Origin of the sequence: Methanoculleus frigidifontis (genome assembly GCF_030464345.1) — an archaeon.
Classification (GTDB): domain Archaea; phylum Halobacteriota; class Methanomicrobia; order Methanomicrobiales; family Methanoculleaceae; genus Methanoculleus_A; species Methanoculleus_A frigidifontis.
In genome coordinates, this window is record NZ_VCYH01000002.1 from 340910 (window position 1) to 393944 (window position 53035).

At 60.4% G+C, this 53035-nt stretch carries 59 protein-coding genes and 2 tRNA genes (1 of these 61 only partly in view); 44 read left to right on the forward strand and 17 right to left on the reverse strand.

The features are described from left to right. The 4 genes in view from dph5 to FGU65_RS04550 are tightly spaced (at most 19 nt apart) and all read right to left on the reverse strand, a layout consistent with a single transcriptional unit that may run on beyond the window. A protein-coding gene (gene dph5 / locus FGU65_RS04535; protein ID WP_301663225.1) for a diphthine synthase crosses the window boundary here: on the reverse strand, window positions 1–439 show its 5' portion. It extends 314 nt beyond the left edge of the window; the window shows 439 of its 753 coding nt (coding positions 1–439); it begins with the start codon at window positions 437–439; its stop codon lies off the left edge, out of view. Between the two features lie 10 nt (window positions 440–449). Beyond that, on the reverse strand, window positions 450–1172 hold the full coding sequence (locus FGU65_RS04540; RefSeq protein ID WP_301663226.1) for an RAD55 family ATPase: 723 nt from the start codon (window positions 1170–1172) through the stop codon (window positions 450–452). 19 nt (window positions 1173–1191) lie between these two features. Continuing rightward, window positions 1192–3045 (reverse strand): ferrous iron transport protein B, encoded by a 1854-nt coding sequence (gene feoB / locus FGU65_RS04545; RefSeq protein ID WP_301663227.1) that lies wholly within the window; start codon window positions 3043–3045, stop codon window positions 1192–1194. Further along, complete coding sequence (locus tag FGU65_RS04550) at window positions 3042–3671, reverse strand: metal-dependent transcriptional regulator (protein WP_301663228.1); 630 nt, start codon at window positions 3669–3671, stop codon at window positions 3042–3044. The genes feoB and FGU65_RS04550 overlap by 4 nt, the downstream gene beginning before the upstream one ends. A gap of 88 nt (window positions 3672–3759) precedes the next feature. On the opposite strand from FGU65_RS04550, the gene polX reads away from it, so the two are divergent. Continuing rightward, window positions 3760–5457, forward strand: a complete 1698-nt coding sequence (gene polX / locus FGU65_RS04555; protein WP_301663229.1) for a DNA polymerase/3'-5' exonuclease PolX — start codon at window positions 3760–3762, stop codon at window positions 5455–5457. Next, the gene (locus FGU65_RS04560; RefSeq protein WP_301663230.1) at window positions 5454–6044 is read left to right on the forward strand and encodes an undecaprenyl diphosphate synthase family protein; all 591 of its coding nucleotides are present in this window, start codon (window positions 5454–5456) and stop codon (window positions 6042–6044) included. Before polX ends, FGU65_RS04560 begins: the two co-directional genes overlap by 4 nt. 7 nt (window positions 6045–6051) lie before the next feature. Here FGU65_RS04560 and uppS read toward each other — a convergent pair whose 3' ends face one another. Together uppS and FGU65_RS04570 are read right to left on the reverse strand one after the other, a co-directional pair. Beyond that, window positions 6052–6837 carry a polyprenyl diphosphate synthase gene (gene uppS / locus FGU65_RS04565; protein ID WP_301663297.1) on the reverse strand — a complete coding sequence of 262 codons (786 nt, stop codon included), beginning with the start codon at window positions 6835–6837 and terminating at the stop codon, window positions 6052–6054. Further along, complete coding sequence (locus FGU65_RS04570) at window positions 6834–7853, reverse strand: radical SAM protein (protein ID WP_301663231.1); 1020 nt, start codon at window positions 7851–7853, stop codon at window positions 6834–6836. Before FGU65_RS04570 ends, uppS begins: the two co-directional genes overlap by 4 nt. A gap of 178 nt (window positions 7854–8031) precedes the next feature. Here FGU65_RS04570 and FGU65_RS04575 point away from each other — a divergent pair, with 178 nt between their 5' ends. From FGU65_RS04575 to FGU65_RS04595, 5 genes are all read left to right on the forward strand, one after another. Next, complete coding sequence (locus tag FGU65_RS04575; protein ID WP_437344433.1) at window positions 8032–8991, forward strand: DUF7289 family protein; 960 nt, start codon at window positions 8032–8034, stop codon at window positions 8989–8991. A gap of 49 nt (window positions 8992–9040) precedes the next feature. Further along, on the forward strand, window positions 9041–10036 hold the full coding sequence (locus FGU65_RS04580) for a type IV pilin domain-containing protein (protein WP_301663233.1): 996 nt from the start codon (window positions 9041–9043) through the stop codon (window positions 10034–10036). A 31-nt stretch (window positions 10037–10067) separates the two neighbouring features. After that, window positions 10068–11147 (forward strand): type IV pilin domain-containing protein, encoded by a 1080-nt coding sequence (locus tag FGU65_RS04585; protein WP_301663234.1) that lies wholly within the window; start codon window positions 10068–10070, stop codon window positions 11145–11147. Window positions 11148–11177: 30 nt separating this feature from the next. Then, window positions 11178–12545, forward strand: a complete 1368-nt coding sequence (locus tag FGU65_RS04590) for a type IV pilin N-terminal domain-containing protein (RefSeq protein WP_301663235.1) — start codon at window positions 11178–11180, stop codon at window positions 12543–12545. Between the two features lie 574 nt (window positions 12546–13119). Next, a complete protein-coding gene (locus FGU65_RS04595) occupies window positions 13120–13824 on the forward strand; it encodes a toll/interleukin-1 receptor domain-containing protein (RefSeq protein WP_301663236.1) in 705 nt (234 codons plus the stop codon). Window positions 13825–14406: 582 nt separating this feature from the next. On the opposite strand, the gene FGU65_RS04600 is transcribed toward FGU65_RS04595, so the two are convergent. Beyond that, on the reverse strand, window positions 14407–15792 hold the full coding sequence (locus FGU65_RS04600) for an ATP-binding protein (protein WP_301663237.1): 1386 nt from the start codon (window positions 15790–15792) through the stop codon (window positions 14407–14409). Window positions 15793–16743: 951 nt separating this feature from the next. On the opposite strand from FGU65_RS04600, the gene FGU65_RS04605 reads away from it, so the two are divergent. From FGU65_RS04605 to FGU65_RS04615, 3 genes are all read left to right on the forward strand, one after another. Then, window positions 16744–16983 carry an antitoxin VapB family protein gene (locus tag FGU65_RS04605; RefSeq protein WP_301663238.1) on the forward strand — a complete coding sequence of 80 codons (240 nt, stop codon included), beginning with the start codon at window positions 16744–16746 and terminating at the stop codon, window positions 16981–16983. Continuing rightward, complete coding sequence (locus FGU65_RS04610; RefSeq protein WP_301663239.1) at window positions 16970–17362, forward strand: type II toxin-antitoxin system VapC family toxin; 393 nt, start codon at window positions 16970–16972, stop codon at window positions 17360–17362. Before FGU65_RS04605 ends, FGU65_RS04610 begins: the two co-directional genes overlap by 14 nt. Before the next feature lie 285 nt (window positions 17363–17647). Next, on the forward strand, window positions 17648–17779 hold the full coding sequence (locus FGU65_RS04615; RefSeq protein ID WP_301663240.1) for a hypothetical protein: 132 nt from the start codon (window positions 17648–17650) through the stop codon (window positions 17777–17779). A 35-nt stretch (window positions 17780–17814) separates the two neighbouring features. Here the strand turns inward: FGU65_RS04615 and FGU65_RS04620 are convergent, their stop codons facing one another. Beyond that, entirely contained in the window at window positions 17815–18423 is a 609-nt protein-coding gene (locus FGU65_RS04620) for a plasmid pRiA4b ORF-3 family protein (RefSeq protein ID WP_301663241.1), read from the reverse strand. A 239-nt stretch (window positions 18424–18662) separates the two neighbouring features. Between FGU65_RS04620 and FGU65_RS04625 the strand changes: the two genes are divergently transcribed. Then, entirely contained in the window at window positions 18663–19622 is a 960-nt protein-coding gene (locus FGU65_RS04625) for a hypothetical protein (protein WP_301663242.1), read from the forward strand. 108 nt (window positions 19623–19730) lie between these two features. Here the strand turns inward: FGU65_RS04625 and FGU65_RS04630 are convergent, their stop codons facing one another. The 4 genes from FGU65_RS04630 to FGU65_RS04645 all read right to left on the reverse strand — a co-directional run bounded on the left by FGU65_RS04630 (window position 19731) and on the right by FGU65_RS04645 (window position 22529). Beyond that, entirely contained in the window at window positions 19731–20849 is a 1119-nt protein-coding gene (locus FGU65_RS04630) for a KamA family radical SAM protein (protein ID WP_301663243.1), read from the reverse strand. Window positions 20850–21129: 280 nt separating this feature from the next. Next, window positions 21130–21513, reverse strand: a complete 384-nt coding sequence (locus FGU65_RS04635; RefSeq protein ID WP_301663244.1) for a Zn-ribbon domain-containing protein — start codon at window positions 21511–21513, stop codon at window positions 21130–21132. 6 nt (window positions 21514–21519) lie between these two features. Continuing rightward, the gene (locus FGU65_RS04640) at window positions 21520–21882 is read right to left on the reverse strand and encodes a DUF2073 domain-containing protein (protein WP_301663245.1); all 363 of its coding nucleotides are present in this window, start codon (window positions 21880–21882) and stop codon (window positions 21520–21522) included. Window positions 21883–21887: 5 nt separating this feature from the next. Further along, window positions 21888–22529: an Era-like GTP-binding protein gene (locus FGU65_RS04645; protein WP_301663246.1), complete on the reverse strand. Its 642-nt coding sequence runs from the start codon at window positions 22527–22529 to the stop codon at window positions 21888–21890. Window positions 22530–22741: 212 nt separating this feature from the next. On the opposite strand from FGU65_RS04645, the gene FGU65_RS04650 reads away from it, so the two are divergent. From FGU65_RS04650 to FGU65_RS04780, 27 genes are all read left to right on the forward strand, one after another. Next, window positions 22742–23305 (forward strand): CBS domain-containing protein, encoded by a 564-nt coding sequence (locus tag FGU65_RS04650; protein WP_301663247.1) that lies wholly within the window; start codon window positions 22742–22744, stop codon window positions 23303–23305. Continuing rightward, window positions 23302–24060 carry a CBS domain-containing protein gene (locus FGU65_RS04655; RefSeq protein WP_301663248.1) on the forward strand — a complete coding sequence of 253 codons (759 nt, stop codon included), beginning with the start codon at window positions 23302–23304 and terminating at the stop codon, window positions 24058–24060. The genes FGU65_RS04650 and FGU65_RS04655 overlap by 4 nt, the downstream gene beginning before the upstream one ends. A 6-nt stretch (window positions 24061–24066) precedes the next feature. Then, window positions 24067–25008 carry a CBS domain-containing protein gene (locus tag FGU65_RS04660; RefSeq protein WP_301663249.1) on the forward strand — a complete coding sequence of 314 codons (942 nt, stop codon included), beginning with the start codon at window positions 24067–24069 and terminating at the stop codon, window positions 25006–25008. Between the two features lie 8 nt (window positions 25009–25016). Next, window positions 25017–25856 carry a CBS domain-containing protein gene (locus FGU65_RS04665; RefSeq protein WP_301663250.1) on the forward strand — a complete coding sequence of 280 codons (840 nt, stop codon included), beginning with the start codon at window positions 25017–25019 and terminating at the stop codon, window positions 25854–25856. After that, window positions 25853–26635, forward strand: coding sequence for a CBS domain-containing protein (locus FGU65_RS04670; protein ID WP_301663251.1), 783 nt, complete (start codon window positions 25853–25855; stop codon window positions 26633–26635). The genes FGU65_RS04665 and FGU65_RS04670 overlap by 4 nt, the downstream gene beginning before the upstream one ends. A gap of 737 nt (window positions 26636–27372) precedes the next feature. Further along, window positions 27373–27570 carry a hypothetical protein gene (locus FGU65_RS04675; protein WP_301663252.1) on the forward strand — a complete coding sequence of 66 codons (198 nt, stop codon included), beginning with the start codon at window positions 27373–27375 and terminating at the stop codon, window positions 27568–27570. A 666-nt stretch (window positions 27571–28236) separates the two neighbouring features. After that, on the forward strand, window positions 28237–29199 hold the full coding sequence (locus tag FGU65_RS04680) for a deoxyhypusine synthase (RefSeq protein WP_301663253.1): 963 nt from the start codon (window positions 28237–28239) through the stop codon (window positions 29197–29199). A gap of 114 nt (window positions 29200–29313) precedes the next feature. Beyond that, window positions 29314–29398: transfer RNA gene (locus FGU65_RS04685), tRNA-Ser, on the forward strand. Window positions 29399–29447: 49 nt separating this feature from the next. Beyond that, on the forward strand, window positions 29448–29897 hold the full coding sequence (locus FGU65_RS04690; RefSeq protein WP_301663254.1) for a 30S ribosomal protein S13: 450 nt from the start codon (window positions 29448–29450) through the stop codon (window positions 29895–29897). A 13-nt stretch (window positions 29898–29910) separates the two neighbouring features. Beyond that, complete coding sequence (locus tag FGU65_RS04695; protein WP_301663255.1) at window positions 29911–30462, forward strand: 30S ribosomal protein S4; 552 nt, start codon at window positions 29911–29913, stop codon at window positions 30460–30462. A gap of 3 nt (window positions 30463–30465) precedes the next feature. Then, a complete protein-coding gene (locus tag FGU65_RS04700; RefSeq protein ID WP_301663256.1) occupies window positions 30466–30861 on the forward strand; it encodes a 30S ribosomal protein S11 in 396 nt (131 codons plus the stop codon). Beyond that, the gene (locus FGU65_RS04705; protein ID WP_301663257.1) at window positions 30861–31706 is read left to right on the forward strand and encodes a DNA-directed RNA polymerase subunit D; all 846 of its coding nucleotides are present in this window, start codon (window positions 30861–30863) and stop codon (window positions 31704–31706) included. Before FGU65_RS04700 ends, FGU65_RS04705 begins: the two co-directional genes overlap by 1 nt. Continuing rightward, window positions 31687–32052, forward strand: a complete 366-nt coding sequence (locus tag FGU65_RS04710) for a 50S ribosomal protein L18e (RefSeq protein WP_301663258.1) — start codon at window positions 31687–31689, stop codon at window positions 32050–32052. The genes FGU65_RS04705 and FGU65_RS04710 overlap by 20 nt, the downstream gene beginning before the upstream one ends. A gap of 5 nt (window positions 32053–32057) precedes the next feature. Beyond that, window positions 32058–32480, forward strand: coding sequence for a 50S ribosomal protein L13 (locus FGU65_RS04715; RefSeq protein WP_301663259.1), 423 nt, complete (start codon window positions 32058–32060; stop codon window positions 32478–32480). An 11-nt stretch (window positions 32481–32491) separates the two neighbouring features. Further along, complete coding sequence (locus FGU65_RS04720) at window positions 32492–32893, forward strand: 30S ribosomal protein S9 (RefSeq protein WP_301663260.1); 402 nt, start codon at window positions 32492–32494, stop codon at window positions 32891–32893. 35 nt (window positions 32894–32928) lie between these two features. Then, the gene (locus FGU65_RS04725; protein ID WP_301663261.1) at window positions 32929–33117 is read left to right on the forward strand and encodes a DNA-directed RNA polymerase subunit N; all 189 of its coding nucleotides are present in this window, start codon (window positions 32929–32931) and stop codon (window positions 33115–33117) included. Beyond that, window positions 33118–33192, forward strand: a tRNA-Pro gene (locus FGU65_RS04730). Between the two features lie 31 nt (window positions 33193–33223). Continuing rightward, window positions 33224–33391 (forward strand): DNA-directed RNA polymerase subunit K, encoded by a 168-nt coding sequence (locus tag FGU65_RS04735; RefSeq protein WP_301663262.1) that lies wholly within the window; start codon window positions 33224–33226, stop codon window positions 33389–33391. A 7-nt stretch (window positions 33392–33398) separates the two neighbouring features. Continuing rightward, the gene (eno, locus tag FGU65_RS04740; protein ID WP_301663263.1) at window positions 33399–34586 is read left to right on the forward strand and encodes a phosphopyruvate hydratase; all 1188 of its coding nucleotides are present in this window, start codon (window positions 33399–33401) and stop codon (window positions 34584–34586) included. Next, window positions 34586–35194, forward strand: a complete 609-nt coding sequence (rpsB, locus tag FGU65_RS04745; protein ID WP_301663264.1) for a 30S ribosomal protein S2 — start codon at window positions 34586–34588, stop codon at window positions 35192–35194. Before eno ends, rpsB begins: the two co-directional genes overlap by 1 nt. A gap of 25 nt (window positions 35195–35219) precedes the next feature. Then, window positions 35220–36008, forward strand: coding sequence for an AmmeMemoRadiSam system protein B (gene amrB / locus FGU65_RS04750; protein WP_301663265.1), 789 nt, complete (start codon window positions 35220–35222; stop codon window positions 36006–36008). A gap of 1 nt (window position 36009) precedes the next feature. Beyond that, entirely contained in the window at window positions 36010–36879 is an 870-nt protein-coding gene (mvk, locus tag FGU65_RS04755; RefSeq protein ID WP_301663266.1) for a mevalonate kinase, read from the forward strand. Beyond that, complete coding sequence (locus tag FGU65_RS04760) at window positions 36872–37627, forward strand: isopentenyl phosphate kinase (RefSeq protein WP_301663267.1); 756 nt, start codon at window positions 36872–36874, stop codon at window positions 37625–37627. Before mvk ends, FGU65_RS04760 begins: the two co-directional genes overlap by 8 nt. A gap of 4 nt (window positions 37628–37631) precedes the next feature. Further along, on the forward strand, window positions 37632–38684 hold the full coding sequence (gene fni / locus FGU65_RS04765; protein WP_301663268.1) for a type 2 isopentenyl-diphosphate Delta-isomerase: 1053 nt from the start codon (window positions 37632–37634) through the stop codon (window positions 38682–38684). 18 nt (window positions 38685–38702) lie between these two features. Next, the gene (locus FGU65_RS04770; RefSeq protein WP_301663269.1) at window positions 38703–40040 is read left to right on the forward strand and encodes an RNase J family beta-CASP ribonuclease; all 1338 of its coding nucleotides are present in this window, start codon (window positions 38703–38705) and stop codon (window positions 40038–40040) included. Window positions 40041–40052: 12 nt separating this feature from the next. Then, entirely contained in the window at window positions 40053–41015 is a 963-nt protein-coding gene (locus FGU65_RS04775) for a polyprenyl synthetase family protein (RefSeq protein ID WP_301663270.1), read from the forward strand. A gap of 2 nt (window positions 41016–41017) precedes the next feature. Continuing rightward, a complete protein-coding gene (locus tag FGU65_RS04780; RefSeq protein ID WP_301663271.1) occupies window positions 41018–42703 on the forward strand; it encodes a glutamate--tRNA ligase in 1686 nt (561 codons plus the stop codon). 17 nt (window positions 42704–42720) lie between these two features. Here FGU65_RS04780 and FGU65_RS04785 read toward each other — a convergent pair whose 3' ends face one another. Next, a complete protein-coding gene (locus FGU65_RS04785) occupies window positions 42721–43359 on the reverse strand; it encodes a tetratricopeptide repeat protein (protein WP_301663272.1) in 639 nt (212 codons plus the stop codon). A gap of 116 nt (window positions 43360–43475) precedes the next feature. Here FGU65_RS04785 and FGU65_RS04790 point away from each other — a divergent pair, with 116 nt between their 5' ends. The 3 genes from FGU65_RS04790 (at window position 43476) to FGU65_RS04800 (ending at window position 46051) form a co-directional block, all read left to right on the forward strand. Beyond that, window positions 43476–43976, forward strand: coding sequence for a flavodoxin domain-containing protein (locus FGU65_RS04790; RefSeq protein WP_301663273.1), 501 nt, complete (start codon window positions 43476–43478; stop codon window positions 43974–43976). Between the two features lie 272 nt (window positions 43977–44248). Beyond that, window positions 44249–44455 carry a hypothetical protein gene (locus FGU65_RS04795; RefSeq protein WP_301663274.1) on the forward strand — a complete coding sequence of 69 codons (207 nt, stop codon included), beginning with the start codon at window positions 44249–44251 and terminating at the stop codon, window positions 44453–44455. Between the two features lie 114 nt (window positions 44456–44569). Beyond that, window positions 44570–46051, forward strand: coding sequence for an MBL fold metallo-hydrolase (locus FGU65_RS04800; RefSeq protein ID WP_301663275.1), 1482 nt, complete (start codon window positions 44570–44572; stop codon window positions 46049–46051). 41 nt (window positions 46052–46092) lie between these two features. Here the strand turns inward: FGU65_RS04800 and FGU65_RS04805 are convergent, their stop codons facing one another. From FGU65_RS04805 to FGU65_RS04820, 4 genes are all read right to left on the reverse strand, one after another. After that, window positions 46093–46332: a hypothetical protein gene (locus FGU65_RS04805; protein ID WP_301663276.1), complete on the reverse strand. Its 240-nt coding sequence runs from the start codon at window positions 46330–46332 to the stop codon at window positions 46093–46095. Continuing rightward, entirely contained in the window at window positions 46329–47288 is a 960-nt protein-coding gene (locus FGU65_RS04810; RefSeq protein ID WP_301663277.1) for a HAMP domain-containing protein, read from the reverse strand. The genes FGU65_RS04805 and FGU65_RS04810 overlap by 4 nt, the downstream gene beginning before the upstream one ends. A gap of 315 nt (window positions 47289–47603) precedes the next feature. Next, the gene (locus FGU65_RS04815; RefSeq protein ID WP_301663278.1) at window positions 47604–48473 is read right to left on the reverse strand and encodes a phosphate ABC transporter substrate-binding protein; all 870 of its coding nucleotides are present in this window, start codon (window positions 48471–48473) and stop codon (window positions 47604–47606) included. A 110-nt stretch (window positions 48474–48583) separates the two neighbouring features. After that, a complete protein-coding gene (locus FGU65_RS04820; protein ID WP_301663279.1) occupies window positions 48584–49894 on the reverse strand; it encodes an APC family permease in 1311 nt (436 codons plus the stop codon). A gap of 169 nt (window positions 49895–50063) precedes the next feature. Here FGU65_RS04820 and FGU65_RS04825 point away from each other — a divergent pair, with 169 nt between their 5' ends. The 3 genes from FGU65_RS04825 to FGU65_RS04835 all read left to right on the forward strand — a co-directional run bounded on the left by FGU65_RS04825 (window position 50064) and on the right by FGU65_RS04835 (window position 52870). After that, entirely contained in the window at window positions 50064–51836 is a 1773-nt protein-coding gene (locus FGU65_RS04825) for a formylmethanofuran dehydrogenase subunit B (protein ID WP_301663280.1), read from the forward strand. 59 nt (window positions 51837–51895) lie between these two features. After that, entirely contained in the window at window positions 51896–52342 is a 447-nt protein-coding gene (locus FGU65_RS04830) for a hemerythrin domain-containing protein (RefSeq protein WP_301663281.1), read from the forward strand. A 93-nt stretch (window positions 52343–52435) separates the two neighbouring features. Further along, entirely contained in the window at window positions 52436–52870 is a 435-nt protein-coding gene (locus tag FGU65_RS04835; RefSeq protein ID WP_301663282.1) for a hemerythrin domain-containing protein, read from the forward strand. The last annotated feature ends 165 nt before the right edge of the window (window positions 52871–53035 follow it).

A 53035-nucleotide genomic window follows, 5' to 3' on the forward strand; every position in this document is an offset into this window, starting at 1 on the left:
GGGTCGTCGGGAACCAGCCTGCCGCCGGAAACGGGACCGAACAGGACTTGCCGAACCGGTAGTTCTGCAGACCGGAAAGCCCGCAGACCGCGCTCTGGATCGAGGAGGCGTGGACGATCACGGTCGGCACACCGGCCTCGGCCGCCCGGATCCGCAGGTCGGCATGGGTCGTGGAGACCATCGGGTCGCCGCCGGTGAGGAAGACCACGTCGCCGTCCCGCGCCCGGTCGATCACCGCGTCCGGGTGCTGCTCAACGTCCTCCCGGCCGAGCAGCCGGATCTCTTTCCCGAAGACCTGCTCCATCTCATCGACGCTGGATCCCATCAGGCGGGAGGTATACGCCTCCAGATAGACGGCGTCCGCCCGCCGGACGGCGTCGAGACCCTTCACCGATATGTCCCGGACGTCGAAGAGGCCGAGACCCACAAACGTCAGCATCGCTGTATCCTCATAGCATATCCACCACGAGCTGCCCGTCCTCCATGTGGTACTGGACCCACTGGGTGGTCGTCCCGTTGATCCCGACGATCCGGAAGTACCACTGCATGGACATCCCGACGTCCACGGACTTCACCTCGATGATCATGGTCATCAGCTGCTTGATGGTGGAGAGGGTTTTGTCGTCGAACGACTCGTTGTTCAGGATATAGACACCGATCCCCTCGAGTTTCTTGACGCGGTTGGTGATGACGTGGAGGAACCGGTAGGCGACCTCCAGGCGCGAGTACATCAGGAGCGTCGAGACCGAGTTGATGCAGAACCGCAGCGGCGGCGGGAGGGGGCCGCCCGGGTCCGCGTTCACGCTCTCTTTCCACATATCCTCGGCCATCCTGGAGAATTTGATCCCCATGCCGGTCAGGTCCATGGGGCTCGTGACGAATTTGGCGCGGGAGGTGTCCGAGAGCGTCGGGACCGAGCACTTGGTGATGGCGTCGATGACGCCGATATGATGTCTGTCCGCCCCCAGCCGTTTCAGCGTCGTGACGACGTCGGATGCCCGCTCGTCGGTCGATAAGAAGATGCTCCACTCGCCGTCCATCGGGCGTGCCAGCATGTATGCCAGGTGCTCTGCGTGCGAGAGCGGCGGCGTTAAAATGAGGATGTTGCTCGCCGCATGGATGCCCTGGAAGTGATTATCGATGATGGAAAGGCCGGTGTTGTAGCGGTACATCTCTGGTCCGTAGTAGCTGTTACGCGAAGGCGAAATTTATAACTGCCCCAACGGCAAGACCGAGCGCAACCGTGTAGACCGTTACGGCGAGGGTGACCCGTGAGCCGACCTCGCGGTGCAGCACGGTGATCGTCGAGAGGCAGGGGACGAAGAGCACCGTGACGATGGCGAAGATGTAGAGCTGCAGCGCCGTCAGCACCGCGCCGAGATCGGCGGTGCCGGCAAGCACCGCCAGGGTCTCAAACGCCATCTCTTTTCTGAGGATCCCGAAGATCAGCGCCGTCGCCGCGTACCCCGGGAGGCCGAGCAGCCCCTCGGTGACCGGCTCGATGAACGCCTCGAAGACGTCCATCACCCCGAAGAACTCAAACAGCCCGAGGAAGACGCTGCCGACCAGCAGGAGGGGCATGGCGATGAAGAGGAACTCGGAGAGGCGCATCCAGGACTTCTTCAGCACCAGCTCAGGGTCCGGGCGGCGGAGGGGCGCCATCTCCATGATCATCCCGAAGCGTTCGCCCGGCGTTATCCGGGAGAGGAGCAGCCCGGTGAGCACGATCAGCACAAAGACGATGGCGTAGATGCTGAAGGCCGCCGCAAGGCCGATGAAACTTGCGACGATCCCGGCGATGATGACCGTCCGCGCCGAGCAGGGCACCATGGTGACCAGGAACGCCGCGATCATCCGCTCCCGCCGGCTCCGCAGCGTCCGCACGCTCATGACGGCCGGGACGTTGCACCCGAACGCGAGCGTCACCGGGATGATCGCCCCGCCGTGCATCCCGAGCCGGTGCATCGCCTTGTCGGCGAGGAACGCCGCCCGGGTCATGTACCCGGAGTCCTCCAGGACCGAGATGAAGATGTAGAAGAGGAAGACGTAGGGAAACGCAATCCCGAGGCCCGCCTGGAGCGCCAGCAGGATCGCGATCCCGACGGCTTCCACGATTCCCGGCAGATCGAGCGCGGTGAAGGGTTCGACCGCGTAGACCTCGAAGAGGGTGACGATGAACCCCTCCAGCCACCCGCCCACGATGAAGACCGTCAGGAGCATCGCGAGCAGGACGCCGAGCAGGAGGGGGATGCCGGGGATCACCCGGGTGAGAACCGTGTCCAGGTCGAAGGACGGTGCGGGCTCTTTCTGCCGGACGGTGATGGAGTCCGCGATCTGCCGGGCGAAGTTGTGCCGGTTGGCAGCGATGATCTGGCTGATCGTCATCCGGTGGCGGCTCTCGATCTCCTCGGCGATCGTCTTTGCGGTCTCGAGGAGTTCGGCATCGTCGCCGATCCCCTCCAGCGCCTGCAGGCTTGCGAAGCGGTCCGTCCCCTGCATCTTGTCCAGGCTCCGGACGGCGGCCTCGATGTGGTGGTCGTAGGGCACCTCAAGCGTCGCCGGGCGTGCCGCAGAGAGGGCCGCCGGGATGATCCTATCGATGTTCTTCCCCTGCAGCGCCGAGGTGAGCAGCACCTCCACACCGAGGAGATCGCGCAGGGCGGCTGTATCGACGGTGAACCCCTGTTTCGCCGCCTCGTCGATCATGTTCAGGACGACGACCATCGGGAGGCCGTACTCGGCTGCCTGCAGGAGGAGGTAGAGGTTCCGCTCAAGCCGGGTGACGTTCAGGACGGCGACGATGACGTCCGCCCCCTGCTGCTCCAGGAACCGGCGCACCAGCACCTCTTCGTCCGAAGCGCCGTCGAGAGAGTAGACGCCGGGGAGGTCGATCACCTCGATGATCTCGCGCTGGTAGCAGGTGTTGCCCCGCTGGAGCTCGACGGTCGTGCCCGGGTAGTTGCTCACCTCGACCCCGAGGCCGGTCAGCTGGTTGAAGATCAGGGATTTGCCCACGCCCGGGTTGCCGATGAGGGCGCACTTCATCCGGATTTCTCCACGAATATCGATGCCGCGATCTCCGGGCTGATCGCAATGTCGCAGCCCTTGGCCCGCACCACCATTCCCTGGTTCGGGAGTTTCCTCCGGATGGTGACCATCTCGCCGGGCAGGATACCGAGGTCGAGCAGCCGCCGGTTGCACCCGGGCTGCGCGAGCACGGTGACCCGGACGGTATCGCCCTCGGAGAAGTCAAGAAGCGTCGTCGTGCTGCGCCCGCACCGGCGTCTGCCCGGATGCCGGGGGCGGGGGCAGTCGATGTAGGACGAGAGGCGGTCGATCGTCTCGTCGGAGATCTCGTGCTCCAGGGTGCAGGCCTCGCGTGAGGCGGCGGCACCGTCGATCCCGAGCATCTCGGTCAGGAAGCACTGCAGAACGCGGTGTTTGCGTGCGACCGTCGCCGCCCGCTCCCGGCCGGTCTCGGTGAGATCGATACCGCCTTCCGGCGTGCGGACGAGATACCCGTCCCTGACCAGTGCGGAGAGCGCCGTCCCGGCGGTGTCGGGGTCGGTCTCGAGCGCCCCGGCGATCTCCTCCGCCGTCGCCGGCCGCCCTGTTCCCGTTGTTACGGTGAGAACCGCCTCAAGATAGTCTTCACAGGTCGAGGGATGCATTGTATGCATTTTTCGTTCTCAACGATTTTATGGATTTGCTTCGTGCCCTCCCTGAATGCCTATATATACAGGCTGCCGATTCTTATGCATGGAGCGCCCAGGGGAGGTGCAGGTCTCGAACCGGGATGTTGCCCGGCTGCTCGAGTTCACGGGCCAGCTGCTGGAGATCTCCGGCGGGGACACCTTCAAGGTCAGAGCCTACGCCCGGGCGGCGCAGGAGATCGAGCGGCTCGGCGCGCCGGTGGTGGAGATGCCGGAGGAGGAGCTCGTTGCCGTCCGCGGCGTCGGGCACCAGATAGCCCGGAAGGTCCGCGAGATCGCAGAGACCGGCACGTTCAGAGAACTCGACCGTCTGAAGGCCTCGATCCCGGACTCGCTGATCGAACTCCTGGAGCTCGACGGCGTCGGCCCGAAGACGATCCACCTGCTCTGGAAGAAACTCGGGATCGAGAGCGTCGCCGATCTCGAACGGGCGGCGAAGAACCGCCGCATCCGGGCGCTCAGGGGCTTTGGGGAGAAGAAGGAGGAGAATATCCTCCGCGCCATCGTCCGGTTCCGCAAGCGGAGCGAGCGGATGACCCGGAGAGAGGCGGAGGAGATCGTCCGGGTCGTCACCGCCGCTCTCTCCCCCGGCACCTTCACGGTCGCCGGGAGCTACCGCCGGGGGCGGAGCACCGTCGGCGACATCGATATCGTGACGCGGGAGCCCCGGCGGGACGTCGTAGCACGGGTATCCGATCTTGCCGACGATGTCATCGACGACGGGGCGCGGAAGACCTCGATCCGCGTCCGGGGCAGGCGAGTGGATATCCGGTACGCGACGCCGGAGATCGCCGGGGCGATGCTCCTCTACCTGACGGGTTCGAAGGCGTTCAACATCCACCTCCGGTCGGTCGCCATCGCGCAGGGCTGGACCCTGAACGAGTACGGCCTCGAGGAACGGGCGAGCGGGACGCTGCGGCCGATCGGGAGCGAAGAGGCGGTCTTCGACGCCCTCGGGATGGCGTATATCCCCCCGGAACTCCGCGAGGATACGGGCGAGATCGAGCGTGCGCAGGCGGACCGGCTGCCGGTGCTCGTCGAACCGGCGGACGTGCACGGCGACCTGCATACCCACACGACCTGGAGCGACGGGCGGCAGAGCCTCGCAGAGATCGCAGATCGCGGCGACGCGCTGGGATACGAGTATATCCTGATCACCGATCACTCCTCGAGCCTCGGCGTCGCCCGCGGCCTCGACTCCGGCCGGCTCGACGATCAGCGGCGGGAGATCGAGCGGGTCAACCGGGAGCATACCTGCAGGCTGCTGGCGGGCGTCGAGGTCGACATCATGACGGACGGTTCGCTCGGGCTTCCGGACAGGGTTCTCGCCGACCTCGACCTTGTCATCGCCTCGGTCCACTCCGGCTTTCAGCAGGAGTCGGACCAGATCACCCGGCGCGTTCTTGCGGCGGTCGAGAACGAGCACGTCGATATCATCGGCCACCCGACCGGCCGGCTGCTGGGTCGGCGGCCGCCGTATGCGATCGATCTTGCCCGGGTGATCGAACGGGCGGCCGAGACCGGCACGGCGCTTGAGATCAACGCCTCGCCCCACCGCCTGGATCTGGATGATATTTATATCAGACACGCCAAGGAAATGGGAGTGAAGCTCTCCATCGGGACGGACAGTCACCGTCCCGCAGAATTTTCCAATATGCGCTACGGCATCATGCTCGCCCGCCGGGGCTGGTGCGGCCCTGCCGATCTGCTGAACACCTCCACGCTTGCGGAGCTGCTGCCGTGATCTACTGGCTCTACGAGAAGTATCTGCGGCGGAACCTCTCGACGCTCCCGGGGAGCATCTGTTTTATGATCACCGAGCAGGACCACATCGAGGCTCCGGGCAACCTCTCCCGGATCACCGAGTGGTGCCGGGAACTCGGGATCGGACACGTGACGTTCCACATCAGCACCGACGACCCTGACCGGCTCGCCCGCTATATTCCGGAGATCCGCACGCTCGGCGAGATCGCACGCCTCACCCTCCGCTACCGGGAGACGAAAGAGGTTCTCGGGAGCGGGATTGATGTCACGGTCGCGATCGGGGAGAGCGGGCGGCAGGAGATCACCGCCTGCATCCGGAAGATGGCCGAGCGCGGCGTCGACCCGGAGGAGGTGGACGAGGCGCGGATCGAGTCGTTCCTCACCTTCCCGTACGAGCCCGATCTCGTCATCAAGACCGGCGGCGACTACCTCACCGATTTTCTGATCTGGCAGTCGGTCTACTCGGAGCTCTTCTTCCTCGACGTCAACTGGCCGGCGTTCCGCAAGGTGGATTTCCTCCGGGCGCTTCGGGACTACCAGGCGCGTGCCCGCCGGTTCGGGACGTAAAAAAAGGTTATTCTGCAGGGATGCGGCGGCGCTCTTTCATCCGCATTCTCTGGTCGTAGACCCGCATCGCCCGCAGAAGATCGATCTTGCGGAACGCCGGCCAGAAGGGGGCGCAGAAGTAGACGGCGGATTCGTGCCCGTTCGCCAGCCACGGCAGGAAGTTTGAGGTCCTATATTCGCTGCCGGTCCTGACGATGAGATCGACGGGGGGGATGCGCATGCCGCGGTTGAGGTGCCCCTCCACGGTATCGGCATCGATCGCGTCCGGGGCGAGGGTGCCGGCCTTCACTTCCCGGAGGATCGAGCGGGCGGCGTGCACGATCTCGTTCCTCCCGCCGTAGGCGAGCGCGACGTTGACGAAGTAGTTGCTGTATTCCCGTGTTGCGGCCTCGGCGGCCTGCAGCGTCTCCAGGAGATCGGGAGGGAGGAGGGAGCGGTCGCCGATGATCTGGACCCGGATTTTGTCGCGGTGCACCCGGGGGTCCTCGATGACGGCACGGAACTTCAGTTTGAAGAGCCGGAAGAGGGCGTCGAGTTCGCCGGTGTCCCTGCGGAAGTTCTCGGTCGAGAAGGCGTAGAGGGTGATGTGCCGGATCCCGAGCTCGGACGCCCAGTCCAGCACCATCTCGGTGGTGTCGGCGCCCCTCCGGTGGCCGTCGGCCTTCTGGATCCCGTGGTTCTTGGCGTAGCGGCGGTTGCCGTCCTGGATCACCGCGATGTGCTGCGGGACGTAACGGATCTGGTTCTTCAGGACGCGTTCGTACAGCGCTTCGAGCCAGGTGCGTGTCTTCAGACCGGCGTCACCTCCACGATCATTCCTCCGTTCGGATAGCGTTCGACGACCTCTTTTTCACCGGGAAGGTCGTCTGCGTCTTCGACGAGCACCCACCAGGCGGTCTCGATCCGGCCGTCCACCCGCTCGTAGCCGACATCGTCGAGGAGCGGGAGGATCGCGTCGACCGGGCCGGACGGGGTGAGGACGCCGTAGACGATCGTCCCGTCGTCGGTCACCTCGTCGAACGGTCGGGCAGTATTGTATGCTATCCGTTTTAACCGTTCCCGTAACTGCACCGAGTCCTTGAACGACGATCCGCACCAGTGCACCTTCGGGCTCGCCGCAACGAGCTCCGCCGCCCAGGAGCGGGAGTCCGCGACGGCGTTGTGCACCCCGTCCTCCAGGGTAAGATCGCGCTCGCGCATCGCGGCGGCGCAGGTGTCCCCCCACTCGAGTTCGTTGATGTTCAAAAAGTCGAGGAGCGGGAGCATGGGGATGAGGTGTTCGAGCCCGGGCAGCGCCGGGACCTCGATCCCGACGGCAAAGCCCATCGCCCGGGCACGCCCCGCGGCCGCGGCCCACGCGCCTTCGCAGATGCCGGGCCAGTCCTCCTGCGGCGGGTGGAGGCGGATCTCGTCGACAAGCCCGGCGAGCCGCCGGAGGGTTTCTTCGTCCGGCGGGACGCCGGTGTAGAGGTGGATCTGGTGCTCTGCGCCGAAGTGCTCTTTCAGCCGGCTGCAGTATTCGACCACCCGGTCGAGGACGATCAGGGGTTCGCCGCCGGTGACCCCGGTGCCGAGCGCCTGCATGCTCTCCGCGACCTCGAGCATCTCCTCAGGCGTCTCGATCCGCCGCTCGTTTGCGTAGATGGCGTCTTTTCCCTTCCGCTCGCGGGAGAGCGGGCAGTACCAGCAGGTGCGCCGGCACCGTCCGGTCACGAAGAGCACCATCTTCGCCCCCTGGTGGCAGAGGACGCAGCCGTCGGAGAGCAGCGCTCCGTCCTCATCCCTGTTCTGCACGCGGATCTCTTCCATGGATACCCATATAGGTTGCACCGAATGCCAGAAAAAACCTTGGAGCCTGTCGGCTCCACACGATTCTTTCGAAAATTACCAAATCTGGGAAACATTTTCCCGATTCGGCCGCTTTGCGCGGCACGGATTTTTCCAATAGTATTAAATAACCGCCCGGCGAAAAATCAAATCACCTATTATGCCGCACGCTCCTCGCGATGACGCTCTCTCGGAAGTTGTCGGATTTGTGCTGATACTCGGAGTGCTGGTGCTCGTGATGTCGCTCTACCAGCTCTACGTGGTGCCCGCAGAGGGACGAGAGGACGAGATTGCGCAGATGAACGCTGTAAAGGACATCTTTACCGATTACAAAATAACGCTAGATTCACTCTGGATGAATGAAGAGAGCGAGACACGCGGGGTAACAACGAGCACGTCATTTCAGCTCGGCACGTTAGGGTCATCGACGGTGAGCGGCGGCGTAACGATGCCGGTTCTCCGGCCGATAGGGTCAACGGCCATAGTCGAGGTGAATAATCCTGACAGATCAGAAGTTTTCCGCATATATGAGGGATCCGTCAGCGACGGTGACATAACAGAAGGTAATATTATAGCTGAAATCGATCCGGGAGCGCTCGAATACGAGAGTCAGAATAATTACTGGATCCAGCAGGTATACTACTACCAGATGGGCGGCGTCTTTTTAGCGCAGGATTCCGGAACAACGACCCGCATATCACCCCTCATATCGATATACCCTACAAGAGACGACGTTACATGTGTGGTTATACGCGCCATCCAGATAACCGGCGGAGGTGCCGTCGGCGGCTCGACCCCGGTTCGGGTTGACACCCGTTTCCGCGATAGCACAGTGACGTACGAACCCGAATCGTACTCTGAAGTAACGCTCCTTTTGGAAACTCCCGACGAAAAAACAGGGAACACATGGCGGAAAATTTTCACAGAGAGCGCGAAACGCGAGGGGCTCGATGCAGACTGGTATGATATCGATTACTTCGGGGGCGATGCCTCACGCCCCTACATCACGATCTACGGCAAGAGTGGAGCATCGGACGAAAGCGAGACGGATGTAACTCTCGATTTGAAGCACTATTACTTCGCGGTCACAGTGCAGAACGTAGCCTCTCAAATCGACTAGAAAGCGTGTTGCCATCTGAAAAATGTATTATAACCAAGAGGGGATGCAGATGAAGAATGATGACGGAATTTCAGGCACAATGGGGGCGATGCTGCTCGTATCGGTGGCGGTCATAGGAGTTGTGGTCGTCGGCGTAACGATGACATCTCAGGATCAGGTTAGTGAAATACCGCAAATAGCGGTAGTCGCGGGATTGGAAAAAGGTGCAGAAGAGGGTGAGCCAAATACGCTCTACCTCTACCACAGTGGAGGCGACACCCTGAAATGTGGTGATTTTGAGTTAGTGGTAGACGGAATACCGCGATCGGACTATTGTATTGTCGGAGGCGACGAGGGAACCGACGAGTGGTCGGTCGATACGGCTCTGGAGCTGACTTGCGATACTGAAAACCCAAACGTGCAGATCATTCATACCAGCACTGGTGTATCCACACTCCTGAAGACAACAGTCCTTGAACCACCGGACACCTCGCCCGAAAATGAAATCCAACCCGATACGGGATCAATAACAACAGTTCCAAGCCATACTTCTGATGATGATATAATCATCATTGTCGAGCCGGAAGACGGGAGCGAGTATGAACACAATCCAGGTAATGGACACAGGGCTCCACTCGACGTGACCGTATGGGTAAAAAAAGGCTATTCGATTAACCGCGTCATACTATCGGCTATTGCAACAACGGCTGAAGACATTAATCATAAGGAAGTCACTGCTGTTGAACTGGATCTCGGATCCGGAAGTGACGCCGGGGATGATCGGTATACCAGTTACTCCTATACCTTCTCAGCAGGTTCTGAACATTTGAATAAACTTACCGGTGGTTCCGGAGACGATAACATTGTACTGACTGCCATCGGACTCGATGCTGACTTAAACGCGTATACGGACAATACGTACTTCACCATCCTCTCACAGGGCCCTGGAAATGGTGACGAGGAGGATGAGGAAGGAGGAGATGATGAAGAGGATGAGGAGGAAGATGATGAGGAAGAAGATGATGATGGGGACAATCCCGGCAAAAAGAAAGGACAGGACAAATAATTTTTGAGATTCACCGCAGGATTAAAGCACGATGAAACAAGGGCTCAACGACCAGGCAGTCTCCGAACAGATTGCGATCGTCACCATGATCTCCATAGCGGCGCTGGCAGTTGCCATTATCGCGACCCTCCTTCTCTCGCAGCCTGCACCCGGCGAAATACCCAGAGTCACTGCAGTCATCACGAACGAGAGCGACACCGTGTATCTCTATCATTCCGGCGGCGATATCATCGAAGAAGGTCTCCTCGCAATCCTTATCGATGGAGAACCGGTCGATATGGCCACCGTGCAGATACGCGGCGGCGACACCCGCTGGCCATGGGAGATCGGTGAGACGCTCGCCGCAACAGACCCCGGTACCGGCATGCCATTACGCGTCGACCTTGTCTATACGGGGTCCGGCAACAACGTCCTCCTGACAAGCACAACCCTCACCAGGTCTGCAACTCCGGGAGGCCCCGATACCCCCGGGCCGGGCGACGGCGGCGGGATCGACATCCACTTCGATGACCAGGAGGAACTCGACGCCTGGGTGGTCGACCAGTTCGTCCAGCAGCTTGAGGCCAACTCGATCTACCTCTACCAGAATGTTCGGAACGATAATGAGGTCTGGGGAAACAGCGGCTTCTTCAACTTCACCATCGCAAAGGCGGAGTCGTATCTGGAACTGACCGTGAACAACGTCGGAGAGACACCGGATCGAATATCATTCAGCATCGGGGATCGGGTAAGCATCAACCTCGACGACTCCACAATGCGGTTCTTTGCCATCGGCAACGGAGGATGGCACACCTTCGCGACCGACGTTGCGATCTATAAAAATAACGTCAGACTGGAAAAGAAAAAGAATCAGGAATACAGTTTCATCGTCGGCGGGAGGCTCTACGGGTTCGACGAGTTCGACTCATCAGTGGACATCACAACACAATCAAAACCGCTCCACACGGAGCTCTACATCAACAACACCCCCCTGATAAACAGCACTTGGACAAAGTCAATCACCCTCACTCGCGTGCAGCCGGCACAGCCGACACTGCTGATACTGGATATCTCGAAGAACGATCCGAACTATATCGTCGGAAACGCAGATTCGATAACGGGTATTGTGTAGGCAAGGAGTATTTGCGGGGAAAATGAGCATATGATGCAGAACGATCGAGCCGTATCCGAGGTTGTCGCAACCGTCCTCCTGATCTCCGTAATCGGACTTGCCGCATCCATCTTTGCTGTCGGGATGATCTCACAATTTGGAAACGAGGACCCTCTTCCTGCCGCTAAAATAGACGTCGCTTACGAGGGAGGCACCGTATATATCGAACACCAAGGCGGCGACCCGATCCGCGACGACGAATTACGAATACTCATCGACAGCCGCGAGGAAGATTTTTCTGACCAGATAGAAGGGGGCGACTGGTCGATTGGAGAGGTGCTGGAGTACTCCGGCACTCCGGAATTGGTGCAGGTAATCTACGCTGGGAGCTCGCGGTCGGACCTGCTCTACAGCTTCAGTCAGGTTGCAGGATTTGATTTTGTCTCGTATGTCATCGATGAGAACGTCTTTGTTTATGGGAATCAGTTACAATTTGCCGGCAACCAGGTAAATGGCCCCGGTGCTGCGACCATAATAAAAGGCAATCTGATAACAACAGATCTTAATGATAATGCCCAACTACTCGTTTCAAATATATACATTGATGGTAATGTGGAATTCACTCGAGGGAGCATAACATTAGGATCAGATACAAACCCCGGCTCAGTATATATCAATGGCGATTTAAAATTAAAAGTAGCAGGAGATCATGCTTTTTACGGCGACACGTATGTTTCTGGTAGTTTAGATATTGACGAAACCGTAACCCCGACATTTTATGGTAATGTGTACGTTAAAGAAAATGTAAACCTACGCAATGGAGATATTTACGGCGATTTATATCAAGGAGGAGATCTGTATTTAAAGAGTGCACGCACTCGGGGTAATGTTTATGTTAACGGTAACGTCCAATTGGATAGGACTCCCACTGTAGACAAACAAATAGAATATACAGGAGGTTTGACAAAACCAGGCGGGTACCCCAAAGCAATTCTCGATAAGTGTATTCAGACACCACACGTTCCGGAAGTCCCCGGTTTTGAGATCCCAAATCTCGACATACCTCCCGTGAAATCTGCTGATTGGTACTCAGACCACGGATATGTATCAGGGGGTGATTTGAGCAGCAACATGAAAATTTTTGCTGATAGTTACACACTCAGTAAACATTGGTCGACAACTGCTGCTGAAAATGTAATAATTGTAGCAAGCAACGGGGATATTAGTCTAACCGGCTACTGGGATATCGATATTGAAGGAGTGTTATTCGCACCCAATGGAAAGGTGTCTTTTGGAGGGGGATCATTCGAAGGATTGGTCATTGCAAGGGACGGTTTCTTTGTCACCAGCGGTGGGTCCACAGTGACCTTTAAAAATTTCGAGGAATATTTCGATAGCCCCGAGGATTATCCATTCTAATGACCAAATCGGCAACTCAGAAGTGGAGATCACTTTACTCTTTTGGATCCATGATGTCAGTCTATTTGCAGGATTTGCAAACAGTTACCACAGGTGAGGTCATCATGTGCCAAGATTACGCTCACCAGAGATAAATACAATGCTACGCTGAACGGAACATTACCAGCAAGGAGACTGGTAAGTGTTCGTAGTCGCTAACAAGAACAATCCACCACGGCGGAGCAGATCTGCCTTAATCTCGCGTCTGAAGGTTTCTTCTAATGTAATTTAAATACACGCCAGCGGCAACACCTCCGACCATGGCAACAACAAGTGACGTTGCAGCATCTCTCATGTACGAAGGGCAACTTTGCGTGAGATAAAAGATTGCACACAACAATATGTAAGCAACTGCTATGAATACAAAGAGACCAATAGTTTCTTTTAACGGTTTTTTCATGTTAGTTCATCTAAATCACATGAGGTATAACCGTGACGAATATTTTTGCAGAACTCCCACACTGCCCGCAGCACCAATTCCACCGAGCGTGCTCGCCGGCCAAACATTAATCATTTGCCAAGCCGACAATCCTGTGTGGCGGATGATTTCTTTATAAGTTACAATACAGCCGATAAATCGTGGGCGAAGTGGGTCGCGTGGGCGTTAGAAGAAAAGAACTACTCAGTAAGAATTGATGATTGGGATTTCCAACCTGGAAATAACTTTGTTAACCGGATGGACAACGCCTTAAAAAAGGCAAACGTGATGCTTCTGATTTTATCACCGGATTATCTTGATTCTGAGTATTGTCAGGCAGAATGGACATCAAAATTTTGTGAAGATTCCACGGGCGAACAAAGAAAAATAATCCCAATAATGGTTCGTGAAACAGTCCTATCCGGCCTTCTTAAGGCGATAATACATATCAATTTAGTTAGCCTCAATGAAGATCAAGCAAAGGAGAGGTTGTTGCAAGGCATCTCACAGGAGAGGGGAAAACCATCACATCCACCTCCTTTCCCAGGAAAGGAAACAGCATTGGAAAAACCCAAGTTCCCAGGAGTTACTGGAAAACTATTGCGCAGACCATGTGCTTATTGTCGCGGCACAGGGAAAGATCCAACGAAGCCAATATTAATACCTGCCCCATGTCCAGTATGCAATGGAAACAAGGAAAACGAAGTTCCATCATCAGCAAGACCATGCAACTTTTGTGATCAAAGCGGCAGGGACCCTGCTTCCCCATTAATTATGCCAGAACCCTGTCGAATATGTAAAGGTTCCGGATTTAGATTGTGATTAGGCAACAGTCATTTAAAATCCCGCCAACCCCCTCCGAAAAAAACCACCCTCACAGAAGCCCACAGACAGCCGATCTCTGCCCCGCCCATACCAGACACCCTTCAAAAATTACCCTCGCTCATATCGCCAATATAACCCTCGGATCCTGCCGCATTTCGCGAATCGAAGCGATATCCTCCGCCCAATCCCCAGGCCGTGATCCGCCCTCGGCAACCTTCGCGAAAATCGAAAAATAACGCTGAATTGCCCCTCTTTTCACCCGGTGCGAGGGCGACCCCGCCCGGCCCCGCCGGGAATGCGCCAGGGCTGCCGTTTCGGTAAAGCAACGTTTACATACCTGCACTCCACCCAAAGCTGCCGAAAAAAACGACCCTCATAGATGCCCGCAGACGGCCGATCCCGGGGTGGGCCATAGGAAACATCCTTGGAAAATTACCATCGATCATATCGCCGGTATGGCCTCGCGATCCTGGCGCTTTTCAGGGATCGGGGCGATATGATCCGTTTAATTCCTGAGGCGAGATCCGCCATCCGGGATCTTCGCTAAAATCGAAAAATAACCCCGATTCACCCCTCTTTTCATCCACTGAGAAGGTGGCCCCCGGTGCACGCCGCCTCGATGTCCGCAAGATCGTAGACGAGGAACCCCTCCGCCCGGAGCCGGTCCTTCCCCTCAACGCCGCCGGCGACAAGACAGAAGCGTTCGCTGCGGCACTGCTCGTGCCGGACGTGCTCCGCCTTCTGCACGAGCCGCGTGAGCAGGCCGCGGGCCTTCCGCTCGGTAAGATTCCCCCACTTGCATTCCCCAAAGATGATGCTCCCGTCACGCTCCCGGACGGCGACCAGGTCGATCTCCTCGCCGCGGTACCACCACCGCCCGACGGTGTAGCCCGGCAGGAAGGTTCGGGCGAACTCGCTGCGCACAAAGGCCTCGAACCGCTTGCCGAAGTAGGGGTTCAGATCGACGGCATCCGCAGGGTGGTTCTCCATCTCGATCGCCTGTCGGCGTGCGAAGACGAAGTTGTACCAGAAGTCGAAGACAGCGTCCCGGATCCGGTACACTCCCTGCCGCCGGCTGCCGAGCAGGGGCAGCTCCTTTTCGATGATCCCGAGCCGGGTCATCGCCTCGAGGTAGGGGTAGAGGTGGCGGGCGTCCATGCCGCAGAACTGGGCGATCGTGCCGGGCGCGGTGTTGCCGACGGCGACGGCATTGAGGATCGCCTGGTAGGTCTTCAGCTCCCGAAACTCCTGCGAGAGGAGAAAGGAGGGCTCCCGGTAGAAGTAGCCGTATCGATTGAAGAATTCCCGCTCGACGAAGGCCGCGTAGCCTGGGTAGTCGGCGGCCTTGAGGAGGTACTCGGGGATGCCGCCGATGGTCAGGTGCGCCTTGAGGGCGTCCTGAAAGGAGAATGAAGGGAGTAGTTTTCGTGCATCCGCGAACCGCAGCGGCCCAAGAAGCATGTCGCGGGTCCGCCGCCCGTAGAGCGGAGAGGTGTAGGAGAGGGCGGTGTCGGTCATCAGCCCGAGCATCGACCCGGAGAGGAGGATGCACCAGTTCGACTCTGCAAGAGCGGTATCCCAGGCCTTCTGGAGGGCGGAGAGGATGGCCGGATCGTTCTTGATCAGATAGGTGAACTCGTCGATGACGAGGTAGCGCCGCTCCGGAAGAGGTTTTTGCGCGAGGTAGGTGAAGAGCTGGTCCCAGGTCGCAAGTTCGAGCGAGCCGAGGAGCGTGTCGGCGAAGAACCGTGCCATCTCCTCCTGCAGCCGCCGGATCTGGATCTGCGGTGCGGTGTCCTCGGCGAAGTGGAGAATGCCCTCCTTGCCGCGGATGAACTCGGTGACGAGCCGGGTCTTACCGATCCGGCGGCGGCCGTAGAGGATGATCAACCGCCCGCCGCCCTTCCGCCACTCCTCCTCGAGGAGAGCGCGCTCGGTCTCGCGGTCGACGAACTCCCTAATCATGATTAGTACTAATCCAGATTAGTATTAAGGGCTTCGCCACCATGCAACTGTGGCGGATCCGCCGCTGCCGGCCTTAGGCACGGGCTCCCTGCGTGCTCGCGGCTGCCGTTTTGGTTAAGCAATCCTTACATATCAGTAATTCCGGGCCAACCCCCCAAAAAAACCACCTCCACAGAAGCCCCCAGACGGCCGATCTCGACCTCACCCATACCGGACATCCTCAAAAAATTACCCTCCCGCATATCGCCGCTACGGCCTTACGATACTGTCATATTTCGGCAATCCGGGCAAAATCCTCCGCCCAATCCCCAGGCCGGGATCCGTCATCAGGAACAGTCGCGAAAATCGAAAAAGAACGCCGATTTAACCCCATTTTCAGGCTTCGGGGGGGCGACACCACCCGGCCCCGCCGGGCATGCGCCAGGGCTGCCGTTTCGGTAAAGCAACGTTTAAATACCCCCACTCCACCCGGAGCTGCCGAAAAAAACGACCCTCATAGATGCCCTCAGACGGCCGATCGCGGCCCCGTCCATACCAGACATCCTTGAAAAATTACCCTCCCGCATATAGGCGATATGGCCCTCGGATCCTGCCGTTTCCCGGCAATCGGGACGATATTCTTCGCCTAATTCCAGGACCGGGATCCGCCGTATGAAACGGGCGGTAAAATCGAAAAATAAACCCGGAATACCCTTCTTTTCACCCGTCGGGAGGGCGACCCCGGGGCACTCCCCACAGCCCGGGGAGCCAGCCCTCGCCAACCTCCGGAGTCCCGACCCGATACTGCGGCATGCCGGGGCAAAGGCACGGTCCGGCAGGGTATCCGGGGTTGCCGGAGTGTATTGCGGCACCCCAGAACCGGCGAAGAACGATCCCGACGAAAACCTCCCGGCCGGACGAGGCGCCGAAGAGCGCGAGATCATAAATACACATACATACACATACACAGGCATGGGAACCAGGACGATCAGCATCAGCGACGATGCATATGAAAGACTTTCACGGCTGAAAGGCCCCTCGAACATGAGTTTTTCTGAAGTTATCCTGAAGTACACCCCGCCGAAGAAGAAACTCTCGGACATCCTCAAGGAGTTCGGGTCAAATCCTGCTCTGGCCGATTCGGTCCAGAAAGCCTCGGACGAGATGAGAAATGCTTCGATGCGTGAGGTCGACTTCGATGCCGACACTTGACACGTCCCTGCTTATCGACCTGATCCGGCACGACCCGGAGGCGATGCGAACGCTTGAAGCGATGGAGCAGGAAGGACAGCCCCTTGCAACCACCCCCATCAACATCCTCGAGCTCTATCGCGGGGCGTTTCTCTCGGCATCGGTGCAGGAAAATCTCCGGGAGGTCGAAGCGATCGTCCAGGCGCTGATCGAGCTTCCGATCACCGACGAGACCTACCGCGTCTTCGGCACGCTCGCCGCCGAACTTCGGGGGAGCGGCAGACCGATCGGAGATTTCGACGAGGTGATCGCCGCAATCACGCTCGCGGGCGACGGCGAGATCGTCACCCGTGACCGCCACTTCACCCACGTTCCGGGGCTGAAGGTCAGGACCTACTGACGAAGGCACATGCCCGGCGGACTTCTCTGCCCGAGGTTTCGGGATAGCCTCCGCAAGCCCGGTAGGTAGGCATGGCAGGTAGGGCTTCAAGCATGGTAAGTAAGCCTTTGAGCATGGCAAGTAAGCCTTTGCTTCCTGCGGCATGCCCTGGAAGACCGGGTCGCAGAAGCGATCGCCGACGCATTTCCGGAGCGGGCGGTTGCCATCTGAAGAAAAAGGGCGGAGAAGCTCATCGCCGAGACCCGCCCGCGCTCGTACGAGGAGTCCGCCCGCTACCTGAGAAGGATGCGGCCGCGGATGGAGCAGCAGGCGTGGGAAAAGTATCTCGCAGAACTGCGGCACACGCATTCGAGAAAGAAGCGGTTTCTCGAGATCCTCGATCGCGTGGAGGACCGGCGGATCATTGAGCGTGCCTGACTGCACGCGCAAGACCGGGCCGCTCCCCGCACCCGTCACAAAAGGCCGATTTCCCCCGCATACTTCAGCCGTTTCTTCGGATCGTCGAAAGAAACGTCGGCGCAGTCGAACTCCTCAGGATCGAACTCATACGCATCCCACTCATCTTCGTCCCCATCCCGGGCACCGGGGTTCTTCAGATCCTCAAGCAGGTCGTAGTACCCCCACACCCCGCCGATATCCTCGGGCGGACATGCACGCTTGCCTTTTATGCACCGGGGATACGGGATGCCGGGCTCTTTGGGCAGGATCTTCTCAAGAACGACCAGGTGCTCCCAGTCGTCGCCGAAATCATAGGTATACACGGCTCTCGGGTTTTCGGGAGAGAAGAAATCGGCAATGGCGGTCCTCCACCCGAGCAGCGTCTCGCCGGAGAACTCATTTGGGTAGCCGATATCCACGTTCCCACCGCTCCGCGGATCGCGCATCCGAAACTCGTGCAGGTGGGCGTCCGTCCAGCCCATCGCGTCCTGGATAGCGACGTGGAGATCCCAGAACGAGCAGGTCTCCGGGACCTGGATCCTCCGCCAGATGGGAGGCCGAATCTCCCGAAGGGTGATCTTGAACTGATACACATTCTCAAAGAGACGCTTCTTCGCCGGCATACATCATCACCCCTATATCTCTCGTTCGTTCCGCAAATTGCCGGGTTCGGCGGGTCGTTTCGCCGACTGGAACCCGCCGCAGCCATCGGCAACGGTGAGAAGAAGTTCCCTGCGGGTCTGCATAAGAGTATCCATTCTGCCCGGGGAGCCGTGGGCGGGAGCGGCCGGCGCCCGGCACCGGATGCCAACCGGCCCGCGACCGGCAGAATTAATATCCCGGCAGGTTTGAGATCTGCAGAATGGTTCTGGAAGAAGAGCTGCTGTTTCTCGAGAAAACAGAAGCAGAAGAATTCCTCAAATTCATCCGTTCGGCAGGCTGCAGCGGCAAGGTTCGCACGGTGCACGATCTCGTCCCCGACACGATGTTCCGCGGCAGGATACGGGACTTCCTCATCCTCCTGGAAAAAGAGATTGCCCGCATCGAAGCCAGCCCCGACGATGCAGAGCCCGTTGCGATCTACGTCACCCTGAAGAAGGCCATGGAGAGCAGGCTTGAAAAGCTCCGTGCATTCCTGCAGGAGCACGCCGTCGGGGAGCTCGTCCCCGAGAAGGCCGTTCTCACGGACATCGTCACGCTGATCGGGGAAGCGCGGGCAAAGGAAGGGATTGAGGAGGAAGAACGCGCACGGATCGATGACACACTTGCCGCAATCGGGGTGGATGCCCTGCTGGAAGATAACGAGCTGGTCGAGAGAACGGACGAAGGCCGCCGGTTCGTGCGCTCGATCGACCCGGAGGAAGCGTATACGTACCTCCCCGACTATCCGCTCTGTGAGATGGAACCCGAAACCCTGAGCGAGCATGGTATCAGTGTGAAACTCACCGTCTTTGCAGAAGAGCGCTATGCCGTTTCGATGGGGCCGGATATCCTCCTGATCGACGACCGGGACCGGCTCTGGCAGGTCCTCGACGAGATGGACATCGACGAGGACTCCTACTTCGCGTTCCGGAACAACAGCACGTTTTCGCAGTTCATTGTCGACCGGATCATGACGTTCCTCGAAGAGCGCGGCAGGGCAAGCAAAGAGGAGGTCATCGAAGAGACACTCAGTTTCGACACCCGGCTCCTCGAAGAACAGCAGAACCTCGCATCGTTCGTCCTGACCGAGGAGTATGTGGACGGAATCCTCACCGACCTGAAGAAACTGGGGCTGATCGCGGGCAAAGACGCGAAGTTAAAACCTGTCCGCGTCCGGTAACCTGAAATGCCGCCCGTATCCCCGGGATGCGGGGGCGAAAAACCGCCGGCGCGAACGGACGGCACCGTTCCGGCGCGGCAGAGGAGAAGACAGGGGTAAAAAGACGCCTTACGAATCCCGGTCAGGTTCGATGACCTGCCCCTCGTCGACGAGCTCGGTGTAGTCGTCGAACCAGTAGGCTTCCGGATCGCTCCGATAAACCATGAACCGCCCGAGGTTCGCCGGGTCGGCCGCCTGGTTGTACTTAAAGAAGGTATACTCCGGCGTCATCCCGACGACCTCGATCTTGCCGGCAGCATGGGACATCACGAACCGGGCGCGTTTCGCAAGGCCCGAGCACATCCCCCGCGCCTGCTCGAAGATCCGGTACGACTCCTCGACCGGCACGGCGTAGGTCCGGTTGCCGACCGTCGGGCGGCACTGGAAGACGTAGTAGGGGCTCGCGCCGATGAACGAGAGCGTCCTGAAGAGCTCGGCAAGAACCTCCGGGTCGTCGTTGATCCCCCGGATCAGGGGCGTCTGGTTCATGACGATCGCCCCCGCGTCCTGCAGAAGCGCCACTCCCTCCAGGGCGACGGGGGAGAGCTCCCGCGGGTGGCTGAACTGCGCCATAATATAGATCCTCTTTTCCGGAGTGCTGTAGTCCCGGATCAGGTCGAGGAGAGCCGGGTCGGTCGTGATCCGGTAGGGGTTGAACGCAGGCATCTTCGAGCCGATACGGATGATCTGCACGTGGTCGATCTCCCGCAGGGCCGCGACGGTCTCCTGCAGCCGTTCCGTCGAGAGGACCAGCGGGTCGCCGCCGGTGAGGAGGACGTTGGTGATCTCGGGATGCTCGCGGATATAGGCAAGCCCCGCCGAGATATCCCGGTTCACCTCACGTGAATCCTCAATGAAGAGGCGTTTTCGGAAGCAGTAGCGGCAGAGCCCCCCGCAGACGTCGCTTACGAGCAGGAGCGCCGTCTCGCGGTACTTGTGCTGCAGCCCGGGCGCGACCGTATACGACCCTTCCGAGGACGGGTCGAGCCTGCCCCACGCCTCCGCCTCATCGGCGCAGGGGATAATGAGACGGCGGATAGGATCGGCAGTATCCTGCCAGTTGATAAGCGAGAGATAATAGTCATTCGCACGGAACGCGAAATTTTCGGTGATCGTTTCCAGAGCGCGAAAGTCCTCTGCGGGGAAACCGGCGATCTGGTCGAGTGATGAGATATAGCGTGGTTTCATCTTCTTCCTCCGTGTGACTCTTCGTGCACACCGTATCAGAGGCTTCTTCGGTCAAAAACCGCCGGGCATCGGTGAAGAGCGATATGATCTGCCCGTGGGAGAATGCTGATAAGCGGAGAATCTTCCCGGAATATGACGGCGACCGCAATCCTGGCCTCAAGTATTGCAGTAATCTGTCTTGTACCTGGTCGTCAGGACATTTATACTTTCGCGCTCGAAAAAAGGGAGGACAGACGGTCTTTGGAAAAACGCGGCGGTGACGAAAAAGCCCCCTCCTTCGTCACTCCCGTTTTTTCTTCTTTGACATCGAGAGGATATCCACCATATACTTCCCCTCGCGGTCGAGGCGGACGACGACCTCGTCGCTCTGCGCCATCTTCTCGATATTCAGCTCGTAGGAACCCGGTCCGAGGATCCGGATGCTCTCGACACGGTCGTAGACCTCAACCTCACGCGACGAGCGGGCAGGCTTCACCTCGAGGACGTCCTCGACTCCGGCACCATCGATGATCTCCTCGAGGCTTTTTTCCTCCAGCACGTCGTCGTGCCGGCGAGCCTCCCGGATATACAGAAACTTCTTGCCGCCGCAGCTCGGACATCCCTTCAGGATCTTCGTCGAGCCGTCCTCAAACTCCCTGCCGCATTGTGTGCATTTGTGAGGCATCACTGCTCACCGTGAAGAAATCCACGCGCTGATGAGATCCTTCTCCTTCTTCAGCATCTTGAGCTGGTTTGCCGGCCCGATCACCGTCAGCCGGCTCTCGCTCTTCTTGCCGCCGAAGAGCTTGCCGAAGAATCCTCCCGAATCCTTCAGAGGATATGTCTCCATCTCAATCCCGGAGAACCCGTCCGGGGTGATCTCGCGCATCGTCACCTCGATGAGTTTGCTCTGCTCGTCGGGAGCAAGGCCGCGCTCGAGGACGACGATATTACCCTCCATGACATCATCGAGAATCAGCCGGATCTTCTCCATCGCTGTCAGCCGCTCGAGGCGGTCCGCGGAGATCAGGTCAATCTGGACACCCTGAATCATCTACATCACCCGAAATAACTCGCCATCTTCTCGTACAGTTCTTCCACGTTGTTGCCCTCGAGACCCGAGATCGAAACGACAGGGTGCTGCGGGAACGCGCTCTTGATCCGGGCGGCCGAAGCGTCGGGAAGATCGTTCTTGTTCGCGACGATGAGGACCGGCAGTTTCCTGCTCTCGATGATCCCGACCATCATAATATTCACCTGCATGAACGGGTCCTGCGTCGCATCGAGCATGTAGATGACGCCATCGATGTCCTCCCGGAGCCAGTGCATCGCTTCGGCAACACCCTCCGTGGCTTCCCGGGCTCTCTTGACCGCGTCGTCCTTCTCCATCCCGTACTCCAGAAACTCGTTGTAGTCGATCTTCGTCGTCACCCCCGGCGTATCGACGATATCGATGTTGATGGACTGCCCGTCGTTCCCGGTAATCGTAATGTTCTCCTTTCTGCGCACACGGCGTGTCTCGTGCGGCACTTCGCTGACCGGCCCGACAGCGTCCCCTGTCCAGTCCCGCACGATCCTGTTTGCAAGCGTCGTCTTACCGGCATTGGGCGGGCCGTAGATCCCAATGCGGGAAGAACGTTTCTTAAAGAACGTCTTCAGGAACCGCGAAATCTTCTGCTTCGTACGTACAAAGAATGTCATTCTGCACCCTCAAGATCTCTCTTTTTTTATCCGTATTAGTAACACTATGTCACTCATAAATAAATATAATTATATGTAATAGCGGACGATTTAATCGATTCTGTGACTTCATTTGCTCCGCCGGCCACACGAATTCTTTTATACTGCTGAATCCTAGATACAGGTGAACCTGAAGGATCAGCTCGAAGCAGCGACCATACAGGGTGAGTTTCATGGCAAACCACAACGATTCGATCCACCTCGAAGTACGCGTTCCCATCAGAGAGGTGATGCGGAGCCATCCGACAACAATCGACGTACACGAAACGGTCGCAGATGCAGCGCGGGCGATGTGCCGCGACGAGGTCGGCAGCTGCATCGTCCTGGAGAGCAACCTGCCGATAGGGATCATCACCGAAGAAGATATCAACTGTAAGGTAGTTGCACAGGACAGAAAGCCGGGCAGCGTGCAGATCAGCGACATCATGAGTACGCCGCTGATCACCATCGGTGCGGAGAAGCTCGTCGCCGACGCCGCCTCGATGATGGTGAGGCACCGGGTGCGCCGGCTTCCCGTCGTCGAGAACCAGCAGGTCATCGGCATGGTGACCGTCCGGGACATCCTCACGGTGGCCAACGAGATGAACGAACTCATGGCCGACCTGATCGAGATCAACCGCGAAGAGAACTACGAGATCGGCGTCTGCGACCGCTGCGGGACGATGTCGGACGACCTGATGCGCATCGATGCCCTGATGCTCTGCCCCGCGTGCAGAGAGGAGGAACGAATCTCATGAAGGTTGCGTCGGATCTTATGGTAGCTGTACCAAAACTGCACTACAACGATTTCGTCACGAAAGCACGCAGCGTCCTGCGGGAAGACGTCTTTCGCGAACTCTACGTGCTGGACGACCGGGATCACCTGCTCGGGTATCTCGATATATCCGACGCCCTTAAGGTGACCGGGACAAAGTCGAACGTCACGGTGGAAGGTTTCGTGAAAGAAGCCGCGACGACGAGCCCGGATGCACCCCTCGGGCAGGTTGCCCAGGCCATCCGGAAATACTCCAGCAGCAGCGCCGCAATCGTCGATACGGACGGCAGGGTGCTCGGCGGAGTGCTCCTCTCCGACCTCTTTCCGGTCCTCACCTCCCGCCATGAGATCCGCGGCAGGGTAGCAGACGTCATGTCACGCGACGTCGTCACCGCCGCCCCGCACGACCCGATACCCAGGATATACACCCTCATCACGGCAAGCGGTTTTTCAGCCTTTCCCGTGGTGGCGAAACGAGACTTGATCGGCATCGTCTCCCGGCGAGACCTCCTCCGTGCAGGGAGCGTCCGCACCGCAGTCAAGAATGCGGCCGATTCGACCGTCGAACGCATCATGACGACGCCGGCCGTCACCGTCTCACCGGACGAGACGGTGGGTGCCGCCGCCGCCCTGATGGTCAGGCACAATATCAGCCGGCTCCCGGTTGTGGAAGACGCGCATCTCGTCGGCATCATCGACCGGCACGATGTGCTGAACGCCTTAGTGATACAGGAATGATACCGTATGCATCAGAATAACCAGAAAAAGAAGCAGGCAGACAAGCTGCTGAAGATGCCCGGCAAACTCGACCGCGGCCCGGTCGATTTCAAATCGCGGGTCGTTGAATACAACGGCGAGATCATGGCCATCGCCACCAAAAACGTCATCACCGCCCACCAGACGACCCCGATCATCCAGGCCGTCGAGACGATGACCCGCGAAGGGTTCCGGCGTCTCCCCATCACGGATGCCGGAAGCGGGAAACTCCGCGGCATCGTCACGAACAGCGACATCATCAACTTCATGGGCGGCGGCGACAAGTTCAACCTGGTGCAGGTGAAGCACCGGGGCAACTTCCTGGCCGCCATCAACGACACCCTCCGGGAGATCATGAGCCCGCACCTGATCACCCTGCAGGACAGCGCCCATATCATGGACGCCGTCGATGCCATCCTGCACCGGAACGTCAGCGGCGTCCCGATCGTCGATGCCGACGGCGACCTCCGGGGCATCGTGACCGAACGCGACGTCATGAAGGTGCTTACCACCGAGAACGCGTCCCGGACGGTGGAGGAGACCATGAACGCCTCGGTGCGGGTCGCCCGCCCCGACAGCCCCGTCGGGGAGGTCAGCAGGAAGATGGTGAAGCACCAGTTCCGGCGGCTGCCGGTCGTCTCCGACGACGTCCTCTGCGGCATCATCACGGCGACCGACATCATGAAGTACCTCGGCAACGGCCAGGTCTTTGAGAAACTGGTCACCGGGGACGCCGCGGAGGTGATGGCGCTGCCGGTCCGCTCTCTGATGTCCGGCGAACTGCATACCACCACGCCGGAGAAGAACATCCACGACACCGCCGTCGAGATGCTCCAGCATAATATCGGCGCGATGCCGGTCATTGAAGACTCTCACCTTGTCGGCCTCATCACCGAGTACGATCTTGTGAAAGCGTTTCTTGAGGAGTGAACGAAAAAATGCGTGCAGTTGATGTGATGACCTCACCGGTCTATGTCGTTGCCCCCACCGAGAGTGTGGGCTATGCCCGAAACCTCATGCTCAAGCACCGGGTGTCCCGCCTGCCGGTCATGGAAGGCGACGCCCTGCAGGGGATTCTGACGAAGAAGGATATCGCATACCGGCTGCGCCACAGCGAGCCGATCTGGCGCAGACGGCCGATCGACCGGATCCCGGTCAGCATCCTGATGGCTCCCGAGCCCCTCACGGCGGCTCCCGAGACCGGCACCCGGGATATAGCGATCACGATGCTCGAGAAGGATATCAGCGGACTGCCGGTCGTCGAGGACGGGAAGGTCACCGGGATCGTCACCAAGTCGGACATCATGCGCTCCGCCTATATCCAGGGGCTCGAGGCCCGCGCCGACGCCGTTATGGAGGATGCCGTCACCGTCAACCGTTACCATTCACTCGACCACATCATCGACACGATAAAAGGGAACACGGACAAGCTCGTCGTCGTTAACGACAACGGCAGTCTGGCAGGTATTATAACGGAGAGCAACATAGCATTCTTCGAGTACCTGGATGAGAAGATGAATCTCCCGGTCAAAGACATCACCCATCTGCGGAAGGCCGAACCGGGGGGGAGGAAACGCTTCAGGTACGTCACAGAGGTGGCCGCCGTCGCCGAGGATATCATGACCCGCCCGGTGATCACCATCGCCCCCGGCACAATGCTCGGGGAAGCGGTCGCCACGATGCTCGAACACCACGTCAACAGCCTCGTCGTCACCGACGGCGACGAGATCAGGGGAATAATCACACGAGACGATATCATCAAGGAAGTGGCAAAATGAGCGAGAGATTTCAGATACAGATCAAAGACATCATGTCAAAGCCCCGCACCATCGCGAAATCGGCAGTTGTCAGCGACGCGCTGAAGAAGATGCTCGACGAAGGGGCCGATCCACTCATCGTCACCAATAACGGCACGGTCGTCGGCACGACCTCACGGGCCGCCATCGCCGAGACGCTCGGGAGCAGAAAAAACTCCATGATCGCAGCGACGTCCATCCACGTGGCAAACACCGTCGAGGAGGACTTCACCTCGGCATACCCGGACCAGAACATCGCCGTCCTGGTGCCCCTGCTCCAGCACTACAAGCTCGTGGTCGTCCTCGACAGTGAACACCGGCTTATCGGCCAGGTGGGCGCTGAAGAGATACTCCGGGTCCTGAAGCCGTCGGGCAGCATCGCAGACGTCATGGAGCCGGCCTACACCATCCAGGCCGAAGAGCGGGCGGTGCACCTCCGCCGCAGGATGCTCGACGACAACATCGACCGCTTCATCGTCGCGGACGGCGACGAACTCATGGGCATCGTGACGGAGATCGACGTCGCCAAGGCGATGTTCTCCTTCAAGGAGGTCGTGGAGAGCAAGTACCAGGACCACCGGATCCGAAACCTCCTCGTCCGCGACATCATGAGCTCGCCGCTCGTCGCCGTCAGCGCGGAGAAGAGCGTCTCCGAGACGATCGACATGATGCTCAGCAAGGGCTTCAGCTCGGTGCCGGTCACGGACGGCCGCAAAGTCGTCGGTGTCATCACGAAGAATTCGCTGATACGCGCGCTGTAACGCTGCGGAAATACAACCCTACCTTTTTTCAGACGCTCGAAGATCGGGAGCGGAGGCTTTCGGAGATGAACGGACGGAGGGGTAGGGACATACGGCGGCAACAGGTAGACGCTCTCGATGCATTCACCGGACAGCGGACCGTAGGGGCAATCGCAAGCGGGGGAAGGGTATCAGGGGAGGGGGGCGGCCCCCTCCCCTGGCCCCACCCCCGTGGAGACATCCGTCACGGCACGGTTTTTCCGGGAAAGCCAGGGTAAAATCTGCCTTCAAGTACCACACAGCGACACCCCTCCCGGAAAGCGTACGGATGCGTCCTGCCGAAGGCCCGCAGACACTGCTGGTAAACAGGAGCGTTCCTCGTATCGACCGGAAGCCACAACGACCCCCCAAATCGCGAGACGTCCCCGGCTTTCCAGACTTTTCAAAAAAGCGCATCCGCGTCTATCCCGGAGCCGTCAGTACGGCTATATGCCCTCGCGAAGACCACCTCTCATGGCCGGAAAACAGTATCTCATATGTATAGTGCTCCTGATAGCGGTAAGCGCCATCCTGGCGGCGGGGTGTACGTCAGACCGGGCAGGGATTCAGAACACCACGACCATCACCACGCCACCTCCACCGGTTCCGACGACCGAACGCATCGATACAAACCCGCCGGGCACCCCATATGTCCAGCCGAAGTTCACCACCGGCGACGTTGTCACAGACGACCTTCGAATACGTGTGTCGGGCTCGTCGTGCTGAAACCGTCCCTTCCGCACGAAGCGTACATTCTGCGGGAGGCAGACCGCTGCACGCCGAACAACCCCTCGTGGACGTGGACCGGTGAGCCCTTCGGCAGATCCTACGCTGAGATAGACGGCGGCGCATACGTGGCGATCGACCATATCGACAACACGCTCACGGTCATCGGGCCGGTACGGACGCTCCCGTAACGCACGGGTTCGCACATTGTATACCCCGGCTTTCCGGACCAATGGACCGTGGGGGCAATCGCGCCGGGGGAGAGGGGCGGCCCCCATAGACGCTACCGTACCCTCTGGATGCGCTGAATTCCTGTTGCTCTCGGCGGGGTCCAGGCACGTGATGAGGTTCCATCTCTTGCTCCGGATGACCGCAACCCGGGGTATTCGGGGGCATGGGCTTTCCCCGGGGTATCGCCATGACTGCCCCCGCCCCCAGGGGCGGGGGAGGAGGCCGGGCGAGGTGGGGGGTGAGGTGTGCGGATCTTCGCGTAAGACAGGGGAGGGGGAAACCCCTCCCCGTCAGCCCCACCCCAACGGCGATAGCCGCCAGAGTCCACGGCATGGGGAGACGCCCGGGAAAAAGGTCGTCCCCGGCCCGTCAGGGGAAGAACACGGTATACGCGCAAATCCCCGTATCTCAGGGTAACGCTAATGGGGCATCCCCCACCCCCATGGAGACATCCGTCACAGTCCACTGTACGAGGAACGGTAGATACGTCGCACGTCTCTGTAGATATGTAGCCGAGTTCCGCACAGCAATACGTCTCCCGAAAGAATTGCACCAGATCCAAAAGCATCGCCCCCGGTGCCACGTATTTAATAGCCTTCAGGCAAAATCCATAACCGGAACTGACTATGAAGCCCACCCAGCCAGTCGAACCGAACGTCAATATTACGGCACTCCTCGAATCAATGAGCAAGACAGGCTTTCAGGGAAGAAAACTCGGCGAATCTCTCGGCATCTGGACCGAGATGATCAAAGACCCCGACTGCACGATCCTCCTCGGCCTCTCCGGCGCGATGGTGCCGGCAGGGATGCAGAACTGCCTGATCGAGCTTGTGAAGCGCCGGTACGTGGACGCAATCGTCTCGACCGGTGCGAACGTCTTCCACGACACCTGCGAACACCTCGGCGTCCGCCACTACCTCGGCCACCACCACGCCGACGACACCGCGCTCTATGAGCAGGGGATCGACCGGATCTACGACGTCTTCGCCTACGAGAGCCAGTTTCGGGAGATCGACGCCGAGATCGCCCGGTTTGCCGACGAGATCGCGCCCTTCCGGGGATCGTCGCGGGAGTTCATCGCGCGGCTCGGCGAGTGGGTGGCAAAAGAGCGTCCCGAAGGCAGATCGCTCGTCGCCACCTGCGCCGCAGAGGGCGTCCCGATCTTCGTCCCGGCGCTCTGCGACTCCTCGATCGGCATCGGGCTCGTGATGGCGCGCCGCCGGGGCGTCGCGGTCGACGTCGACCAGATCGCCGACACCGACGAGATCACCCGGATCGTCGAGGGCGCGCAGAAGACCGGCGTCGTCTACGTCGGCGGCGGTGTCCCGAAGAACTTCATCCAGCAGACCCAGGTCATCGCGTCGATCCACAACCAGGACCTCGGCGGCCACGCCTACGCAATCCAGTACACCACCGACGCACCCCACTGGGGCGGCCTCTCCGGGTGCACCTTCGAAGAGGCGATCAGCTGGGGCAAAGAGGCCCCGCTGTCTCCCCGCGTCCAGTGCTTCTGCGACGCGACGATTGCACTCCCCATCATCACCTCTGCGCTGATAGGAGCCGGCGTCGCCCGGTCTCGTGCCCCCTGAACACCACAACCATTATAACCAAATCCAACAAAATTATTTGAGCACACACCATAGAAAACTGTGTCTGGAGCAACACCGTCGGTGTTGCGAGTGTCGAAAGATGCGACATTCTATGTTGAGGTAGCCAAGCCTGGTATGGCGCAGGTTTGCTAAACCTGTGTCCCCCTGGGACTCGAGGGTTCAAATCCCTCCCTCAGCGCTTCCAAACGATTGCAGATCATCGACACCACCGGTCATGAGGCGATTTCATGGATGAAGAAGAGATAAAATACTTTGTTCGGATCAGAAACACCGATCTCGACGGAACCAAGGCAGTGCATATCGCACTGACGGGCTTAAAGGGCGTCGGGGCACACACCTCGCGCACCATCTCCCGGCTCGCAGAGGTCAACCCTCACGCAACCCTCGGGAAACTCGACGACGAATCGGTTGAACGTATTGCAAACGCCGTCGACGCCTACACATCCTCGGTGCCTTCCTGGATGGTCAACCGTCCCAAGGACATCTACACCGGCGAGTCCAAACACCTCCTCGGCAACGACCTGACGATGATGTTCGAGGAAGACGTCAACCGCATGCGCAAGATCCGCTGCTACCGCGGCATCCGGCACGAGACCGGGCAGAAGGTCAGGGGTCAGCGCACCAAGTCCACGGGCAGAACGGGCACGACCGTCGGTGTGAAGAGGAAGAAGTCATAACGCTGGTGATACCATGGGATATCCGGGAAAGAACCACAAACAGTACGCCACACCGAAACGGCGCTTCGAAAAGACCCGTCTTGAGGACGAAAAGCGGCTGGTCATCGAGTACGGCCTGCGCAACAAGCGCGAGATCTGGAAGGCGCAGAGCGTCATCCGCAAGTACCGTACCGCAGCCCGTGAACTCGTCGCTCTGAAGTCCGCAGGTGCCGCGCACCAGGAAGAGTTCGAGAAGAAGAGAGCCCAGCTCGTAAGCCACCTGCAGCGCTACGGCATCATCGGCGAAGGGGCCGACATCGACAACGTCCTGGCACTCAAAGTCGAGCAGCAGCTCGACCGCCGCCTCCAGACCATGGTCTGCAGGAAAGGTCTTGCACGCTCTCCGAAGCAGGCACGCCAGTTCATCACCCACGGCCACATCGCCGTCGGCGGACGCCGGGTCACCATCCCGAGCTACCGTGTCGCAAAGCGGGAAGAGGCGGAGATCGGCTACTACGGCCCCTCGCCGCTGACGAACGAAGTCCACCCCGAGCGGGACAGGATTGCACGCGTAGGAGTGAGATAAGGCATGGCAGACAACAAAGAGAAGTGGGGCGTCGCGCACATCTTCGCCTCCTTTAACAACACCATCATCACTGTCACCGATCTCTCCGGTGCCGAGACCGTCACCAAGAGCAGCGGCGGTATGGTCGTGAAACAGGACCGGAACGAGAGCTCGCCCTACGCAGCAATGCAGATGGCGACGCAGGTCGCACACAACGCCCGCGACAAGGGCATCACCGGCGTCCACGTCAAGGTTCGCGCACCCGGCCGCGGGAAACAGCGCAGCCCCGGTCCCGGCGCTCAGGCAGCCATCCGCGCCCTCGCACGTGCAGGCATGCGGATCGGCCGCATCGAAGATGTCACTCCGGTGCCGCACGACGGAATCCGTGGCAAAGGCGGACGGAGAGGAAGGAGAGTTTAATGGATATTGCGTTTGCTCAACTTGATGAGAGAGTCGCAAAATTCGTTCTGAGCGGAGCAAGCCCTGCGTTTGCCAACACGCTCAGACGTGCCATGATCAGCGAAGTTCCCACGCTCGCCATCGAAGACGTGCGCATCTACGACAATACCAGCGTCCTCTTCGATGAGATGCTCACCCATCGGCTGGGCCTCATCCCCCTCAAGACCGACCTGAGACGCTACAAGCCCAAAGACGAGTGCACCTGTGAAGAAGGTGTCTGCCCCGTCTGCACGGCGACCTACACGCTCAGCGTCGAGGGGCCGGGGATGGTCACTTCAAGCGACCTGATCCCGCAGGACCCGGATGCCGCACCGGCCGAAGAGAAGATCCCCATCATCGAGCTCGCACGCGATCAGAAGATCGTACTCGAGGCGCATGCCGTCGTCGCCACCGGAAAAGAGCACGCCAAATGGCAACCGACTGTTGCCTGCGGTTTCAAGAACTATCCGGTCATCGTCATCGACGGCAACTGCGACGCATGCGGGATGTGCGTCGATGAATGCCCCCGCGGCGTCCTGGAGACGGAGCACGGCAAAGTCAACGTCGTGGAAGGCCGCCTCGAGCTCTGCTCGATGTGCCGCCTCTGCGAAAAGGCCTGTCTCGCCGGCGGGATTGGAGCCGAGCCTGCAATCCACGTCAGCGCCGATGAAAGCAGATTCATCTTTGTCGTGGAGGGCGACGGGTCGATGCCGGTCAGCGAGATCATCAAGAGAGCACTGCAGTATATCCAGACCAAATCAGACGACCTGGTGGAAGTTTTGACGGAGATTACCGGAGAGGGTGCAGATGAAGAAGTCAGTTACTAAGACGAACCCACGCCTTGCAGGCCTCATTGCGATGCTCAAAGATGCATCGCGCACCCATGAGGCCAAGATCTGGCGTGAAATTGCAAAACGGCTGGATAGCCCGGCAAAGAGCTATGCCGAAGTGAATATCAGCAAGATCCAGCGGTACGCAAACGAGGGCGAGACGATCCTGGTACCCGGCAAGGTGCTCGGAAGCGGCGTGCTTGAACTGCCGGTAACGGTGGCCGCGCTGAACTTTTCCGAGGCCGCGGCAAGCAAGATCACCGGCGCCAACGGAACGTGTATGAGCATCGAGGACCTCATTCGAGACAACCCGAAGGGGAGCCGTGTACGGATTCTGAGGTGAACGACATGGTTACAATCATCGACGCCAGCGGACTGCTGCTCGGACGGATGGCAAGCATCGTTGCCAAGCGCTCCCTCGACGGAGAAGAGATTGCCATTGTGAATGCGGAGAAGGTCATCGTCTCCGGGAACCGCGCCCGCGTCCTCGGACACTACGACCAGAAGCGCAAGCGGGGTTCCCGCGAAGGCGGCCCGTTCTTCCCGCGCAGACCCGACCATATCGTGAAGCGCACCATCAGGGGCATGCTCCCCTACAAGCGCGAGCGCGGTGCTGCCGCATTCAAGAATATCAAGGTATACGTCGGCGTACCGTACGAACTTGCGGGGCAGGAGACGGAGTCGCTCGAGACGGCGCATATCGACCGGCTGAGCAGCTCGCAGTACGTGACCCTCGCTGCGATCAGCACCTATCTCGGAGCCAAATTCTAACCGGTGATACTATGGCAAAAATCATAAATACAAGCGGAAAGAGAAAGACGGCAATCGCCCGAGCAACGCTGAAGAGCGGAAACGGGAGAGTGCGCATCAACTCCGTCCCCCTTGAGATCTTCGGCACCGACCTTATCCGGATGAAGATCTCCGAGCCGCTGCTGCTGGTTCCGACCGCGCTCGACGGCATCGACGCCACCATCGACGTCTCGGGCGGCGGCGTGATGGGACAGGCAGAGGCGGTCCGCACGGCAATCGCACGCGGTATCGTCGAATGGCACAACGACCCGCAGATCAAGGATGTCTACCTGACCTACGACCGTACCCTGCTCGTGAACGACTCACGGCAGAAAGAGACCAAGAAGCCTCACGGCCGTGGCGCACGGAAGAAATTCCAGAAATCGTATCGTTAAATCACAAGAGTTAATAACAAAGCAGGTACAATGATATGATACCCGTTCGATGTTTTACCTGTGGTAAAGTCATATCCCCTGCGTGGAAGGAGTTCAAGGAGCGGCGAGATGCAGGCGAGGATCCCAAACAGGTCCTCGACGATCTCGGCCTTGAGCGCTACTGCTGCAGGCGGATGTTGCTGACACACAAGGAAATTGTGGAGGATCTCAATCCATACCAGTGAGGGGTCGTGGGGTAGCCTGGACTATCCTATGGCGTTCGGGATGCTGTGACCTGAGTTCAAATCTCAGCGACCCCATTTTATGATTAACGAATTTTGAGGATGTATGATGGAATCATATACTCGATATGAACGAGCGCGGATTATCGGTGCCCGTGCTCTTCAGCTATCGATGGGTGCGCCGCTCCTGATCAACACCGTATACACAGAACCCCTGGAGATTGCGCTCGAAGAGTTCGAGCACGGCGTAATCCCTATCACCGTGAAGAGAAAGTAGTGATCTGATGACTATCATTGAAGAGATCTCTGTAAGAACCATCCTGGACAGCCGGGGTAACGCCACCGTCGAGGCGGACATCTACACTGCGTCGGGGTTTGGGCGGGCTGCAGCACCGAGCGGTGCCAGCACCGGAACCTACGAGGCAAAAGTCCGTCCCCCGGCAGAAGCAGTCGAAAACGCACGGCAGCACCTGATTCCATCACTCATCGGCGAGGATTCTCGCGATCAGATCACATTCGACGCGCTGCTTCGGGAGATCGACGGTACCGCAGACTTCAGCTCTATCGGGGCGAACGTCGCGGTCGCACTCTCACTTGCCTGTGCGAAGGCCGCTGCGTCTTCACTGGGCCTTGAGATCTTCAGATATCTCGGCGGCACTTTTTCCAGTAAAACCCCCCTGCCACTCGGCAACGTCATCGGCGGCGGCGCGCACGCGACCGATGCCACCGACATCCAGGAGTTTCTGGTCGTCCCCACCGGCGCTGCGGATGCCGAAGAGGCAGTCTTTGCCAATGCAGCCGTCCACAGAACGGTCAAGGACCTCCTGAAGAAGATGGGCAAAGGATGCGGCAAAGGCGACGAGGGTGCCTGGGCTCCCCGGATCGAGGATGCGCAGGCATTCGAGATCATCAGCGAAGCCATCGGCATCGTCTCCGACGAGATGAACGTCGAGATCAACATCGGCATCGACGTGGCGGCCAGCGAGTTCTTCGACGGCGAAGCCTACCGCTACCGGGAGAGATCGCGCAGCTCCGAGGAGCAGATCGCCTACATGGCCGACCTCGTCGACCGGTACGGTCTCGTCTACATCGAGGACCCGCTGACCGAAGAGGACTTCGACGGGTTTGCCGACCTGACCGCTCAGGTCGGTGACCGGTGCCTGATCTGCGGCGACGACCTCTTCGTGACAAACGTCGATCGCATCATGCGCGGCATCGAGAAGCGGGCCGCAAACTGCGTCCTGATAAAACCGAACCAGATCGGAACACTCACCGACACGTTTGAGGCCATCCGTCTCGCAGGGGCGAACGGCATGGAGACGGTCATGAGCCACCGGTCCGGCGAAACAACAGACACCACCATCGCTCACCTGGCCACCGCGTTCGAGTGTATTTTCCTGAAGACCGGTGTGGTCGGCGGCGAGCGGATTGCAAAACTGAACGAACTGATACGAATTGAGGAGCTGATTTAATGAGCGGAAGCGAGATGGAGATAGAACTCACCGAACCCCTCATCCCGGTTGAAGAATACCTGGCCGCAGGCGTGCACATCGGCACCCAGCAGAAGAGCAAGGACATGAAGAAGTTCATCTACCGCGTACGCGGTGACGGACTGTATATTCTGGATATCCAGGCGACCGACGAGCGGATCAAGACCGCCGCAAAATTCCTCTCCCAGTACGACCCGGCAACGATCCTGGTCGTGACGTCCCGCCAGTACGGCCAGTACCCGGCACGGAAGTTCGCGGAGACCATCGGCGGCATGGCAGTCGTCGGCCGGTTCATTCCCGGCATGCTGACCAACCAGCGCCTGAACAAATACATCGAACCCGCCGTCGTCGTCGTCACCGATCCCATCGGCGACCACCAGGCCATCACCGAAGCGGTCCAGTCCGGGATACCGATCGTCGCCCTCTGCGACACCAACAACATGACCAAGTACGTCGACGTCGTCGTCCCGACCAACAACAAGGGTCGCAAAGCGCTCTCCATGATCTACTATCTCCTCACCCGGGAGATAATGCGGCAGCGGGGAGTTACCATCTCCCTGACCCAGGAAGATTTTGAGACAGAGTTATAAAGAAGAAGGCACAGAGACACAGCTGATGGATATGCGCCCATGCAGTGTTGCAGGTATGTTTTATCCTGCGGAGCCCCGCCATCTCGAGCAGCTGCTTGAGCGGTTCTTCGAAAACCGAGCAGCGGGTCTCGATGCACGGGGCATCGTCTCGCCCCACGCAGGATACGTCTACTCGGGCGAGACATCAGCCTGTGCCTTTTCCGCCGTCCCACCTGAGTTTGACGGTACATTCGTCGTGATCGGCCCAAGCCACCGCGGCTATATGACCACCACCTCCAGAGTTGCGTGGGAGACCCCGCTCGGAGTCGTGGACATCGATACCGATCTCGTAGACGCCCTCGACATCACCGTCGACGAGGCATCGCATCGCACGGAACACTCGCTGGAGGTGCAGATGCCCATCATCAAGTACCGGTTCCCCCGCGCGCGGGTGGCGCCGGTCATGATGGGCGATCAGACCTACGAGGCTGCTGCCGGCCTGGCGGAACACATTCTGCGGGCGATCAAGCAGACCGGACGCGACGTCCGGATCGTTGCCTCGAGCGACTTTTCACACTATGTTCCGGACGAAGTCGCCAGAGAACGCGACCTCCATGCGATAGAGGCACTGGAGACACTGGACATCCCGGAGTTTTACCGGCGGCTTTCCGCGGTGGATGCAAGTGTCTGCGGCTACGGCCCGATTGCCGCCATGTGCATCGCATGCCGTGCGCTCGGTGCGAAGAGGGGGCAGCTGCTCCGCTATACAACCAGCGGAGACGTCACGAACGACTACGACCAGGTGGTGGGGTACGCAGCGATAGCGGTGATGTAGGTTGGCAACGTGGAGCGCGCCGGGCAAGGTATTCCTGTTCGGCGAGCATGCTGTCGTATATGGCAAGCCCGGAGTAGCGATGGCCATCAAGCCTCGCGTCTATGTCACCGTCAGAAAAACGAAACATCCCTCGCACCCGAAGTCGCCCTACATCGACGAGTGCTTCAAGGTGATGGGCGTTCGCGGAAGCGTCTATGTTCATTCTCAGCTGCAGAGTTCGAGCGGGCTCGGATCGTCGGCGGCGGTGACCGTCGCGACGCTCTCTGCCATCAACGACGAGTTCAACCTCGGCCATTCGCGGGGCGCCATAGCAGATATTGCCTACACCATCGAAAAGAAGGTACAGCACGGTCGGGCAAGCCCCACCGATACCTACGTCTCGGCAATGGGAGGGCTCGTCCTGATCACCGGATCGTCCAAACGGAGACTTCCGCCGCAGAACCTGCAGCTCGTCGTCGGCAACACCCTCGTCTCGCACAGCACCGCGAAGATGGTGGAGATGGTCGGCACTGCACGCAAGAAGCATCCGGATATCATAAACCCGATCCTGGACGCCATCGGTGCGGTCACGCTGAACGCACTGCACCATATCGGAGATCCGAAGGAACTCGGGCGCTGCATGGACATCAACCACGCCCTGCTCGAAGCCCTCGGCGTCGGGCACCCGGTGAGCAGCCGCCTCATCATCGCGGCACGGACGACCGGCGCATACGGCGCGAAGATCACGGGAGCGGGGGGCGGCGGCAGCATCATCGCACTCTGTCCCCGGCGTGCCAAGAGCAGGGTTGCCGGCGCCATCGAGTCCTGCGAGGGACGGGCCATCATCACCACGATCGACACGGAAGGCGCCAGAAGAGAGAAGCATGAATGAGATCGCGGCACTGAAACTGGGCGGAAGCGTGGTCACCGACAAGTCGGGGGACTGCGCGATCGACCATGAGCGGCTCTCTGCGATTGCAGAGGTGATCGCAGCACCGAGAGCCGGGCAGATCGTTCTGGTGCACGGGGCGGGGTCGTGCGGCCATCCCGAGGCACGGCAGTACCACATCCAGGACGGCATCGATGATGGGAACCTGGCCGGGATCTACCAGACTCACACGGCCGTCTCCCGGCTGAACGCCGCAATCGTCGCGGCGCTCCGGGATGCCGGGTGCGAGGCGATCGGGATTCACCCGCTCCACCTAGCACTTGCAGAAAACGGGCGGCTTGCTGCGCTGGAGACCGGGCACATCAGGGAGATGCTCGAGCGCGGGATGGTGCCGGTGCTCCACGGCGACGTTGTCATGGACCGGGTCCGCGGCGCCTGTATCGTCTCGGGCGATCAGATCATCACGCACCTTGCGGCGCATCTCCCCGCAGGCCGCGTCGGGCTCGCGACCGACGTCGCGGGCGTTCTCAAGGAAGGGGCGGTCATGCCCGTGATCGACCGAAAGGCCGCGGCCGCCGTCACCATCGGCGGGTCCGGCAACACCGACGTAACCGGCGGGATGGGCGGCAAGATCGCCGAGCTGCTGGCGCTCGCCGACCGGGGGATCGAATCGCATATCTTCCACGTCTCCAGGATCGGCGCCTTTCTGGACGGGACGGATCACGGCGGCACCATTGTGCGGGAGAAGTGATACTATGGCAGAAGACACGCCTACATCCTCGAGAAAGCGGGAACACCTGAATATCTGCTGCGAGCGCAGCATCGAGGCGGGGGACGCAGGTTTTTCCGATGTACGCCTCGTGCATAGCGCTCTCCCCGAATGCGATATGGAAAACATCGATATACGCACCCGGTTCCTCGATGCTCCCCTGGAATCACCCCTGTTCATTGCAGCGATGACCGGAGGACACCCCGACACCATGGAGGTCAATCGGCTCCTGGCCAGAGCCGCAGAAGCATACGGCCTCGGCATGGGCGTGGGTTCTCAGCGAGCGGCATTGGAAGACCCTACCCTGGAAGAGAGCTTTTCCGTGGTACGCGAGGAGGCACCGCATGCATTCCTCTGCGCCAACCTCGGGATCATGCAGCTCCGCGACCACGGCATCGAGTGGGCGGAGCGGGCGGTCGAGATGATCGATGCGCAGGCCATCGTCGTTCATCTCAACCCCCTCCAGGAGGCGATCCAGCCAGAAGGTGATCACGATGCAGGCGGGTGCCTGGAAGCGCTCCGGCACCTCTGCACCGAGTCCAAAGTCCCGGTCATCGTGAAAGAGACGGGATCCGGCGTATCGAGAGCAGTTGCCGACGCGGTCCGGGGCGCCGGTGCGAGCGCCATCGACATCGGCGGATGGGGCGGCACGTCCTGGGCCGCGGTCGAGTGCCTGCGGGCGACCGACAGCACCCTTGCAGACCTCGGGGAGGCGTTCCTCGACTGGGGGATCCCTACCGTCGTCAGCCTCGCCGAAGTGCGCGAAGGCGGCGGGCCGATCATCGCGACGGGAGGTCTCCGGAGCGGCATTGATATTGCCAAATCCGTCGCCCTCGGCGCGACCCTCGGGGGTATGGCGCTGCCGCTGCTCAAACCGGCGATGCAGAGCGAGGACGCTCTGTTTGCAGCCATCGACGCCGTTCACCGGCAGCTCCGGGTGGCGATGTTCCTGACCGGTTCTGCAACCGTGCGCGACCTCGGCAGAGCCCGTACGTATATAACCGGAAAAACCCGGCAGATGATTGAGACAACTGATTGAAACGAGATAGGAGGATACATGGATATTGAAATCTTGGCAGTGGGCGGGTATAACGAAGTCGGCAGAAATATGACTGCCGTCCGCTGCGGAAAGGAGATCGTCATCTTTGATATGGGTCTCCGGCTCGACCAGGTCATGATCCACGAGGATGCAGACATTGAAAACATGCATTCTCTCGACCTGATCGAGATGAAGGCGATCCCTGACGATACGATAATGAACACCATCGAGGGGAGCGTCAAGGCGATAGTCTGTTCGCACGGCCACCTCGATCACATCGGGGCGATCCCGAAGCTCGCGCACCGCTACAACGCACCGATCATCAGCACGCCGTATACCACGGAACTGATCCGGCAGCAGATCGCAGGCGAGCAGAAGTTCGGCGTCAACAACAAACTCTTCGCCCTCAAGGCCGGGCAGCGCTACACCATCTCGCCGAGCCTGACGCTGGAGTTCGTCAAGACCCAGCACAGCATCATCGATACGGTCATGTGCGTGCTCCACACCCCCCGCGGTGCGGTCATCTACGCAAACGACTTCAAACTCGACCGGACGCCGGTGCTCGGCGACCCGCCGGACTTCGCACGCCTCCGGCAGATCGGCAAGGAGGGCGTCCTCGCCCTGATCGTCGAGAGCGTCAACGTCGACGACCGCGGCCGGTGCCCGAGCGAGAAGATCGCCCGCGACCTCGTCCGCGACACGATCACGAGCTACGAGGACGACAAGAACGCGATCTTCGTCTCGACCTTCTCCTCTCACATCTCCCGTGTCAAGACCATCGCAGAATGCGCCCACGAGATCGGCAGAAAGCCGGTGCTCCTCGGCCGCTCGATGGAACGCTACAGCTCGACGGCGGAGCAGATGAAACTGGTGGCATTCCCCGGGAGCATGCATATGTCAGGAAACCGCCGGACCGTCGATCGGACGCTGCGGCGGATCATGAAGGAAGGAAAGGAGAAGTTCGTCCCGATCGTCACCGGGCACCAGGGAGAGCCGGGCGCGATCCTCACCCGGATGGTGATGGGCGATACGCCCTACAAGTTCGAGAAAGGCGACAAGGTTCTCTTCTCGGCAAAGGTGATCCCAAACCCCATGAACTACGGGCAGCGGTATCTCGTGGAGGCGCGGGCAAAGATGGCCGGGGTGCGGATCTTCGACGAGCTGCACGTCTCGGGCCACTCCTACCGCGAGGACCACTACGAGCTCCTGCATCTCTTAAACCCGCAGCACGTCATCCCGTCGCACGGGGATATCGGCATGACCGGAGGCTATGCCCGGTTCGGCGAGGAGATCGGCTACACGCTCGGGAACGATATGCACATTCTCCGGAACGGAAAGGGCGTGCTGATAAAGTAAGAGGAGACGGCTATGGACCTGACGCAGTATCTTGACACAACCGCAGAGACAGTCGATAAGGTAATAAGCCGCCACTTCGGGAACGTCTACGGCGATCTCTTCCAGGCCGGCGCCCACCTGCTGCTCGCCGGCGGCAAACGGCTCAGACCGGCCGTCGTCCTGCTCGCTGCGGACGCAGTGAAGAAGAACAGCGCTGACGACGTGATGCTCGCGGCGATCGCGCTCGAGCTGACCCACACCTTCACACTCGTCCACGACGACATCATGGACGCCGACGCCGTCCGGCGGGGCGTGCCGACCGTGCACACCCTCTGGGACGAACCCACGGCGATCCTCGCCGGAGACGTCCTGTATGCGAAGGCCTTCGAGTTCCTCACCATGACGGAGGCTTCCGACCGCGCCAAGGTGCATGCGGTGCGGATGCTCGGCAAGACCTGTGCAGAGATCTGCGACGGGCAGAGCATGGACATCTCGTTCGAGCGCCGGGGCGACGTGACCGAACCGGAGTACCTGGAGATGGTGCAGAAGAAGACCGGGGTGCTCTACGGCGCAGCGGCGGCCATCGGCGGTCTTCTGGCGGGAGCAAACCCGATCCAGATCGACGCCCTCTACCAGTGGGGGATCAACAGCGGGATCGCGTTCCAGATCCAGGACGATCTCATCGACCTTCTCGCGAGCACCGAGGCGACCGGCAAAGACCGTGCCTCCGATATCCGCGAGGGCAAAAAGACGCTGATCGCGATCCGGGCACGGGAGAAGGGGATTGACCTTGCGCCCTATCAGCGGGAACTCACTGCGGACGAGATCGACGAGGTGATCGCGCTCCTCGGGGACGCGGGCGTCCTCGACGAGGTCCGGGCGGCCGCCGTCGAGCGGGCGACCACCGCGAAGCGTGCCCTTGCCATCCTTCCCGAATCAGAGGAGCGGCAGCTGCTGACCGATATCACGGACTACTTCATCGAACGGGGATACTGATCATGGACGCCGAGATCCGACGGCTTCTCTTCATCTACGCCCTGCAGAACGCGGTGAAGCATAGCAGCACCCCGAAGAGCGGGACGGTCATCGGAACCGTTCTCGGGAAGCACCCGGAATACCGGAGCCGGGCACGCGAGATCGGGCCTCTCGCGCAGGAGGTCGTCGCCGAGGTCGCAGGGATGGACGCCGACGAACGCCGGGCGATGCTGGCAGACCTCGCGCCGGAGGCGCTTGAGGAACTCACCGAGACCCGCGAACGGGTGCGGGAACTTCCAGCACTCCCGGGCGCCGAGAACGGTGTCGTGATGCGGTTTGCGCCGAACCCGAGCGGGCCGCTGCACCTCGGGCACGCCCGGGCAGCCATCCTGAACGACTACTACGTCCGCCGCTACGGCGGGCGGTACGTCCTGCGGATCGAGGACACCGATCCCCGCCGGGTCGACCCGGAGGCCTACCGGATGGTGCAGGAGGATATCGAGTGGCTGGGCCTTTCGATCACCGATATCGTCTACCAGAGCGACCGGCTCGAGATCTACTACGAGTACTGCGAGAAACTCATCGCGATCGGCGGTGCCTACGTCTGCGTCTGCGACCAGGAGGTCTTCCGCGACCTGAAGCTTGCGAAGAAGGCCTGCCCCTGCCGGGACCAGCCGGTCGAGGAGAACCTGGCTCTCTGGCAGAAGATGCTCGACGGCGAGTTTGCAGAGGGGACGGTGACCGTCCGGGTCAGGACCGAGATCGAGCACCCGGACCCGGCGATGCGCGACTTCTCGATCTTCCGGATCGTGGGCTCCCCGCTGCACCCCCGGATCGACGCGACCGTCTATCCCCTGATGAACTTCTCGGTCGCGGTCGACGACCACCTCCTCGGGATCACCCACGTCATCAGGGGCAAAGACCATATCGCCAATACACGCCGGCAGCGCTACATCTTCGACTACTTCGGCTGGATGCCCCCGGTCTACCGGCACTACGGCCGGATGTCCATCTCCGGCGTCGTCCTCTCGACGTCGGGGATGCGGGAGGGGATCGCCTCCGGCCTCTATTCGGGCTGGGACGATATCCGCCTCGGGACGCTGCGGGCGATCGCACGCAGGGGCATCCGTGCAGACGCCGTCCGGAACGCCATGGTCGATATCGGCATCGGCGAGACCGACATCTCGTTTTCATGGGAAAACCTCTACGCCCAGAACAAGGCGATCATCGATCCGGAGGCGAACCGCTACTTCTTTGTCCCGGACCCGGTCAAGGTCGCGGTCCGGGACGCCCCGCTCCGGACGGCGCAGGCGGCGCTGCACCCGAACGACCCCGCACGCGGCTACCGGACGCTCGCCTGCGACGGCAACGTGCTGCTGCCGCGGGCCGATATCGAGGGGAAGAGCATGGTGCGCCTAAAAGACCTCTACAACATCAGCATCGTGTGGCAGGACGGCGTCCCGACGGCGACATACGCCGGCGAAGCGCTCGAAGAGGCCCGGGCGGCAAAAGCGCCGATCATCCAGTGGCTGCCCGCCGACGCAAACGTCCCGTGCGTTCTCTATACGCAGGACGGCGAGATGGCCGGCTTCTGCGAGGAACTGGTGGCGAAAGAGGCGGGGAAGGTCGTCCAGTTCGAGCGGATCGGCTTTGCCCGGATCGATGCGGCAGGGAAAGCAGGCGTCGCGGCCTACTTCGCGCACCGGTGAACCGGCTCCATTCTTTTTTATCCCGGGGCGGTATCGACCGATCGTTCTGCAAGCAGTTCGCTGAGCGCCGCAGACGCCCGGTCGATGCCGCCGTAGTCGCGGTTCTCGAGGACTTCGTAGACGAACGCAGGGATCTTGACGACCTTCTCCGCCTCGCCGACATCGGCGGCGAGTTTGCGGAAGGCCTTGTGCTCGAGGATCCGCTGCCGGTTCCAGCGGGCGAAGTCACGGTCCGGGTCGATTGCAAGGATACGGTCGTAGCAGCGCATCGCCTCGTCGTAGCGGCGCTCCGCGACGAGCACCCACCCTTTGCCGTGCAGCGCACCGATCGAAGACGGGTTGAGCGCAAGGGCACGGTCGAGGCAGGACTTCGCCTCGGCAAGCCGCCGCAGTTTCCCGAGGGCGAACCCTTTCCGCTGCCAGGCCACGGCGTCTCCGGGGTCGAGCTCGAGCGCCCGCTCGTAACAGACGACCGCCTCGTCGAAGCGTTCGAGTTTGATGAGGGCAAACCCCCGCCGCCGCCATGCACGTGCATCGCGGGGGTCGTATTCCAGCACACGGCCGTAGCAGAGAGCGGCCCGGTCGTACTCCCCGGTATCGCTGAAGAACCTGCCCCGGTTGTACCACATCCGGGATTCCTGTGAGTTGCCGATCATCGGCCCTGTCATGGGCGCCGGATGTAATAAGGGTAACCGCCGGGCAGCGCCGGCACGCCGGGACGGATTCGGCCGGGGGAACGCATATATCTGCGAACGACAAACGGAGAGCAGATATGAACGATGCAATTCTGGTTGCCTACGCAACCCGGTACGGCTCCACGGCAGAGGTTGCCGGGGCCGTCGCGGAGGTGCTCAGGTCCGGCGGCGAGAACGTCGATCTCCTGCCGGTCGGCGACGTGACCGATCTTTCCCGCTACCGTGCCGCGGTCATCGGCAGCCCGATATACATGGGCAAATGGCTCGCAGAAGCGCAGGTCTTCATCGAGAAGCACCAGAAGGAACTGCGAAAGGTGCCGGTCGCCTACTTTGCCGTCGGCATGACCGTCGTCGACGGGGGCGATGAGGGGCGCCGCAAAGCGGAGGCCTCGATGGACCAGGTGCGGCTTTTAGTCCAGCCGGTCGAGACCGCCCTGTTTGCGGGGAGACTGGAGCCGTCGGAACTCTCGTTCACCGACAAGGCGATCGTCACGCTTGTCCGGGCGCCGTCCGGCGATTACCGGGACTGGGACGCCGTCCGGTCGTGGGCGTCCGGGCTTCCCGAGAAGGTGCGGTAGGACGGGCGGCAAGATCCGGTTCATTCTATCGAGAGACGATAAATGTTCCGAAACGCTCCGGCAATGCCGGTGCACCGGCCTGACCCGCCCGTCCCGGAGAGGCATCGCCGTTCTCCTCTTCTTTTTTCCCGTTGCCGGGCGAAGACGCGCTCCTGCTGCCGGGCGATACCACAGGGCCGGGAGGTCTGCCCTGAAAATGGATGCACATGACCGGAGAGTGCGTCCGCCGGGGCAACAATCTTCTTATACCACAAGTATGGATCACTCATCGCATGATACAGATAACACTCATCCGCGAGCCTCCGGATGCACGAATGCAGACAACCGGGAAGCTTCGCCCGGCCGCATGCCATGTCGCGCTCCGGCTCTTCGTCGCGACGGTTCTGGCCGTTGCCGCATCGGCTGCTGCGGTCCGGAAGGTCGGGCAGGCGGTCCGGCGGATCACGGTCCCGGCTCACCACCCGTATCCCGCCGAGTAACACGACAGGCTGCCGCTCATCCCCCAATAGAGGGCATAAATAGGACGAAAACAAATGTCCTACCACAACGTGTGAGGACGAAGCAGGGTGAAGAGATTTTCGTTCATAGCCCGCATGCCTGACAGGCCGGGCGCTCTCCATACAGCAGCCGGGATCGTCAGGCGGTATGGCGGCAACATCAACCGCATCCATTACGACCGCAGAATTGACGCCGCAACCGTTTTCTTTGAAGTAACGACGGATGATGCGGCGTACCTCCGGATGAAGGACGAACTCTCCGCCATCGGGTATCTCCAGGAGACGCTCCGGACACTCGGGTTCCTCAAATTCTACGTCTATGTGCCGAACGAGTCGGGAGCGCTCGACGAGTTTCTCACCTACATCACCGCCAGCCAGGCGAACATCGCCTACATCGACTTCGACGACCGCGGGAAGCACCCCGGCCGGCTGAAGGTCAGCCTGAACGTCGAGGAGGCCGGAACCGTCGACCACCTCTTAAACCGGCTGAAGTCCCGCTACCGGCTCGAGATCATCGAGTACGATACGACCGGCAAGCACCTGGACGACACCGTCTTTTACGTCCGGTTCGCCCAGGAACTGCGGGAGCTGATCGGCAACGCCGAGGACGCATTCCTGATGGCGCTCCTGCACGACATCAACCATATCGTCCAGGAACTCCAGGACCGCGGGAAGGATCCGCGGGAGGTCTTCGAAAGCATTCTCCTCACCGGACGGACGCTGCAGGCGACGCTGGGGGAGGGGTTCTACGCGGAGGTTCAGCGGATCGCGATCACCGATACCGTCGACCTCTTCTGTTTCCAGCTCCCCTGCGGCGGGAACGTCTACCTCTTCCGCACCCCGGACGAGACGGTGATGGTCGATACCGGCTACGGGATCTACCACCGCGATATCGCTGCCATGTTCGCGCACTACGGTCTTGGCGACCTGCAGACGCTTGGGCGGGTCTTCATCACCCACGCCGACGCCGACCACTGCGGCGGGGGAGGCTACCTCGCCGCCCCGGTCTGCCTGCACGCAGGATCGGTGGAGATCATCCGGGAGGCAAACCGGGCTTATGGGTCGCGGAGCGAGACCTCGGTGCTCGAGGAGGTCTATACGACCGTCATCAACCTCTTCTCGGAGTTTCGGAGCCCGGAGGATGCGGTGCTCTTCCCGGCGGCGCCCGGGGAGAAGCGATCGATCTTCCCGGTCCTCGACCGGATCACCATCGGGGATCTGGAGTTTGAGGTGCTGGAGAGCCTCGGCGGCCATCTCCACGGGCTCTTCTACCTCGTCTGCCCGGAGCACGGGCTGCTCTTCTCGAGCGACACCCTCATCAACTTCGGCAGCCTCGATGAGGCACGCGGGAAGTATAACGCCCTCGCCGACTTTCTGGTGACCTCGGTCAACGTCGACAGCGACCGCGCCCGCGAGGAGCGCCGGGCACTGCTTGCGATGGCGGCCGATATCGACAGGGATCTCGCGGCATCGGGCCGCCGGTGCCTCATCTGCTGCGGGCACGGGGCGGTCTCGGTGCTCAGCGGGGGCAGGCTTGAGCAGTACGGGGAGACCGAGCACTACTCCGCCGCCGAATAACGCTGCGGGTCTCAAAATGAGGGGCAGGGGTGCTGCCGGTTTCATTTCAGTTTTCGGATGACGTTGGCCATGAAGACCGCGTCTCCCGCCGGGACGAAGACCACCGCGTCCCGCTCTACCTGGCGGGCGAATGTTTCGACCGTGAGGGGAGATACATTCTCGAACTTCGTTCCAATCTTCCTGCAGACGTCCCGGACGAAGTCGTCGGCCGCCGGACCCATCTTCTTTGCAAGCACGTTGACGATCATCTTCTGGTAGCGGTTCTGCATCGCAAGACTCATGCCTCGTCACCCCCGGGCGGCTGCGCTGCTGCCTGGGCTTTCGCCATATAATACTTCACACTCACCACCATCCGCTGGAACGACTCGGCGAGGGCTCCGATCTCGTCGTCGCTCCGGATATCAATCTCGGTGCCCTCCAGGTCGCCCATGCTGACCTTATCGGCGATCTCGGTGAGCTTTTTAATCGGCCGGCTGATGCTGGCCGCGAAGAGGAACCCGACAAGGCCCGTCACGAGAACCGTTATCGCGGTGATGACGAGGATCGTGTTCCGGGTGCTGAGGCTCTCGGTCGATTCCCGGATCCGGGCGTTCGTTGCGGCGATCTCTTTGTTCATGTCGTCCTGGATCGCGACGATCGGCTCTGCGAACTCCTCGACCGATATGGTGGCGGCCAGCATGTACTCCGTGCCCTCGACCGGGACCGCGGACATGAACTCCCGGGTCGCCTGCCCGTCGGCGCCGATCCAGTCGTAGTAGCCGCCGACGATGTTGCCGCTTAAGGTGAAGGAGAAGAGCTCCCAGAACTCCGGCAGCGTCTCCTGCAGCGACGACATCTCCAGATCGGCGAGGTCCGGGCTCTGGTGCAGGCGCATGATCCCGCTGCCCTGCTCGTAGAGGCAGGTGGAGCCGGTCTTTCCGACGGGCTGGACCGCGATCGCCTGGAACTCCGGGCTTGCCTGCAGGTCGGCGAGGCTCATCTCCGGATGTGCCCGGATGTAGATCGCACACTGCCCGGCGACGTCCGCGGCCTTCTGTTCGATCATCCTGACGCCCAGTTCTTCGAGCGCCTTTGTGCTGTCCGCAAGGGCGTATTTCCCCATCCACTTTGCATCATTGGCAGCCGACAGGCCGAGGGCTCTGGCATCGTTGCTCGCACAGTTGCCGAGAGTGATCAGCGGCACGACGGAGATGATCAGCATCACAACGACCATCTTCTGTAAGATCGACAATTTCACGTTACATCACCGGAAATACTGGAATCTCGGTTCACGTGCAGTGAACCCAGTAGAGTAATCCGGCCGGCGGATAATATGCTTTTTCGAAATACTCTATAGCGATGCATACCACCACAATAGATGCATGGAGGTCAGTGAGAGCATCGACGCGCCGTGACCGGCGTTGCATGCAGGCCGGCACAGGCTTACTTACGAGCGGACGCGCATCCGGACGCGGGCGAACAAATGCTGTTTACAGGCGCAGAGAGGAGACGGAGAGACGCTCAAGCGGATGCAACGGTGAGAAAAGAGGGGTGAGAGGGGCACTTTCGCCCGTTAGTTCACCCGGACGAATCCTTCCTCTTCAACGATGGCCTGGCCGTCGGGGCTGAGGATGAAGTCGATGTAGTCCTTGGCAAGGCCGGTCGGTTCGCCGGTGGTGAACATGTAGAGCTCACGGGCGATCGGGTAGGTGCCTGCCCTGACGTTCTCGAGCGTCGCTTCGACGACGGTGCCGTCGGTACCGACGGAGACTGCCTTGACGGTCCCGTCGAGGTAGCCGAGACCGACGTAGCCGATCGCACCGGGGGTGTGCTGAACGGTCTGCTTCACGGCACCGTTGGAGTTCTTCTCGATCTGCGTCGGGACGAAGTCCTCCTTCTTCATGACGAACTCGTAGAAGAATTCCCGGGTCCCGGAGGCGCTGTCACGGCCGACGACGACGATCTCCTGGCTGGCACCGCCGACCTGGTTCCAGTTCGTGATGGTACCGTTGTAGATTCCCTTGATCTGGTCGAGGGAGAGGCTGGAAACCGCGTTCGCAGGGTTGACGATGACGGCGATGCCGTCGATGGCGACGGTGTGCTTCACGAGGGAGGGGTACTTCTCGGTCTCTGCGGACTTCAGGTCGCGGGAGGCCATGCCGATATCGGCAGTGCCCTCACCGACGGCCTGGACACCGACGCTGGAGCCGCCGCCGCTGACCTGGATGTCGGCACTGGAATGAGTGCGCATGTACTCGTCGGCAGCGAGCTGGGCAACGGGGAGAACGGTCGTCGAGCCGGTCACCGCGATCGTCTGGACCTCAGCGGGGGTCTGATCCTGATTTCCAATACAGCCACAGCAGAGTGCAGCGGCAAGGACTACAAGGCCGACGAGCAGAAGGCCTGTAAATCCACTTTTTCTGAACGAAGATGAGCGGTTCATCGACAACTGGTTGGATAAGCGAGATATAATGCTTTGTCGACATAATATAGGGCATATATATTCACCTATGTTGAAATCATAGCCACCAATAGTTTCACTATCACCGTTTCTCACCCGCCGCTCCGGCCGCGAAGCTCGACGAACGACAGGGCGATGCCGAGAACAGCGAGCACACAGCCGACGAGGAGCACCGTCGGGTCGAGCTGGCCGAGGAGGGCGAGGCTGGTGACGACGCCGAGCAGGGGGAGCACCGGCACCCGCCCAACCGATCCGGGCACGCAAAAAGGCCGCGGCTCGTCGGGCGCCCGCAGCCGCAGAAGGATGACGGCCGCATTGATGACGATGAAGGTCAGAAAGAGCGTGAAGTTGGTGACGTTCGCGACGAAGGTGATCTCCCCGGCGAACACAAAGACGATTGCAGCGAGCATGATGGCCAGGATGGCCACCCAGGGGGTGCGCGTCCGCAGACTCACCCGGGCGAGAACGGCCGGAAGGGAGAACGCGTCGGCCATGCCATAGGTGATCCGGGACGCCGCCAGCAGCATCATGAGTGCGGTGTTGGCGGTTGCGAAGAGGGCGATGACGCCGATGACGGTGAACGCCACATCACCGAGCGCGATGTAGGCCACGTCCGCAAAGGGCGCACGGGACGCGGCGAGCTGCTCCCACCCGACCACCGAGACGGCGGCGAGCGAGGCGAGGATATAGAGGACGGTGGTGATGGCGAGCGCCAGGATGAGCGCTTTTGGAACCGTCCGCACCGGATCGCGCGCCTCTTCGGAGAGTTTGACCATCTCCTCAAATCCCATATAGGCGAAGAAGACGAGCGCGGAGGCCTGGAGAACTCCCGAGAGGCCGAGCGGCATCGCCAGATAGTCCACGCTCCCGAGGTGCGGCAGGCCGATGAGGATGATCATGACGATACCCGCCGCCTCGATGAGCGTCATGGTGATGGCGACCCATGCCGTCTCGCGGATCCCGTAGAGGAGAATGACGGCGAGTACCAGGATGATCCCCACGGCGGAGGGGAGGAGCGGAGCGCCGGTGAGGTCCGAGAAGTAGCCGCCAAACCCGAGCGAGACCGTCGCAACCCCGAAGATGCCGGAGAGGATGATCAGCCATCCGACGACGAAGGCAACCTTCCTGCCGATGGCGTTGGAGACGTACTCGTACTCGGCGCTCGCCCGCGGGTACATCGAGGAGAGCTCGGCGTAACTGAGCGCCGTGAACCCGGCGATGAGGGCGGATATGGCAAACGTCAGCCAGACGGCGTTCCCTGCAAGTCCGGTCGCCTCGCCGAGGAGGGCGTAGATGCCTGCACCGAGGATGATCCCCACCCCGGAGAGGGTTACCGCAACCGGCCCGAGTTCGCGGCGGAGCGACGGTTTCGTCCGTAGAAGCTCCGGAGCCTCCGGCGTCATAAAAGGAGTATATGGAGACGGAGCATTTATGCCTGTCAGTCGGCGCAGCAGCGCGGCCGGAGCGGTCGGACAATCACGTACACGACATTCATTAAATCTAATTTACAAATAGGTTAAATTAATGACACCATACGAACATTGAAGCCCTCCGAGAACGGAGCCTACCGTAATGCAGGCGCTGATAACGAGTGGAAGGACCATCCGGCAGGGCGAACAACTCTATTACAAGGATCTGCCGGAGTACTCGCGGGAAACGGGGCGGTGTTTCATCAATCCGGTCGATCTTCTTGAACTCTGCGCTGAGGAGGGTGCGAACCTCCGCATAGCCACGGAGACGGGTGCCGAGGTCTTCGTTGCCACGTCGTCCGACGACGTCGTGCCCGGAACCGCCTTCATCCCCTGCGGGCCGCATGCAAATGCCATTCTGCACGCCGATACGCACGGGACAGGGGCTCCGGATTACAAGTGGATGGTCGGGACGGTGACGCGCACAGAGGCGCCGCCACGGTCCGGATGGGAGATTCTCATCGAAGCAGGGGGCACTGCGTGCCCGGAAGCATCACCGCATCCCGGCGGACAGGACCGTACCGGAACGGTGCGTGACGTCCTCTGCCCACTCTGCGGATGTCTCTGCGACGACGTTGCCGTACGGATCGTGGATAACGCAGTTGTATCGGCCGATAACGCATGCTCTCTGGGTTCCGGGAAGTTTCTCTCGCAGAGCCGCATATATGAGCCGATCGTCAGAGACGGGGAGGGCTGGAGAAGAACCGGTTTTGACGATGCCGTCCGACGTGCCGCCGAGATTCTCCGGAGCGCCGAACGCCCGCTCCTCTTCGGGTGGAGCGGGACATCTGCAGAAGCGCAGTGCCTCGGCATCCACATCGCCGAGGAGATCCGGGGCGTGATCGACAACTGCTCGTCGATCTGCCACGGCCCTTCGATCATCGGCATCCAGGAGAGCGGCCATCCCGGTTCGACCCTCGGCCAGATGAAGAACCGGGCGGACGTGGTGATCTACTGGGGCTCAAACCCGATCGAGTCGCACCCCCGCCATATGAGCAGGTATACGACGTTCTGCAACGGGAAGTACCGCACCAACGGACACCAGGACAGAACCCTGGTCGTCGTGGACATCAGGAAGACCGATACCGCGAAGATCGCCGATGAGTTCATACGGATCAAACCGGGCGGCGATTACGCTGTTTTTTCCGCCCTCCGTGCGATCGTTCGGGGGCAGGCCGACATCATCCCGCCGTCCGTCGCGGGCATCCCGAAGGAGAAGCTCCTGTGGCTGGCGGATCTCTGCAAAAAAGCCAAATTCGGCGCACTCTTCACCGGAATCGGCCTGACACAGTCTCCGGGGAAGTACAAGAACGTGCGTTGCGCCATCCAGCTCGTCGACGAGCTCAACCGGCATACAAAATTCACGCTGACACCCATGCGCGGACACTGGAATGTCAACGGCACAAACCAGACCTTCTCCTACCTTACGGGTTTTCCCTACGGGGTTGATTTCTCGCGCGGCATACCTTACTACAACCCCGGCGAGACAACGGCGGTGGACATGCTCAGCAAAAAAGAGGCCGACGCCTGCCTCATCATCGGTGCCGACCCCGGCGCCCATCTCCCGCGCCGGTGTGTCGAACACCTGGCGGCGATCCCCACCATCGTCATCGATCCGTATATCTCGCTCAGCACCGCGCTCGCCGAGATCCATATCCCGGTCGCGTGCGTCGGCATCGAGACCGAAGGGATCGGATACCGGATGGACTCGGTTCCTCTCCGGATGAAGAAAGTCATCGACGCGGATCTCCCGACCGACGAGCAGGTGCTCTCGGGGATGCTGTCGTATATCCGGGGCGCCGGGGCAGAGGCGATCTCCCGGGCCGCAGCGCCCCGGTGCGCTCCGCCAAGCACCGGTACTGCACGGTTGGCATGAAGCTCCAAAAGCCCCAAACACTTATTCTCCCTCCCGCCGGAGACTACGGCGAGGGACGGATGATGCCGCATATTGTCGAGAGCATCAGAGAGGATCACGTCCGCGTCCTGCACCTGCTGGACATCCTCGAGCAGACGGGCGAAGGGCGCGAAGAGAGGTATGCGACGGTGAAGCACGAACTGCAGGGGCATATGCACGGCGAAGAGGCGACGCTTTATCGCAGGATGGAGCGGGTGATGCAGGACGAGATAGAGCAGTCGGTCAGGGATCATACCGGCTTTCGCGAGATATTCGGCAGGCTCGACCGGATGCCGCCTGACCGGGACGCGTGGCTCGTCCACCTCCGGGAGCTGCAAAGGCGGGTCTGGGAGCATATCGAGCACGAGGAGACGGTTCTCGAGGAGGCGCTTTCCGTGATGGACACCCCCGAACTCTACGAGATGGGCGACTATTTTCAGCAGGCCAAACGGGCAATGATACAGATGGCCTCCGGACGGCACCCGTGAAGGCTGCGCCAGCCCCCTCCCCCGGGCACGGCAGCAGGGAAATTATTACATACCTGGACTCTCTTTCAGTTCGTCAACGAGGAGGATTTTCTTATGGCGGATATTGTCGAGATGATACGCGAGGACCATGACCTCATCCGGAGGCTGCTCCGCGATCTGCAGGACCGGCCCGAGGCGCGGGATATCAGATATATGACGCTCCGGCGGGAGCTGCAGACCCATATGCATGCGGAGGAGACGACCGTCTACCGGCGGCTTGCTTCGGACATCACGGACGACGTTGCAGAGTTTCTGGAAGAACACAACCGTATGCGCGAGCTGATCGGCAGACTCGACACGACGTCTCTTGAAGACGAGGCCTGGCCACGGTATCTCGCGGACCTGCACGACTACGTCGACTCCCACTTCGACCGTGAAGAGGATCTGCTGCTCAAACGCGTCCGGGATCTGCTCTCCCAGGTCGAACGCTACGAGATGTACGAGCAGTTCCAGATGGAAAAAGGGGTTATGGCACAGTATACCGGATAATCGTCGTATCCGGTTCCCTGCACCGGTATCGAAGAAATTGCGTCACCGGGTGCGTGAACCCCTGGGCATCCTGGTGTGATGCCGTGACGTGCGCGAAGCGCTGTCGCTCGCGGGGAAGGATGTGGTCAGAAGAAGTGTTGGCGTTCAATGCGTTAAAGGAAGGTA

Coding starts and splice junctions, on each gene's coding strand:
- FGU65_RS04540 (WP_301663226.1), bottom strand. CDS start 1,172: ATGTACCGCTACAACACCGGCCTTTCCATCATCGATAATCACTTCCAG.
- feoB (WP_301663227.1), bottom strand. CDS start 3,045: ATGAAGTGCGCCCTCATCGGCAACCCGGGCGTGGGCAAATCCCTGATC.
- FGU65_RS04550 (WP_301663228.1), bottom strand. CDS start 3,671: ATGCATCCCTCGACCTGTGAAGACTATCTTGAGGCGGTTCTCACCGTA.
- polX (WP_301663229.1), top strand. CDS start 3,760: ATGGAGCGCCCAGGGGAGGTGCAGGTCTCGAACCGGGATGTTGCCCGG.
- FGU65_RS04570 (WP_301663231.1), bottom strand. CDS start 7,853: ATGGAAGAGATCCGCGTGCAGAACAGGGATGAGGACGGAGCGCTGCTC.
- FGU65_RS04575 (WP_437344433.1), top strand. CDS start 8,032: ATGCCGCACGCTCCTCGCGATGACGCTCTCTCGGAAGTTGTCGGATTT.
- FGU65_RS04580 (WP_301663233.1), top strand. CDS start 9,041: ATGAAGAATGATGACGGAATTTCAGGCACAATGGGGGCGATGCTGCTC.
- FGU65_RS04585 (WP_301663234.1), top strand. CDS start 10,068: ATGAAACAAGGGCTCAACGACCAGGCAGTCTCCGAACAGATTGCGATC.
- FGU65_RS04590 (WP_301663235.1), top strand. CDS start 11,178: ATGATGCAGAACGATCGAGCCGTATCCGAGGTTGTCGCAACCGTCCTC.
- FGU65_RS04600 (WP_301663237.1), bottom strand. CDS start 15,792: ATGATTAGGGAGTTCGTCGACCGCGAGACCGAGCGCGCTCTCCTCGAG.
- FGU65_RS04605 (WP_301663238.1), top strand. CDS start 16,744: ATGGGAACCAGGACGATCAGCATCAGCGACGATGCATATGAAAGACTT.
- FGU65_RS04610 (WP_301663239.1), top strand. CDS start 16,970: ATGCCGACACTTGACACGTCCCTGCTTATCGACCTGATCCGGCACGAC.
- FGU65_RS04615 (WP_301663240.1), top strand. CDS start 17,648: ATGCGGCCGCGGATGGAGCAGCAGGCGTGGGAAAAGTATCTCGCAGAA.
- FGU65_RS04620 (WP_301663241.1), bottom strand. CDS start 18,423: ATGCCGGCGAAGAAGCGTCTCTTTGAGAATGTGTATCAGTTCAAGATC.
- FGU65_RS04625 (WP_301663242.1), top strand. CDS start 18,663: ATGGTTCTGGAAGAAGAGCTGCTGTTTCTCGAGAAAACAGAAGCAGAA.
- FGU65_RS04630 (WP_301663243.1), bottom strand. CDS start 20,849: ATGAAACCACGCTATATCTCATCACTCGACCAGATCGCCGGTTTCCCC.
- FGU65_RS04635 (WP_301663244.1), bottom strand. CDS start 21,513: ATGCCTCACAAATGCACACAATGCGGCAGGGAGTTTGAGGACGGCTCG.
- FGU65_RS04640 (WP_301663245.1), bottom strand. CDS start 21,882: ATGATTCAGGGTGTCCAGATTGACCTGATCTCCGCGGACCGCCTCGAG.
- FGU65_RS04645 (WP_301663246.1), bottom strand. CDS start 22,529: ATGACATTCTTTGTACGTACGAAGCAGAAGATTTCGCGGTTCCTGAAG.
- FGU65_RS04650 (WP_301663247.1), top strand. CDS start 22,742: ATGGCAAACCACAACGATTCGATCCACCTCGAAGTACGCGTTCCCATC.
- FGU65_RS04655 (WP_301663248.1), top strand. CDS start 23,302: ATGAAGGTTGCGTCGGATCTTATGGTAGCTGTACCAAAACTGCACTAC.
- FGU65_RS04660 (WP_301663249.1), top strand. CDS start 24,067: ATGCATCAGAATAACCAGAAAAAGAAGCAGGCAGACAAGCTGCTGAAG.
- FGU65_RS04665 (WP_301663250.1), top strand. CDS start 25,017: ATGCGTGCAGTTGATGTGATGACCTCACCGGTCTATGTCGTTGCCCCC.
- FGU65_RS04670 (WP_301663251.1), top strand. CDS start 25,853: ATGAGCGAGAGATTTCAGATACAGATCAAAGACATCATGTCAAAGCCC.
- FGU65_RS04680 (WP_301663253.1), top strand. CDS start 28,237: ATGAAGCCCACCCAGCCAGTCGAACCGAACGTCAATATTACGGCACTC.
- FGU65_RS04690 (WP_301663254.1), top strand. CDS start 29,448: ATGGATGAAGAAGAGATAAAATACTTTGTTCGGATCAGAAACACCGAT.
- FGU65_RS04695 (WP_301663255.1), top strand. CDS start 29,911: ATGGGATATCCGGGAAAGAACCACAAACAGTACGCCACACCGAAACGG.
- FGU65_RS04700 (WP_301663256.1), top strand. CDS start 30,466: ATGGCAGACAACAAAGAGAAGTGGGGCGTCGCGCACATCTTCGCCTCC.
- FGU65_RS04705 (WP_301663257.1), top strand. CDS start 30,861: ATGGATATTGCGTTTGCTCAACTTGATGAGAGAGTCGCAAAATTCGTT.
- FGU65_RS04710 (WP_301663258.1), top strand. CDS start 31,687: ATGAAGAAGTCAGTTACTAAGACGAACCCACGCCTTGCAGGCCTCATT.
- FGU65_RS04715 (WP_301663259.1), top strand. CDS start 32,058: ATGGTTACAATCATCGACGCCAGCGGACTGCTGCTCGGACGGATGGCA.
- FGU65_RS04720 (WP_301663260.1), top strand. CDS start 32,492: ATGGCAAAAATCATAAATACAAGCGGAAAGAGAAAGACGGCAATCGCC.
- FGU65_RS04725 (WP_301663261.1), top strand. CDS start 32,929: ATGATACCCGTTCGATGTTTTACCTGTGGTAAAGTCATATCCCCTGCG.
- FGU65_RS04735 (WP_301663262.1), top strand. CDS start 33,224: ATGGAATCATATACTCGATATGAACGAGCGCGGATTATCGGTGCCCGT.
- eno (WP_301663263.1), top strand. CDS start 33,399: ATGACTATCATTGAAGAGATCTCTGTAAGAACCATCCTGGACAGCCGG.
- rpsB (WP_301663264.1), top strand. CDS start 34,586: ATGAGCGGAAGCGAGATGGAGATAGAACTCACCGAACCCCTCATCCCG.
- amrB (WP_301663265.1), top strand. CDS start 35,220: ATGGATATGCGCCCATGCAGTGTTGCAGGTATGTTTTATCCTGCGGAG.
- FGU65_RS04760 (WP_301663267.1), top strand. CDS start 36,872: ATGAATGAGATCGCGGCACTGAAACTGGGCGGAAGCGTGGTCACCGAC.
- fni (WP_301663268.1), top strand. CDS start 37,632: ATGGCAGAAGACACGCCTACATCCTCGAGAAAGCGGGAACACCTGAAT.
- FGU65_RS04770 (WP_301663269.1), top strand. CDS start 38,703: ATGGATATTGAAATCTTGGCAGTGGGCGGGTATAACGAAGTCGGCAGA.
- FGU65_RS04775 (WP_301663270.1), top strand. CDS start 40,053: ATGGACCTGACGCAGTATCTTGACACAACCGCAGAGACAGTCGATAAG.
- FGU65_RS04780 (WP_301663271.1), top strand. CDS start 41,018: ATGGACGCCGAGATCCGACGGCTTCTCTTCATCTACGCCCTGCAGAAC.
- FGU65_RS04785 (WP_301663272.1), bottom strand. CDS start 43,359: ATGATCGGCAACTCACAGGAATCCCGGATGTGGTACAACCGGGGCAGG.
- FGU65_RS04790 (WP_301663273.1), top strand. CDS start 43,476: ATGAACGATGCAATTCTGGTTGCCTACGCAACCCGGTACGGCTCCACG.
- FGU65_RS04795 (WP_301663274.1), top strand. CDS start 44,249: ATGATACAGATAACACTCATCCGCGAGCCTCCGGATGCACGAATGCAG.
- FGU65_RS04800 (WP_301663275.1), top strand. CDS start 44,570: ATGCCTGACAGGCCGGGCGCTCTCCATACAGCAGCCGGGATCGTCAGG.
- FGU65_RS04805 (WP_301663276.1), bottom strand. CDS start 46,332: ATGAGTCTTGCGATGCAGAACCGCTACCAGAAGATGATCGTCAACGTG.
- FGU65_RS04815 (WP_301663278.1), bottom strand. CDS start 48,473: ATGAACCGCTCATCTTCGTTCAGAAAAAGTGGATTTACAGGCCTTCTG.
- FGU65_RS04820 (WP_301663279.1), bottom strand. CDS start 49,894: ATGACGCCGGAGGCTCCGGAGCTTCTACGGACGAAACCGTCGCTCCGC.
- FGU65_RS04825 (WP_301663280.1), top strand. CDS start 50,064: ATGCAGGCGCTGATAACGAGTGGAAGGACCATCCGGCAGGGCGAACAA.
- FGU65_RS04830 (WP_301663281.1), top strand. CDS start 51,896: ATGATGCCGCATATTGTCGAGAGCATCAGAGAGGATCACGTCCGCGTC.
- FGU65_RS04835 (WP_301663282.1), top strand. CDS start 52,436: ATGGCGGATATTGTCGAGATGATACGCGAGGACCATGACCTCATCCGG.